Annotated in this window: 53 protein-coding genes, 2 tRNA genes and 2 pseudogenes; 20 read left to right on the forward strand and 37 right to left on the reverse strand. The window is 60.8% G+C overall.

Annotated features, from left to right (window positions below; genetic code table 11):
• The first annotated feature begins 213 nt into the window (after positions 1–213).
• The 3 genes from L6D82_RS22445 to L6D82_RS22455 are packed head-to-tail and all read left to right on the forward strand — an operon-like array spanning position 214 to position 3779.
• Positions 214–873 carry a paraquat-inducible protein A gene (locus tag L6D82_RS22445; protein WP_007951772.1) on the forward strand — a complete coding sequence of 220 codons (660 nt, stop codon included), beginning with the start codon at positions 214–216 and terminating at the stop codon, positions 871–873.
• A complete protein-coding gene (locus tag L6D82_RS22450) occupies positions 860–1483 on the forward strand; it encodes a paraquat-inducible protein A (protein ID WP_236191686.1) in 624 nt (207 codons plus the stop codon). Before L6D82_RS22445 ends, L6D82_RS22450 begins: the two co-directional genes overlap by 14 nt.
• Positions 1476–3779 carry a PqiB family protein gene (locus L6D82_RS22455; protein WP_102716936.1) on the forward strand — a complete coding sequence of 768 codons (2304 nt, stop codon included), beginning with the start codon at positions 1476–1478 and terminating at the stop codon, positions 3777–3779. Before L6D82_RS22450 ends, L6D82_RS22455 begins: the two co-directional genes overlap by 8 nt.
• Before the next feature lie 69 nt (positions 3780–3848).
• On the opposite strand, the gene mksF is transcribed toward L6D82_RS22455, so the two are convergent.
• From mksF to mksB, 3 genes are read right to left on the reverse strand one after another with little or no spacing between them, the layout of a single operon-like run.
• A complete protein-coding gene (gene mksF, locus L6D82_RS22460) occupies positions 3849–6689 on the reverse strand; it encodes an Mks condensin complex protein MksF (RefSeq protein WP_236191688.1) in 2841 nt (946 codons plus the stop codon).
• Positions 6686–7387, reverse strand: coding sequence for an Mks condensin complex protein MksE (mksE, locus tag L6D82_RS22465; RefSeq protein WP_007951764.1), 702 nt, complete (start codon positions 7385–7387; stop codon positions 6686–6688). The genes mksF and mksE overlap by 4 nt, the downstream gene beginning before the upstream one ends.
• Positions 7377–8657, reverse strand: coding sequence for an Mks condensin complex protein MksB (mksB, locus tag L6D82_RS22470; RefSeq protein WP_236191690.1), 1281 nt, complete (start codon positions 8655–8657; stop codon positions 7377–7379). The genes mksE and mksB overlap by 11 nt, the downstream gene beginning before the upstream one ends.
• A 231-nt stretch (positions 8658–8888) precedes the next feature.
• Between mksB and L6D82_RS22475 the strand changes: the two genes are divergently transcribed.
• Together L6D82_RS22475 and rimI are read left to right on the forward strand one after the other, a co-directional pair.
• A complete protein-coding gene (locus L6D82_RS22475; RefSeq protein ID WP_102687512.1) occupies positions 8889–9635 on the forward strand; it encodes an energy transducer TonB in 747 nt (248 codons plus the stop codon).
• Entirely contained in the window at positions 9628–10080 is a 453-nt protein-coding gene (gene rimI, locus L6D82_RS22480) for a ribosomal protein S18-alanine N-acetyltransferase (RefSeq protein ID WP_102687513.1), read from the forward strand. The genes L6D82_RS22475 and rimI overlap by 8 nt, the downstream gene beginning before the upstream one ends.
• 15 nt (positions 10081–10095) lie before the next feature.
• Here the strand turns inward: rimI and L6D82_RS22485 are convergent, their stop codons facing one another.
• Complete coding sequence (locus tag L6D82_RS22485; RefSeq protein WP_236191691.1) at positions 10096–10494, reverse strand: serine kinase/phosphatase; 399 nt, start codon at positions 10492–10494, stop codon at positions 10096–10098.
• 142 nt (positions 10495–10636) lie between these two features.
• Between L6D82_RS22485 and can the strand changes: the two genes are divergently transcribed.
• Positions 10637–11281, forward strand: coding sequence for a carbonate dehydratase (gene can, locus L6D82_RS22490; protein WP_236191692.1), 645 nt, complete (start codon positions 10637–10639; stop codon positions 11279–11281).
• 8 nt (positions 11282–11289) lie between these two features.
• On the opposite strand, the gene L6D82_RS22495 is transcribed toward can, so the two are convergent.
• The 5 genes from L6D82_RS22495 to L6D82_RS22515 all read right to left on the reverse strand — a co-directional run bounded on the left by L6D82_RS22495 (position 11290) and on the right by L6D82_RS22515 (position 18289).
• Positions 11290–11817, reverse strand: a complete 528-nt coding sequence (locus L6D82_RS22495) for an SET domain-containing protein-lysine N-methyltransferase (protein WP_102687515.1) — start codon at positions 11815–11817, stop codon at positions 11290–11292.
• 180 nt (positions 11818–11997) lie between these two features.
• Positions 11998–13170, reverse strand: coding sequence for a hypothetical protein (locus L6D82_RS22500; protein WP_102719547.1), 1173 nt, complete (start codon positions 13168–13170; stop codon positions 11998–12000).
• Between the two features lie 61 nt (positions 13171–13231).
• On the reverse strand, positions 13232–14959 hold the full coding sequence (locus L6D82_RS22505; RefSeq protein WP_102687517.1) for a J domain-containing protein: 1728 nt from the start codon (positions 14957–14959) through the stop codon (positions 13232–13234).
• 11 nt (positions 14960–14970) lie between these two features.
• Positions 14971–16668 (reverse strand): molecular chaperone HscC, encoded by a 1698-nt coding sequence (locus L6D82_RS22510; RefSeq protein ID WP_085745409.1) that lies wholly within the window; start codon positions 16666–16668, stop codon positions 14971–14973.
• 202 nt (positions 16669–16870) lie between these two features.
• Positions 16871–18289, reverse strand: a complete 1419-nt coding sequence (locus L6D82_RS22515) for a short-chain fatty acid transporter (RefSeq protein ID WP_085745408.1) — start codon at positions 18287–18289, stop codon at positions 16871–16873.
• A 199-nt stretch (positions 18290–18488) separates the two neighbouring features.
• On the opposite strand from L6D82_RS22515, the gene L6D82_RS22520 reads away from it, so the two are divergent.
• From L6D82_RS22520 to L6D82_RS22545, 6 genes and pseudogenes are all read left to right on the forward strand, one after another.
• Positions 18489–19802 (forward strand): MFS transporter, encoded by a 1314-nt coding sequence (locus L6D82_RS22520; RefSeq protein WP_085745407.1) that lies wholly within the window; start codon positions 18489–18491, stop codon positions 19800–19802.
• A 207-nt stretch (positions 19803–20009) separates the two neighbouring features.
• Positions 20010–20648, forward strand: a pseudogene (locus L6D82_RS28725) (PAS domain-containing protein); the annotation flags it as partial.
• Between the two features lie 156 nt (positions 20649–20804).
• A pseudogene (locus tag L6D82_RS28730) lies at positions 20805–21236 on the forward strand (methyl-accepting chemotaxis protein); the annotation flags it as partial.
• 87 nt (positions 21237–21323) lie between these two features.
• Positions 21324–21923 carry a flavin reductase family protein gene (locus L6D82_RS22535; protein WP_236191693.1) on the forward strand — a complete coding sequence of 200 codons (600 nt, stop codon included), beginning with the start codon at positions 21324–21326 and terminating at the stop codon, positions 21921–21923.
• A gap of 92 nt (positions 21924–22015) precedes the next feature.
• Positions 22016–22576, forward strand: a complete 561-nt coding sequence (locus tag L6D82_RS22540; RefSeq protein ID WP_129973077.1) for a DUF2975 domain-containing protein — start codon at positions 22016–22018, stop codon at positions 22574–22576.
• A gap of 7 nt (positions 22577–22583) precedes the next feature.
• A complete protein-coding gene (locus L6D82_RS22545; protein WP_102687521.1) occupies positions 22584–22805 on the forward strand; it encodes a helix-turn-helix domain-containing protein in 222 nt (73 codons plus the stop codon).
• Between the two features lie 87 nt (positions 22806–22892).
• Here L6D82_RS22545 and ggt read toward each other — a convergent pair whose 3' ends face one another.
• Positions 22893–24725 carry a gamma-glutamyltransferase gene (gene ggt / locus L6D82_RS22550; protein WP_102687522.1) on the reverse strand — a complete coding sequence of 611 codons (1833 nt, stop codon included), beginning with the start codon at positions 24723–24725 and terminating at the stop codon, positions 22893–22895.
• 155 nt (positions 24726–24880) lie between these two features.
• On the opposite strand from ggt, the gene L6D82_RS22555 reads away from it, so the two are divergent.
• Positions 24881–25987 (forward strand): DUF2817 domain-containing protein, encoded by a 1107-nt coding sequence (locus L6D82_RS22555; protein WP_085745400.1) that lies wholly within the window; start codon positions 24881–24883, stop codon positions 25985–25987.
• A gap of 77 nt (positions 25988–26064) precedes the next feature.
• Here the strand turns inward: L6D82_RS22555 and L6D82_RS22560 are convergent, their stop codons facing one another.
• The 7 genes from L6D82_RS22560 to L6D82_RS22590 form a co-directional block, all read right to left on the reverse strand.
• Positions 26065–26316, reverse strand: coding sequence for a bacteriocin immunity protein (locus tag L6D82_RS22560; protein ID WP_085745399.1), 252 nt, complete (start codon positions 26314–26316; stop codon positions 26065–26067).
• 6 nt (positions 26317–26322) lie between these two features.
• Positions 26323–27573, reverse strand: a complete 1251-nt coding sequence (locus tag L6D82_RS22565) for an S-type pyocin domain-containing protein (RefSeq protein ID WP_085745398.1) — start codon at positions 27571–27573, stop codon at positions 26323–26325.
• 262 nt (positions 27574–27835) lie between these two features.
• Positions 27836–28060: a bacteriocin immunity protein gene (locus tag L6D82_RS22570; protein ID WP_236191694.1), complete on the reverse strand. Its 225-nt coding sequence runs from the start codon at positions 28058–28060 to the stop codon at positions 27836–27838.
• Complete coding sequence (locus tag L6D82_RS22575; protein WP_085745396.1) at positions 28060–28335, reverse strand: bacteriocin immunity protein; 276 nt, start codon at positions 28333–28335, stop codon at positions 28060–28062. Before L6D82_RS22575 ends, L6D82_RS22570 begins: the two co-directional genes overlap by 1 nt.
• A 7-nt stretch (positions 28336–28342) precedes the next feature.
• Complete coding sequence (locus tag L6D82_RS22580) at positions 28343–29590, reverse strand: S-type pyocin domain-containing protein (protein WP_085745395.1); 1248 nt, start codon at positions 29588–29590, stop codon at positions 28343–28345.
• A 224-nt stretch (positions 29591–29814) separates the two neighbouring features.
• A tRNA-Met gene (locus L6D82_RS22585) sits at positions 29815–29891 on the reverse strand.
• Positions 29892–30006: 115 nt separating this feature from the next.
• On the reverse strand, positions 30007–32064 hold the full coding sequence (locus L6D82_RS22590) for a methyl-accepting chemotaxis protein (protein ID WP_085745394.1): 2058 nt from the start codon (positions 32062–32064) through the stop codon (positions 30007–30009).
• Positions 32065–32397: 333 nt separating this feature from the next.
• On the opposite strand from L6D82_RS22590, the gene L6D82_RS22595 reads away from it, so the two are divergent.
• On the forward strand, positions 32398–33615 hold the full coding sequence (locus L6D82_RS22595) for an MFS transporter (RefSeq protein WP_085745393.1): 1218 nt from the start codon (positions 32398–32400) through the stop codon (positions 33613–33615).
• A gap of 63 nt (positions 33616–33678) precedes the next feature.
• Here the strand turns inward: L6D82_RS22595 and ychF are convergent, their stop codons facing one another.
• From ychF to L6D82_RS22635, 8 genes are all read right to left on the reverse strand, one after another.
• Positions 33679–34779, reverse strand: coding sequence for a redox-regulated ATPase YchF (gene ychF / locus L6D82_RS22600; RefSeq protein ID WP_085607001.1), 1101 nt, complete (start codon positions 34777–34779; stop codon positions 33679–33681).
• 22 nt (positions 34780–34801) lie between these two features.
• Entirely contained in the window at positions 34802–35386 is a 585-nt protein-coding gene (gene pth, locus L6D82_RS22605) for an aminoacyl-tRNA hydrolase (RefSeq protein WP_007951726.1), read from the reverse strand.
• A gap of 171 nt (positions 35387–35557) precedes the next feature.
• Positions 35558–36160, reverse strand: a complete 603-nt coding sequence (locus tag L6D82_RS22610; RefSeq protein WP_007951725.1) for a 50S ribosomal protein L25/general stress protein Ctc — start codon at positions 36158–36160, stop codon at positions 35558–35560.
• 141 nt (positions 36161–36301) lie between these two features.
• Positions 36302–37243 carry a ribose-phosphate pyrophosphokinase gene (locus L6D82_RS22615; protein ID WP_003171603.1) on the reverse strand — a complete coding sequence of 314 codons (942 nt, stop codon included), beginning with the start codon at positions 37241–37243 and terminating at the stop codon, positions 36302–36304.
• A 47-nt stretch (positions 37244–37290) separates the two neighbouring features.
• Positions 37291–37365, reverse strand: a tRNA-Gln gene (locus tag L6D82_RS22620).
• A gap of 37 nt (positions 37366–37402) precedes the next feature.
• Positions 37403–38254, reverse strand: a complete 852-nt coding sequence (ispE, locus tag L6D82_RS22625; RefSeq protein WP_236191697.1) for a 4-(cytidine 5'-diphospho)-2-C-methyl-D-erythritol kinase — start codon at positions 38252–38254, stop codon at positions 37403–37405.
• A gap of 3 nt (positions 38255–38257) precedes the next feature.
• A complete protein-coding gene (gene lolB / locus L6D82_RS22630) occupies positions 38258–38875 on the reverse strand; it encodes a lipoprotein insertase outer membrane protein LolB (protein WP_007951721.1) in 618 nt (205 codons plus the stop codon).
• A 3-nt stretch (positions 38876–38878) separates the two neighbouring features.
• Positions 38879–40603, reverse strand: coding sequence for a tetratricopeptide repeat protein (locus L6D82_RS22635; protein WP_085745392.1), 1725 nt, complete (start codon positions 40601–40603; stop codon positions 38879–38881).
• 182 nt (positions 40604–40785) lie between these two features.
• Here L6D82_RS22635 and hemA point away from each other — a divergent pair, with 182 nt between their 5' ends.
• From hemA to L6D82_RS22665, 6 genes are all read left to right on the forward strand, one after another.
• Complete coding sequence (gene hemA / locus L6D82_RS22640) at positions 40786–42072, forward strand: glutamyl-tRNA reductase (protein WP_007951716.1); 1287 nt, start codon at positions 40786–40788, stop codon at positions 42070–42072.
• Positions 42069–43151 carry a peptide chain release factor 1 gene (prfA, locus tag L6D82_RS22645; protein WP_007951714.1) on the forward strand — a complete coding sequence of 361 codons (1083 nt, stop codon included), beginning with the start codon at positions 42069–42071 and terminating at the stop codon, positions 43149–43151. The genes hemA and prfA overlap by 4 nt, the downstream gene beginning before the upstream one ends.
• The gene (gene prmC, locus L6D82_RS22650; RefSeq protein WP_085745391.1) at positions 43152–43982 is read left to right on the forward strand and encodes a peptide chain release factor N(5)-glutamine methyltransferase; all 831 of its coding nucleotides are present in this window, start codon (positions 43152–43154) and stop codon (positions 43980–43982) included.
• Positions 43976–44731, forward strand: coding sequence for a molybdopterin-synthase adenylyltransferase MoeB (locus L6D82_RS22655; RefSeq protein ID WP_102716921.1), 756 nt, complete (start codon positions 43976–43978; stop codon positions 44729–44731). Before prmC ends, L6D82_RS22655 begins: the two co-directional genes overlap by 7 nt.
• The gene (gene murI / locus L6D82_RS22660; RefSeq protein WP_102716920.1) at positions 44724–45515 is read left to right on the forward strand and encodes a glutamate racemase; all 792 of its coding nucleotides are present in this window, start codon (positions 44724–44726) and stop codon (positions 45513–45515) included. Before L6D82_RS22655 ends, murI begins: the two co-directional genes overlap by 8 nt.
• 113 nt (positions 45516–45628) lie before the next feature.
• Complete coding sequence (locus L6D82_RS22665) at positions 45629–46147, forward strand: acyloxyacyl hydrolase (RefSeq protein ID WP_039766327.1); 519 nt, start codon at positions 45629–45631, stop codon at positions 46145–46147.
• 54 nt (positions 46148–46201) lie between these two features.
• Here the strand turns inward: L6D82_RS22665 and L6D82_RS22670 are convergent, their stop codons facing one another.
• The 12 genes from L6D82_RS22670 to L6D82_RS22725 all read right to left on the reverse strand — a co-directional run bounded on the left by L6D82_RS22670 (position 46202) and on the right by L6D82_RS22725 (position 56232).
• A complete protein-coding gene (locus L6D82_RS22670; RefSeq protein WP_011335918.1) occupies positions 46202–46507 on the reverse strand; it encodes a YkgJ family cysteine cluster protein in 306 nt (101 codons plus the stop codon).
• A gap of 52 nt (positions 46508–46559) precedes the next feature.
• A complete protein-coding gene (locus tag L6D82_RS22675) occupies positions 46560–47051 on the reverse strand; it encodes a DUF2878 domain-containing protein (protein WP_102716919.1) in 492 nt (163 codons plus the stop codon).
• Positions 47044–48315, reverse strand: a complete 1272-nt coding sequence (locus L6D82_RS22680; protein ID WP_085745387.1) for an SAM-dependent methyltransferase — start codon at positions 48313–48315, stop codon at positions 47044–47046. The genes L6D82_RS22675 and L6D82_RS22680 overlap by 8 nt, the downstream gene beginning before the upstream one ends.
• Positions 48302–49117 carry a DUF1365 domain-containing protein gene (locus L6D82_RS22685; protein ID WP_102716918.1) on the reverse strand — a complete coding sequence of 272 codons (816 nt, stop codon included), beginning with the start codon at positions 49115–49117 and terminating at the stop codon, positions 48302–48304. The genes L6D82_RS22680 and L6D82_RS22685 overlap by 14 nt, the downstream gene beginning before the upstream one ends.
• Positions 49114–50361 carry an NAD(P)/FAD-dependent oxidoreductase gene (locus tag L6D82_RS22690; protein WP_102716917.1) on the reverse strand — a complete coding sequence of 416 codons (1248 nt, stop codon included), beginning with the start codon at positions 50359–50361 and terminating at the stop codon, positions 49114–49116. The genes L6D82_RS22685 and L6D82_RS22690 overlap by 4 nt, the downstream gene beginning before the upstream one ends.
• Positions 50358–51140, reverse strand: coding sequence for an SDR family NAD(P)-dependent oxidoreductase (locus tag L6D82_RS22695; protein ID WP_102687535.1), 783 nt, complete (start codon positions 51138–51140; stop codon positions 50358–50360). Before L6D82_RS22695 ends, L6D82_RS22690 begins: the two co-directional genes overlap by 4 nt.
• A complete protein-coding gene (locus L6D82_RS22700) occupies positions 51137–51559 on the reverse strand; it encodes a nuclear transport factor 2 family protein (RefSeq protein WP_102687536.1) in 423 nt (140 codons plus the stop codon). Before L6D82_RS22700 ends, L6D82_RS22695 begins: the two co-directional genes overlap by 4 nt.
• Positions 51552–52997, reverse strand: a complete 1446-nt coding sequence (gene phrB / locus L6D82_RS22705) for a deoxyribodipyrimidine photo-lyase (protein ID WP_102716916.1) — start codon at positions 52995–52997, stop codon at positions 51552–51554. The genes L6D82_RS22700 and phrB overlap by 8 nt, the downstream gene beginning before the upstream one ends.
• Positions 52998–53017: 20 nt before the next feature.
• Entirely contained in the window at positions 53018–53959 is a 942-nt protein-coding gene (locus L6D82_RS22710) for a MerR family transcriptional regulator (protein WP_102716915.1), read from the reverse strand.
• Positions 53959–54921: a YbgA family protein gene (locus L6D82_RS22715; protein ID WP_085745380.1), complete on the reverse strand. Its 963-nt coding sequence runs from the start codon at positions 54919–54921 to the stop codon at positions 53959–53961. The genes L6D82_RS22710 and L6D82_RS22715 overlap by 1 nt, the downstream gene beginning before the upstream one ends.
• Before the next feature lie 112 nt (positions 54922–55033).
• Positions 55034–55249: a TIGR02450 family Trp-rich protein gene (locus L6D82_RS22720; RefSeq protein WP_085745379.1), complete on the reverse strand. Its 216-nt coding sequence runs from the start codon at positions 55247–55249 to the stop codon at positions 55034–55036.
• A complete protein-coding gene (locus L6D82_RS22725; RefSeq protein WP_085745378.1) occupies positions 55246–56232 on the reverse strand; it encodes an NAD(P)/FAD-dependent oxidoreductase in 987 nt (328 codons plus the stop codon). Before L6D82_RS22725 ends, L6D82_RS22720 begins: the two co-directional genes overlap by 4 nt.
• Positions 56233–56369 lie beyond the last annotated feature (137 nt).

The raw sequence follows: 56369 nt of genomic DNA on the forward strand, positions 1-56369 counted from the left end.
GAAACGATGCATCGCCGATGGTAGTGTGGGGTTTCCCCATGTGAGAGTAGGTCATCGTCAAGATTAAATTCCGAAACCCCAATTGCGAAAGCAGTTGGGGTTTTGTTTTGCCCGCAGGAAAGTTTTTTGCTCGCGTCAGCGAACAAATTTGCACAGTTATTTTCGAATCAGAACACTAGAATAGATCCCAACTTTCTCGGAGCCAGAGCCCTTATGTCGGATTCGGTTGACGCCCCCGGGCTGTCAGATTTACCGCTGGATGACTTGGTGGCCTGCCATGAGTGCGATCTGCTGATGCGCAAGCCCAAGCTTGCTCACGGCGAAAAAGCCCTCTGCCCACGCTGCGGTTACGAACTGTACGCTCACCGTCATAACGTGGTGCAGCGCAGCCTCGCCCTGGTCATTGCCGCGCTGTTGCTCTACGTGCCGGCGAACTTTTTACCCATCATGCAGCTCAATGTTCTCGGGCAATCGTCGCAGGACACCGTCTGGAGCGGTGTTATCGGTCTGTTCAACACCGATATGCGCGGTGTTTCGGTTGTCGTATTCCTTTGCAGCATGGCGATTCCACTGTTGAAACTGCTGTGTCAGCTGATCGTGTTGCTGACGATCCGTTTCAACATCGGTCGTAGCTACGGCCTGCTGCTCTACCGCATTTATCACCACCTCAAAGACTGGGGCATGCTTGAGGTCTACCTCATGGGCGTCCTGGTGGCGATCGTCAAACTGGCGGACATGGCCGCCATCACCGTCGGTCTCGGTCTGGCATGTTTCATCGGCTTGTTACTGGTTCAGGTCTGGCTCGAAGTGGTGATGTCGCCGCACCAGATCTGGCAGGCGTTATCAGGAGAAGATGCCCATGCGGGCGATTGATGCAGGCATTCTGATCTGTACCGAATGCCACGAACTGAACAGGCACGATACCGACAGCGATGTGCAGACCTGCACCCGATGCGGTGCGCTGGTTCACGCCCGGCGGCCCAATAGTCTCGCGCGAACCTGGGCGCTGCTGATCACGGCCGCGATTATCTACATCCCTGCCAATGTTCTGCCGATCATGACCGTCAGCTCTCTGGGCCAGGGTGACCCGAGTACGATCATGTCCGGCGTCATCCAGCTGGTGCAGCACGGCATGATTCCGATCGCTGCCGTGGTGTTCATCGCCAGCATCCTGGTGCCGACCTTCAAACTGGTGGGCATCGCGCTGCTGCTGTTTTCCGTACAGCGCCGCCAGCCGTTGTCCGCCCGTCAACGGATCTGGATGTACCGCTTCATCGAGTTCATCGGCCGCTGGTCGATGCTCGATATTTTCGTGATCGCCATTCTGGTGGCGGTCGTCAACTTCGGCCGGCTTGCCAGTGTCGAAGCCAATCTTGGCGCCATCGCCTTCGCCAGTGTGGTGATTCTGACGATGCTCGCCGCTGTCACTTTCGATCCCCGACTGATTTGGGATAACACGGAGTCGGACGCCGACCATGACTGATTTGCCTGTAGCGAAAACCCGACCGGCTTCGAACTGGTCTGCCATCTGGGTGCTGCCCCTGATCGCCCTGATTATCGGCGGCTGGCTCGGCTGGCGTGCCTACACCGAAACCGGTATCGAGATTCAGGTGCGGTTTGAAAGCGGTGAAGGCATTCAGGCCAACAAGACCGAAGTGGTCTACAAAGGCATGCCGGTCGGCAAGGTGAAAACCCTCAAGCTCGATGATGAAGGCAACTCCAAAGGTGTCATCGCGACCATCGAGATGAACAAGGATGTCGATCAGTACCTGAAGACCAGCACCCGTTTCTGGCTGGTCAAACCGAGCGTGACCCTGGCCGGTATCACCGGCCTGGAAACCCTGGTATCGGGTAACTACGTCGCCATCAGTCCCGGCGAAGGCGAGCCGACCCGCAAGTTCAAGGCACTGGCCGAAGAGCCGCCGCTATCGGATTCGAAGCCCGGTCTGCACTTGACGATCAAGGCCGACCGTTTGGGTTCGTTGAATCGCGGCAGCCCGGTGTTCTACAAGCAGATCAAAGTCGGTCAGATCAAAAGTTACGTGCTGTCGGAAGACCAGAGTACGGTCGAGCTCAAGGTGTTCATCGAACCGACTTACGCCAAACTGGTGCGCAAACACACCCGTTTCTGGAACGCCAGCGGCATCAGCATCGACGCCAACCTGTCCGGCGTGAAAGTGCGCAGCGAATCCCTGGCCAGCATCGTCGCCGGCGGTATTGCCTTCGCCACGCCGGAGAACCGCAAGGACAGCCCGCCCACCGATCCAAGCCTGCCGTTCCGTCTCTACGAAGACTTCGATGCGGCCGCCGCCGGTATCCGCGTGAAGGTCAAACTCAGCGATTTCGAGGGCCTGCAAGCCGGGCGCACCCCGGTGATGTACAAGGGCATTCAGGTCGGTAACCTGAAAGCGCTGAAGATCGATCCGGACCTGTCCAGCGCCACCGCCGAACTGACCCTCGATCCGCTGGCCGAAGACTATCTGGTCACCGGCACGCAGTTCTGGGTAGTCAAACCATCGATCTCCCTGGCCGGCATCACCGGTCTGGAAGCGTTGGTAAAAGGTAACTACATTGCCGTTCGCCCGGGCGACAAGGGCGGTGCGCCACAGCGTGAATTCGAAGCCCGACCCAAAGCACCGCCGCTCGATCTGCGTGCACCCGGCCTGCACCTGGTGCTGTTCACCGATACCTTAGGCTCGATCGACGTCGGCAGCCCGATCCTCTACAAGCAGGTCAAGGTCGGTTCGGTGCAGAGCTATCAGTTCTCCAAGACCCGCAAACAACTGGTGATTGGCGTCCACATCGAGAAGGAATACGAAAACCTGGTCAACGCATCGACCCGGTTCTGGAACGTCAGCGGTGTCACGCTGACCGGCGGGTTGACCGGCGGGATTCAGGTCAAGAGTGAATCGCTGCAGACCCTGATGGCCGGCGGCATTGCCTTCGAAACGCCACAAGCCAAAGCACCGTTACAAAAACGCATCCCGCGCTTCCGTCTGTTCGCCAGCCATGATGAAGCGAATCAGAAAGGTGCCGTCGTCACCATCAAGGTCGATCGCGCGGACGGTTTGCGCAGTGGCACCCCGGTTCGCTTCAAAGGCCTGGACGTCGGCAAGATCGAAAGTGTCGACCTGACCGATGATCTGCAATCGGTAATCCTCACCGCGCGCATCACTGAAGTGCCGGAGAAGATTGCTCGAGTCGGCAGTCAGTTCTGGGTGGTCAAACCGGAGTTGGGTCTGATCAAGACCTCGAACCTGGAGACCTTGGTCACCGGCCAGTACATCGAAGTGCAACCTGCGGCCAAGAACCTCGGCCCGCAGAAGAACTTCGTGGCCCTGGCCAATCCGCCGGAAGTCACCAAGCAGGAGGCAGGCTTGAGCCTTGTGTTGAGCGCTGCCCGTCGCGGCTCGCTGAAACCGGGTGTTCCGGTGACCTACCGAGAGATCACCGTAGGCAAAGTCACCGGTTACGAACTGGGCCAGACAGCGGATCGCGTACTGGTGCACATCCTGATCGAACCGAAATACGCGCCACTGGTGCGCAGCGGAAGTCGCTTCTGGAACACTAGCGGCGTCGGTTTCGACATTGGCCTGTTCAAGGGTGTAACGGTGCGCACTGAGTCGCTCGAGACCGTTATTCAGGGAGGTATCGCCTTCGCCACACCGGACGGCGAGAAGATGGGCAATCCGGCCCGCGCCGAACAAACCTTCCCGCTGTTCGACAAGTTCGAAGACGAGTGGCTGAACTGGGCACCGAAAATCCCCCTCGGTAAATAATCGAGAGCCCATGAAAAAGGGCCGCGATCCAATGGATCGCGGCCCTTTTTTGTGCCCGTCAGTTATGCATCAAACCGCATCCAGTTCCGGCTCGTCCGCTTCGACATTGACGGTGGCTTTCACCACATCGTGGCGGCGGATGTACTTCCAGTCCGCCTCGTCGATATAGATTCCGGCCGGGCCGCTGCCGCCTTCCAGGTCGATGGCGACACTGGCGCAGACCTGCGGCTTCACACTCGCCAGAATCGGCACGAAGCCCAGTTGCAGGCTGGTTTCCAGCAGCGCAGCCTGGTTCTTCTCGTCGATGTCCGCCGCCTCGTCGAGGTAGTACGGCAGGCGCACGCGACCGGCCAGGTCGCGGTCCATCAAGTGCAGCAACAAATACATGTTGGTCAGCGCCTTGATGGTCATCGTGGTGCCGTTGGACGCCGCGCCATCGATGTCGGTGTGGATCACCGGCTGGCTGTTGACCTTTGTGATCTCGAACGCCAGTTCGAACAAGTCCTTGAGGCCGAGCTGGTTGTGGTTTGCCGCCACCAGCCGCGCCAGGTATTCCTTGGCCTCTTCGTTCTTGTTGTCCTGCTCGGCGCTTTGGCTCAGGTCGAACACCGACAGGGTTTCGCCTTCTTCGTACTGACCGGCGCTGTGGATGATCTGGTCGATGTGCTTGAGCGCTTCCTTGTTCGGCGCGAGCACGATGCGGAAGCTCTGCAGGTTGGACACCTGACGCTTGTTGATCTCGCGGTTGAACAGCGCCAGTTGGTGCTCGAGGCTGTCGTAGTCGCTGCGGATATTGCGCAGCGTCCGCGCGATATCGGTCACGGCTGCGCGACGCGCCTTGCCGAGGGTCAGGGCTTCGTCGGTACGGTGCGCGTAAGCGTTGATCAGCAACGACAGACGGCGCTCCATGTCGTCTTCGCTGTCGAACTTGGCCACGCCTTTGAGGCGCACTTGCGCGTACAGCGCTTCGATCTGGCCATCGGCACGCAGCAAGCCTTGCCAGCTGTCCTGATAGTCATTGAGCAGCGGCAGCAGGTTGTCCATGGAATCGTCGACCGGATCCATGAACGGCGTGCCGAATGGCAGATCCGCCGGTAGCAACTGACGGCGACGCAGGGCATCGTCGAGGGTGCGTTGCTTGGCTTCCATGTCGGCAATCTGCCGGCCGACCAGTTGCAGCTTGGCCGACAGTTGCTGGACGCGCTCGGTGAACGCATCGCTGGAACGCTTGAGTTCGTCCTGCGCGGCTTCCATCTGCGCCAGTTGCTCCAGCTTGTCACCTTCTTCGGCGCTCAGAGTCTGGGTGCGGCGGAAGTCTTCCAAAGCTTTCTGCGCATCCAGCACCTGCTGGTACAGCGCTTCGGTCTGGGTCTTGCTCGCGGCGCGGTCGGCGGCCACGGCTTGCTGGGTCTTGAGTTGCTTGAGTTCTTTTTCCAGACGTTCTTTCTGATCGCGCAGCGCGGCACGGTCGGCCAGCGCTTGCAGGGCCGGTGGCTCGATGTGCGAGATGTCGATCGACAGGCCCGGCACTTCGAAACGCTCGCCCTTGAAGCCGTCGAGGATCAGCTCGACCGATTTTACCCACTCGCCGTTCTCGTCGAGGGTGATGCCGTGTTCGCCCAGCGGCAGGCTGAACAGCGCGCTGTTGAACAGACGCATCAGGCGCTCGACATCCTGTTGCGAGAACTCTTCGCGCAGGCGGGCGTAGCTGTTGTTGTCGGCGTGATCGAGTTGCTGCTTCACCGACTTCAGGCGTTTTTCCAGATCGCGAAGACGTTCTTCGAGATCCTCGGCGCTGAACTGACGGGACTGCGCCAGCGCACCGGCCAGTTCGTCGTGAGCGTCCTTGGCCGCCAGCAGTTGCTGCTCCAGGACTTTGACGTCATCGACCAATGCGAAGCGGTTCTTCAGAACGGACAACTCGCCGAGCCAGCGCTGGATGCCGGAGATTTCCCGCTCCAGACGCATCAGTTCCTGAGTGCCGCCGCGCTGATCGTTTTGCAGGTCGTCCTGCTCGCGACGGTAGTGCTCGGCCTGAATGGTCAGCTCTTCCTTGCGCGCCGTGGCGTAGTCCGACCAGGTGCCGAGCAACGAGTCGAGCAGCGGCGACAGGCGATGCAGTTTGCCGCGCAGCACGTCGCGCTGTTTCACACCGTTGGCCAAGGCTTCGACCAGCGGGCCGGCAGCTACCAGCGAGTTGTAGTCCTGTTCCATGCGACGCACGTCGCGGAAGGCTTCTTCGCACGCCGCGATGTAATCGACGCTGCCGGACCGCAGGCTGTGTTCGAACGCATCGAGGAACAGCTGCTTGAGCTTGGCTGCGGTGATTTCGCGCATGTGCAGCAGGTTGATGAACAGCGCGCGGAAGGTCTTCAGGCTCTGCTCGCTGGTGGAGCGTAGCGGAATCAGCGTCAAATCGAGCGGGATCGACGTATGACCGCCCACCAGCAATCGGCGCAGCTCATCCGGCTTGAGTTCGTAGGCTTTCAGGCCTTCTTTCTCAAGGTTGCTGAACAGCTCTTTCTGCCGCAGGCAGGTGTCGTTCTTCTGGTAATGCGCCAGATCGAGCTTGCCGGCGTAGGCAAAGAACTGGTGACCGAAACCGCCACCCGGGCCGCGACCGACCACCCCGATCACGTGCGGGCCGTGGGGCAGGTTCACTTCGACGAGGATGTAGCTGGTGTCGGAGGCAAAGTAGAAACGCCGGGACTGTTCCAGGCTGTACTTGCCGAAACTCATGTCCGACATGCGCGCCAAAATCGGAAACTGCAAGGCGTTGATCGAGGCGGATTTGCCGAGGTTGTTCGCGCCGTAGACCGACAGCGGTTCTTCCAGCGGGAACAGGCCGAGGCTGTAACCGGCGGTGTTCAAAAGGGCAAAGCGGCGGATGCCGTAGCGTTCCTGGCTCATGCGTCGGACTCCTGTTCTTCGGCAATGGCTCTGGCCAGTGCGTCTTCTTCGCTCTCTTCTTCAAATTCGGATAGATCGAGCGGGTCGTCGGTGGCGAGAAATTTCGCCTCGGCGGCTTCGTCAATCAGTACCGGTGCCGGCAGCGGCAGAACGCTGTGCACGCTGGCCGCCAGATCGCGGTCTTGCTGGACCGACAGGCAGACGTCGAGGAAGCGATGCATCGGCGGCAGGAAACGGTACACGCCGTTTTCCTCGCTGGCGAAGCCGAGCTGGGTCATGCGGCGCATGATTTTTTCTTCCAGCTCTTCAACGGTCTGCACTTCGGCCTGGATAAACAGGTCGCGGTACTTTTCCAGCAGCGACGGCAGTTCTTCGCGGCCGAGGCTGCCGCCGTCGAGCACGGCGATCGGATCGCGACCCTGATCGGCCAGATGCTCGACGAGGATGAAGGTGAACAGCGCCAGACGCTGAGCAGTCTTGTTCACCGCCGCTGCTGCCATGTCCGGCACGAAGTAATAGAAACCACGGGTGTCGCAGACCAGTTCGAAACCCAGTGCCTTGAACAGCGTGCGGTACTGGTCCTGGAAGTTCGACAGTTGTGCGTACAGCTCCGGGTCGCGGCGGCTGACGTGGTAGCCCTTGAACAGCTCGCGGAAGATCGGCGCCAGCTGAGACAGTTCGGAAAGATCAAGATGCATTGGGAATGCTCGCAGAATCCTCGGCGGCGGTGTCGCCGGCCGAGAGCAGGGCGAAGGAGCGCAGGCTGACCTGGTGCTCGTGAGTGTGGTATTCGCGGCGTTCCAGACGCTCGCGCTTGAAGCGTTTCTCCCGCGACAGGCGCGAGAACCAGTAAAGCAATTCGTCGGTGGCGCCGTCCGGTTCCTGCTCCAGCAACCAGGTCATCAGGTCCGGCATCGGCAGGGATTCTTCGCAGCGGTCGACCATCTCGCGCACGGTGCGCGGTGCGCGCGGGGCATCGCCAGTCTTCTGCGATTTGTGCGCCTTGGGGAAACGCGCCGGTTTCGGCTCGAAACGGGCCAGGGCGTAGACGTAGGCTTCAACCTGACTGGCGCTACCGAGGAAGGTGCTTTGCGGCCGGGTGAACAGCGGCATCGCGGCTTGCGGCACGGCGTCGATGCCTTTGCGGCGGATCGCGGCCAGCGCAAGTGCGGCACCACGGGTCACGGCGTTGTGCCGGCGCGCTTCTTCACGCAGCGGCAGCAGCAATTCCCGAGCGTAACGCAGGGTCAACTGGGCGCTGGTCTGCATTTCGAGGATGCGCGCGTGGGTGCGCAGCAGCATGTCGTCATCGACCAGATGGCCGAGGCGCTGCTGTTCGCTGAGCATCTTCAGCAGCACGGTTTCGACCTTGCGCACGCCTTGCTCGAAGGCGCCGTCGGCGTTCACCAGATCGATCATCGGCTCGACGTATTCGTCCCAGGTCGCCAGCACTTCGGCGTAACGCTGACGCAGCGGAATCTGCCGGTCGCTGGTCTTGGCCCGTTCGGCCACGGCCACCAGCGCCTGTTCGTCGTTGTCGAGTTTCTTCAGAACGTCGCGCACGCGCATGTCGAGCAGGCGCAACTGACGCGCCAGGTCATTGCCGTCACGGACGTCGAACGCATCCTGGATATAACCGGCCAGACGCTCAAGGTGACGCAGATAGGCTTCGATTTCCAGGCACAGGCCCAGACGGTGTTCCCGACGCAGATAGGCGAGGAAGTCGTGAATCTGCGCGTTCAGCTCGAAACGGTTCGGGCTTTTCGCCACGGGAACCAGAATGTCGAGGCGGATCCACACGTCGAGCAGGCTGGTGATGTCCTGCGGCGTGCTGTCCAGTTGCTGGGCGGCCAGTTGCGTGCGCAGTTCGTTGAGGCTCAGGGTGCCCTGGTCGAAGTGCTCGCACAGTGGCTCCAGAAGTGCCCAGTGTTCAGCGAGGGCGCGCAAGACGCGCTTGGGTTCGATCATCGGAATGGCCGGCTGGTTGGCGATTAAAAGCCGCGATTGTACTGCATCACGAAGGATGCGATTCACTCTCGGGACGGGCTGTCGCTTTTCTTTGCGTCAAGGTATCGGTCAAGACTATCGATCAACAGCGCGCGATCTTGAGCGAAGGGCGGTAGAATCAGCGCACTTCAGTTATCCACAAGTGGCCGACCCTTGCTAATCGAGTCCCGCCGCCGCGCCTATTTGAACGCCATGCAGGTGGTCAACTGGCTGCCGCGCACCGAATTGCCCTTTGCCGCGCCGTCGCGGCCCGAGCTGCTGGACATGCCCGAGCCCGAGATTGCCGCGCCGGTAATGCCGGCAACCCCGGCCGAAGCGCCGGTGCAGCCGGCTGCACGTCCGGTCGAACGGCCGAAGATCGAGGTTCCGCGTCCTTCGCTGGCCAGCACCCGCACGGGCGCCAAACCGGTCGAAGAAGTCGACGAAACACCTGTGGTGGCCAGGCCGGCGCCGGTGCCGCCACCGCGCTTTGCCCTGCAATTGCTGCGCGCCGGCCGTTGCCTGTTGCTGGTGGAGTTACCCACAGGCGAAGCCTTCCAGTCCCGCGATCCGGCTTATCTGCTGCTCAAGGACATGCTGCGTGCCGCCGGTCTGCCGGACGCGCCACAGATTGTCGGTGAGCCGGTACGCTGGCCATGGCTGAACCGCGGCACGATGGATCAGGGCCCGGAGGCGGCCCGGGATTTCGTCCAGGGTTTCCTGTCGGTGCAGATGGAGGCGTCGCCGTGCGCCTGTCTGTGGCTGATCGGCCTGCCGGCGGTGCGTTTTGCCGGCGAAGCGGAGGCCGAGGCGTTCAACCGTGAATTGCAAATCGAGGGGCTTGGCCTGGCGTGGGCCGTGCCCGGGCTGGAATTGTTGATGGAAGAGCCACAGCGCAAGGCCGCCGTGTGGCAAGCCATGCGTCGGCTGATGGCGCGCTGGAAAGAATCGAATGAGTGACGCTGTATCGTTTCGCCCGATGACCGAGGCGGACCTGGACGCTGTGCTGAAGATTGAATATGCCGCGTACAGTCATCCGTGGACCCGCGGGATTTTTCTCGACGGCCTGGGCAAGTACCAGATCTGGCTGATGTTCGAAGGTGAGCAGCAGGTGGGCCACGGGGTGGTGCAGATCATTCTCGATGAAGCGCATCTGCTCAACATCACGGTCAAACCGGAAAACCAGGGTCGCGGGCTCGGGCTGACCCTGCTCGAATACCTGATGTCCCGCGCCTACGCCGCCGATGCCCGGGAATGTTTCCTGGAAGTGCGCGACAGCAACACGTCGGCCTTTCGCCTTTACGAGCGCTATGGCTTCAACGAGATCGGCCGGCGCCGGGATTACTACCCGGCGGTCGGCGGGCGTGAAGATGCCGTAGTCATGGCCTGCACGCTCGTCGACTGATCGCGGCAGGTGTCCTCAGCGCTTGCGATCCAGCGGATCGCGACGCGCCAGTTCCGCTTCATCCAGCCCGTTGCCGCCGCCGATATCGTCCTCGTCGACCACGCTCAGATCCCAATCGGCCTGATTGCCTTCGCCGACCTCATGAGCATCCCGGGCGCCATCTTCATGAATCAGGGTCTCCGGGCTCAGGTCATCGTCGGTGGGTTCGTGATCGGCGGTCGATGCCCCGGTGAAACCGGCTTCGCGCACGCGGTCACGGGGCATCAGCTGTTCGCGCTCGGGCAGTTCATCGCCGATCTTCGCACTGGGCTGTTCGTCGTCGAAGTCCAGCTCGTGCACCGAACCCATGCGGTCTTCGTTATCATCGATGGGCTCCGGTTGCACCGCATCGAAGGGACGTCGTGAATCAGTCATGGCAATTCCTCATACTGTGGGCCTTACTGGGATGGACTCACCGGGTGCACGAGAAATTCAAAGCAAATCACCCACGATCCCCGCGTGACCCCGACGGGCGGTCGACTGTCATACCAGCGCATCTTTCTTGAGGCCTTACAGCATGCATGACTTACAAGACCTGATTGATAACAACGAGCGTTGGGCTGACGCGATCACCAAGGAAGACCCGGATTTCTTCGCCAAGCTGGCCCGTCAGCAGACGCCTGAATATCTGTGGATCGGCTGCTCCGACGCACGGGTGCCGGCCAACGAAATCGTCGGCATGCTGCCGGGCGATCTGTTCGTTCACCGCAACGTTGCCAACGTGGTGCTGCACACTGACCTCAACTGCCTGTCGGTGATCCAGTACGCAGTGGACGTGCTCAAGGTCAAACATATTCTGGTGACCGGGCACTACGGCTGCGGCGGTGTGCGTGCTTCGATGCAGGATCGTCAGTTCGGCCTGATCGACGGCTGGCTGCGTTCGATCCGCGACCTGTACTACGAAAAACGCGAAGAACTGGCCAGGCTGCCGACCGAAGAAGAGCAGGTCGACCGTCTGTGCGAGCTCAACGTGATCCAGCAAGTGGCCAACGTCGCCCATACCAGCATCATCCAGAACGCCTGGCATCGCGGGCAGAGCCTGTCGATCCACGGCTGCATCTACGGCATCAAGGATGGTCGCTGGAAGAGCCTGAACACCACGATCAGCGGTTTCGAGCAATTGCCGCCGCAATACCGTTTGCGTCCGGTCGACGCGCCTTGATCGGTCGTTCAGCGTAAACCTTGCCGACGCCGCCAGCTCAGCAAATAGCGCTGGCCTTCAAGATTGGGTGATTCGTCGTAACCGGTGATCCACCCACGGCAGCGCGAGGAGCCGCAACCGCAGGCGAACTGCCGCAACAGTTTGTCTTCGGTGGCGGTGTAGTCCATGGTCAATCGTTCACCTTCGGCAATGTCGCGCAGAGCCCAGAACCATAATTCTACTGCGTCAAAGAAGGTGTTTGGATCGCATGAGTGTTCGAAAAGTCCGCAAAAGCGTGGATCGTAGATATGAATCCCTGGCATCAGTTGCCGGGTCTGCCGGCAGCGATAGGGCAGCAACTGGCCTGAAACCCGGCACATTCGGGTGATGCGCAGGAACTCCCGGCACGCTACGACAGCGGTGGCTACGCCCTCGGGATCGTGAACAATCTCGAAATCCTGTTTTGACGGAAATCCCATGCGCACGGGGAGTCCGGCAAAAGGATAAATGCCCTCGGTATCGCGTGCCGGTTTACCCGGTAATGCGTGAGTGTTCATAACGTTCCCTGTTGGCCAGGTGTCGCGACTTTCCCGAGCTGACGTCCTGTCAGTCCTGCAACACGATCATTGGATCCAAGATCCCGTAAATCACATTAGCGGTCTACTGTCAGATCTGACAGGCGAAATAGACGCTTTCCCGGGTCAGCCAAGGCTGACACGGGAACATCGCATGTCCTTTCAGAGATGGGCGGCGGGCGCGGCCATGTCCGGCAATGGGCTTTTGAGCTGTTGCAACTGGGATTTGACTGGTGCGGTCGAGCAGGTCTTGTCCGCCTGTGCCACGGTCTGGTTGCGGATCGTGGTGTAGAACAGCTCGCAGGTCTTGGCTTTCTGCGTCACTTGCCAGGTCTGGGTGCAGCTGTTGAGCAGTGTCTTCGGATCGGTGCCCGGTTTGCTGCCCATCCCGGCCTGCCAGCAGGCGGCGCTCAGGTCTTGCCCCATTACCTTCAGACCGGCTGCATCGGCCTTGGCCTGGGCATCGTCGCCGGTGTAGTTGCTCGGGTCGGCGGCGTACCAGATGTAGCTCGGGTGGTTCGAACCCAGCACCGGCACGTTCACTCCCGTGCTCGGGCTGATGGTTGCCAGACCCAGTACATTCACGGTCGCGCCGTATTGCTGCTTGATCCAGTTACGCACCGGCGCACCGAAGGCAACCATCGGCAGCACGGCGCCGCTGGCGTTCTGGCTGACCTGCTTGACCATGGTGGTCTGGTAATCCTTGAAGTAGTCGTACACGCCTTCCAGATCCTTGCCGGCGCTGGCGGGCGCGGCGATCGGGGCGATGTCGATGATGGTCTGGTAGGCCGGCGTCTGGTCGGCGGGGATGCCATTGTCGGTCAGCAGCGCGGCCCAGCGGTCGGTGGTGTTCGAGCGCAGGTAATCCTGGGCCTGGGTCAGTGAGTAATCCGGCGGGAAGTGCAACAGCTCGACACTTTTGCGGTTTTCCAAGGCCATGCCCAGCGGCAGGAACAGGTACCAGCTGTATGCCCATTTGCCGTCGGCATTGAGTTTGCTGGCGCCTTTGTAGGCCAGATCGCCGGCGTCCAGCAGCGCGGTCAGCGGCTTGTCGTAGCCCTTCGGTACGCCGCTGATTTCGGCGTAGAGCTGATCGTTGTCGTTTTTCACCAGCACTTTGGCGTTGGTGTAGCCGTCGCGCTGCACGCTCTGGCTCAGGTAATGGGCGACGGTCTGCTCCAGCGTCCAGTTGCGAAAGCAGATCACGCTGCAATTGTTGGGGTAGGCGAAGAGGCGGGTGACGCGTTCGGTGCTGCCCAGTTTCAGGTCGACATCGGCGTGGGCGGCGGCGCTCAACGTGAGCGCCGCGAGGGTGAGGCCTGCGAGTTTCAACATGCTCAGATCCTTTTCAGCGAGGGTAAAACCTTGGTGGAGGGCAATCCGGCCCGCGTCCAGCCTAGCCGGGGAACAGGTGTTTCAGCGAATAACCAAGCTGACTGGCGAGAATCACGCCGGTCATGACCACCAGAAACAGCAGTTGCAACGGGCTGAAATGCGCCCAGTGCAGCGCGGTCAGCCACGGGTGCTTGTCGCTGAACTCCGGGTCGAGCGTACCGATGCGCCGCTTGTGCCAGAGCCCGATCAGGATCACTCCGATATAGGTGAAGGCTCCCAGCCCACCGAGCATGACCGAGAACAGCAGGATCATGACGGCTTGCGGTACGCCATGGCGCAGCACGAGCCAGCGGGTATCAGGGTTCCATCGGCGCGGAATGATCCTTTCGGTCAACCACAGATCCTGAACGATCAAATGGGCGCTGATCAGAAACCAATAACTCAAGCCGATCCGGAAAAACCAGACAGGAACACAGGCGAAGGCCAGGGGAATGACGATGCTCATCGCCGTGGTCTTGTGCTCGGCGGGCAGATAGAACAGCCACAGCGCCAGCGCAATCGCGGCCCATGAGCGCAACCAGGTTTCGGCGGCGATGTAGCGCGGCAGAAACCGTCGCCAGTAGAAAACATCGGCGTAGGGCAGGCGGGCGAGCAGGTCGGGAAAGCGCCACTTGAGGGTTTCCGACAACTGCTGGCAGGCCTGCCAGTCAGCCGGGATGAACCGGTCGGTCATGTCTTTCTGCTGTCGCGGCTTCATCGGGCTGATCAGCATCCGCGCGGCCAGAGCGTCGGGCGACCCGTTGCGCTGATCTTCGGCCCGGGCGCACAGGGTGTCGTAGAGGCTTTCCTGGTTGCAGCGCTCGATCAGCGCCTGCCAGAGCCAGTCCGGTTGCGGATGAATACCCTTGGTGTCGTCCCAGCCAAATAATTGGGAGATACGGTCGAACAGCGGAACGCTCCACTCTGTGTCCTGCAGCAGTTGCAGGATGATCTGCTGCCAATGTTCCCGACGGTCGAACACCTGGAGCCAGGGTTGGACCGTGTAAGTCTTGAGCTGCGCGAGACATTCACGCTCGTTTTGCGAGGCGAGCAGCGTTTCCAGCGATTGCCGGTAATCCGTCAGCAACTCGTTGGCGATAATGCTGCGCTGCCCGTCGCCGATGACGATCTCCTGCCACGGCCCCAGCCAACCCAGGTGCTGTACCGCCCAGCGGGCAATCGGAAGGCGCAGGGCGGGATGATCGAAGCACAACGTCAGCAACAGCGCCTGGAACGCTTGCGCACAATCCTGCTGGCGCGCTTGCTCCCAGCGCTGGTCCAGATTGGTGTCCGAGAGGCCGTTCAGCAATTGCGATGCGGCTTCAATGGCCGGGTCGGCAGTCGGCTGCTCGGGTTCCAGGTTAAGAGGCTCCGGACTCAGGGGCTGTACCCGCAAGGTCTGCGACTCGAGCGGTGCTTCGGGCGCGGCCGGGGTCACCGGTTCGAATAGCGCCGCAGGGTAATCCCACGCATCGGTCCCGGTCTTCTGCAGCGGCTGAACCATGGATTGCTCTTGCACCGCCAGAGCGGCGATCCCAGGAGCCAGCATGACGTCGCCGTGCTCCTCGCTCTCCTCGTTTTCAAGGCGCCACTGGGCAATCGACAGAGCACGCTCATAAGCCTCGCGCAGGCGCTGGAAGCCTGCGGCATCTTCATCGGGCCGAAAGACTTTCAGCAGGCGCGCATAGCTGCGCTTGATATCGCGCAGCCCGGCGTCTTCGGGCAGTTGCAGGACGGACCAGCATTCCATGTCGTGCTTCCTTACTGCCAGGGGTTACGGTCGAGGGCGCTCAACTGCTTGCTCAGTTCGGTACGGGTTTCACGGATCTGCCGCTCGTCCTGGGAATCCAGCGCCTGCTGGAATTGCTTGGCCCAGTAACCGATCTGATCGCGCAGGTCGCCCAGGCTTTCCTGATACAGACGTTCCAGCCGTGCACTGAGCAGGGTGTTCACCTGTTGCTCGCGCGGATGGATCTTCAATTGCGCCAAGGCTTGCAGACGCTGCTGGATTTCCTCCGGCGTCAGCACGCCGGGGTTGTTTTCGATGACCAGCGAATGTTGCTGACCGGTCAGGGGAATGCTGACCTGGGCTTCGAGCAAACCGTTGTTGTCGTAGGTGAAACGCACATCCAGTTCGACTTCGCCGGCCTTGCGCTTGGGCACCTTGATGTCCAGTTGGCCGAGCGCCACGTTGTCTTTGACCAGGCGGCTTTCGCCCTGAAAGATTTTCACGACCACCTGTTCCTGATTGTCGTGAAGGGTCTGCACGGTTTTGACCCGGCTGACCGGGACGATGCTGTTGCGCTCGATGATCGGCAGGTAATGACCGCTTTCATACTGACGACCGACCTGCGTGGAAGTCTCGATCCCCAGGGTGTAGGAGCAGACATCAGTGAGCACCACTTCTTCCAGCGCGGCCGAACGGGCCTTGAGCGCTGCCTGAATCGCCGCGCCCTGAGCGACCACTTGATCCGGATCGAGGCTGATCGACGGGAAGCGGCCGAACAGCCCGGCAGCCAGTTTGCGCACCAGCGGCATGCGGGTGGTGCCGCCGACCAGCAGGATTTCATCGAGGTCGCTGACGCGGATGCGTGCGTCACGCAGGGCCCGTTCAATCGGCGCGCGCAGACGTTCGAGCAGCGGCATGTACAGCGTCGCCATTTGCGCCTGAGTGATGGTCTGGGTCCATTGCTTTTCGCCAACCTGCAATCTGAATTCGGTGCTGGCGTCCTGACCCAGTGCACGGCGCACACGTTCTGCCTCGCGGCGCAGCGGCTGGAGGATGGTCGAGCGCTCGGGGAAGTCCGACACGTTGCGATGCTGATCGATAAAGTGCTCAAGCAGCACGTTGTCGAAATCCTCGCCGCCGAGGAAGTTGTCACCGGCGCTGGCGCGCACCTCCATGACCCCATCGAAGAGTTCGAGAATCGACACGTCGAACGTACCGCCGCCCAAGTCGAACACCAGGAACGACGTTTCCTTGTCCCGTTGATGCAAGCCGTAGGCGAGTGCAGCCGCGGTGGGTTCGTTGATCAGCTTTTCGACTTTGAGACCCGCCAGTTCACCGGCAATGCGCGTGGCCTTGCGCTGGGCGTCGCTGAAATAGGCCGGAACGCTGATCACGGCTTCCGTGACGGTCTGGCCGTAAGTGCGCTCGACGTCTTCTTTCAGGCTCTTGAGCACTAGCGCCGACAGCTCTTCCGGACGGAATTTTTTATCCCCGAGGTAGACCTCCGTCGCACTGCCCATATGGCGCTTGAACAGCGAAGCGGTCAGGCGCGGATGAGTGTGCAGGCGTTCGCGAGCAGCTTGCCCGACCAGAATCCGGCCCTGATCGTCCAGGCCCACCACGCTGGGTGTCAGGAACTGCCCCAGGGCGTTAGGCACCAACTCAGTGGCATCGCCGCGCCATACGGCAACAAGGCTGTTGGTGGTTCCCAGGTCAATCCCGACGATCATTGCAACGAACTCCCTTTGCGCTCAGACAAAAAATGAAACAGATATTGGGCGCGCAAGAATATTACCGAGGCAGTGGCGCGGTAAAGAAAGATGATGGCTCTGAGCCATTATTTACGACAGGCAACCGCAGGAGGGATGGTCCGGGTCGCTTTTTGTCGAAGGGAAAGACAGGGCGCCGGAGCCGGCGCCCTGTGGTCATCGTTTAAGGCATGACCGGCGGCAAGTACGAAAGCGTCGTGCCCAGCGCCCACAGCAGCACCAATACCAACGGCGTGTGCACCAGTAATTGCACGAACGAGAAACCGATCAGATCCCGCGCCTTCAGCCCCAGCACGCCCAGCAACGGCAGCATGTAGAACGGGTTGATCAGGTTCGGCAAGGCTTCGGCGGCGTTGTAGATCTGCACCGCCCAACCGAGGTGATAGTTCAGATCGTTGGCCACCTGCATCACGTACGGCGCCTCGATGATCCACTTGCCGCCGCCGGACGGAATGAAGAAACCGAGAATCGCCGAGTACACGCCCATCAGCAGTGCATAGGTGTCGTGGGAAGCGATGCTGACGAAGAACGTCGAGATGTGATGGGCCAGGGTCTGGGCGTCACTGCCCTTGACCGTGGTCATCAGCGCGGCAATCGAACCGTACAGCGGGAACTGGATCAGCACCCCGGTGGTGGTCGGCACGGCACGCGACACCGCATCGAGGAAACTGCGCGGGCGCCAGTGCAGCAACGCGCCGAGCATGATGAACAGGAAGTTGTAGGTGTTGAGCCCGGAAATCGCGGTGATCGCCGGTTTGGTCGAGAACTCGTGGAACAGCCATCCGGCCGCCAGCAGCACCAGCAGGATGATCAGCAACGGGCTGTGTTCCAGCCATTCGCCTGGGCGGGTACGCGGTTGCAGCGGTGGCAGGTTGAAGGCCGGGTCGATGCCGCAGGCCTTGGCGTCACGCGCCGAGTTCGGGCCGGGCGCGGTGGCGTAGGCGATGATGATCGAAATCACGATCAGCGCCAGCAGCATGACTCCCGACTGCCAGAGGAAAATCGTCTGGGTGAACGGAATCACCCCGGTGATCGACAGAATCGACGGCGGCAGACTGGCCGGGTTGGCCTGCAACTGCGCGGCGGACGACGACAGGCCCAGCGCCCAAACGGCGCCGAGGCCAAGATAGGCGGCGGCACCGGCGGCGCGGTAGTCCATTTTCAGATCGGTGCGGCGGGCGAGAGCGCGCACCAGCAGACCGCCGAACACCAGCGACAGGCCCCAGTTCAACAAGGACGCGACCATCGAAATCAGCGCGACCCAGGCCACGGCCGAGCGACCGTTCTTCGGGATCCGCGCCAGGCGATCGATCAGTTTTACGGCGGGCGGCGAACTGGCCACGACATAACCACCGATCACCACGAAGGCCATCTGCATGGTGAACGGGATCAGGCTCCAGAACCCGTCACCGAAGGCCATGGCCGCGTCGGTGGGTTTGGCGCCCATGGCCAGGGTCGCCAGCGCGACGATGATCACCGCCAGCGCGGCGAATACCCAGGAGTCGGGAAACCAGCGTTCGGCGAAACTTGAACAGCGCAAGGCAAAGCGCGCAGAGCGGCTATCTTCGATATCAACGGCCACGGGAGTACCTCGGATTTTTATGTTTATTGTGGTCTTCGGGGCTTGGCCGGCCCGTCTGGACAGGTGCCAACAGTAAATCAACCGGCGGATTTTTGTGACCGTGTTTTGCTGAATCAGACTATGGTCTAACGGGTTGTCCGGCGGCCCGTTTGCGTAGACCATGGGCGCCTTGGTTTTTTGCCTGCCAGAGTTCTTTGCCATGACTGCCCATTCCACTGCCCGACCGGCGCCGTTCAGCCGTTCCGACTACAAGACCCTCGGCCTCGCGGCCCTGGGCGGGGCGCTGGAGATCTACGATTTCATCATTTTCGTGTTCTTCGCCCTGACCCTCAGCCAGCTGTTCTTCCCGCCGGAAATGCCCGAGTGGCTGCGCCTGCTGCAAAGCTTCGGGATCTTCGTTACCGGCTATCTAGCGCGCCCGCTGGGCGGGATCCTGATGGCGCATTTCGCCGACCGGCTGGGGCGCAAGAAGGTTTTCAGCCTGAGCATCCTGATGATGGCGCTGCCGTGCCTGCTGATCGGGATCATGCCGACTTATGCACAGATCGGTTATTTCGCACCGTTGCTGCTGCTGGCGCTGCGCATCCTGCAAGGCGCGGCGGTGGGCGGTGAAGTGCCGAGCGCCTGGGTATTCGTGGCCGAGCATGCTCCGGCCGGGCATCGCGGTTATGCCCTGGGCTTTCTGCAGGCCGGGCTGACCTTCGGTTATCTGATCGGCGCATTGACCGCGACTTTTCTGGCGCAAGTGTTCACCCCGGCCGAAGTGCTGGATTACGCGTGGCGTTATCCGTTCCTGCTTGGTGGTGTGTTCGGCGTGATCGGTGTCTGGCTGCGCCGCTGGCTGAGCGAAACCCCGGTGTTCATGGCCATGGAAGCGCAGCGCGAGGCGCGGGTCGAACTGCCGTTGCGCACCGTGCTGCGCGATCATCGGCTGGCCATGTTGCCGGCGATGCTCCTGACCTGCGTGCTGACCTCGGCAGTGGTGGTGTTCGTGGTCATCACCCCGACCATGATGCAAAAAACCTTCGGCATGACCGCCGGCCACACCTTCGCGCTGAGCGCGCTGGGCATTGTTTTCCTGAACATCGGCTGCGTGATCGCCGGCCGGCTGGTCGATCGCATCGGCGCCTGGCGCACGGTCATGCTTTACAGTCTGCTGCTGCCGCTGGGCATCGGTCTGCTTTATAGCTGCCTGATCAGCGGCGGGGATTGGGTCGGTCTGGCCTACGCCATCGCCGGCTTGTGCTGTGGCGTGGTCGGTGCGGTGCCGTCGGTGATGGTCAGCCTGTTCCCGGCGCGGATCCGCGTTTCCGGGATCTCCTTCACCTACAACATTGCCTACGCCGCCTGGGCCAGTGTCACACCGTTGCTGCTGATCGGTCTGATGCCGTGGAGTCCGTGGATCTGCGTGATGTTCTGCACGGTGATGGGCGCGGTGGGCGTCGTCAGCGCGGCGTATTTCGGCTCGCGCATGCCGCGCGCAGAACAGTGCCCGGTGGCCGGCACCGCCTGAATTGTCGAGGCGTAACTATTTTTGTAGGACACGCCTCAAGCGCTCTTCAGAAAAGATTTCCAAGGCCGATGGTTAGGCTGCATACCCGCTCTCCATCCAGTCCATCGGTGCTTTCCCATGTTCAACAAACGCCTGAAGCAAGAGCTGGCGGCTCTTCGTGAAGAACTCTCCAGCCTTCTGCAAGTGAAGGAGAGCCTGGAAAGCGAGATGCTGGTGCTCACCCTTGAGCCCGACGGACGGATTCAGTCGGTCAACCAGAACTTCCTCAACGAAATGCTCTACAAGAGTCACGATCTGATCGGCCGCGCCATCGAAGACATCGTGCCGGCCCATGTGAAGTCGGACGAGTTTCATCACCGCTTCAAGGCCGCCCTGACCCGTGGCGAGCATTTCGCCGGCGCTGTGCGCCTTTCACGCGGTAACGGCGAAGAGGCGTGGTTGCGCTCCATCGTCCAACCGGTTCGCTCATCGGATGGCCGGATCAAGCACTTCTCGATTTTCTCCAGCGACCTGACCCGCACTATCGAGGCCTCCCGCGAACACGAAAACCTGATCGGCGCGCTGGTGCGTTCGACCGCCGTGATCGAGTTCGACCTCAGCGGAAACGTGCTGAGCGCCAACGAACGGTTCCTCCAAGGCATGGGTTACAGCCTGGCGCAGATCAAGGGCAAACATCACCGCCAGTTCTGCGAGCCGGAGGAGTACAACAGCGCCGAATACCAGAACTTCTGGCGTCGCCTGAACAACGGCGAATTCGTTGCCGGCCGTTTCAAGCGGGTCGACAGCCATGGCCGGACGGTCTGGCTGGAGGCGTCCTACAACCCGGTGCTCGACGCCAACGAAAAGCTCTACAAAGTGGTGAAGTTCGCCACGGTGATCACCGATCAGGTCAATCAGGAACAGGCCGTCGCCGACGCCGCCAACATCGCCTACAGCACGTCCCTGCAGACCGACAGCACCGCCCAGCGCGGCACTCGTGTGGTGACTGAAGCGGTCAACGTGATGCGCGATCTGTCGAAGCACATGCAGACCGCCGGCGAAGGCATCGAGGCGTTGAACGAGCAATCCCAGGTAATCGGCACCATCGTCAAGACCATCAGCGGCATTGCCGAACAGACCAACCTGTTGGCGCTTAACGCGGCCATCGAAGCTGCTCGCGCCGGTGAGCAAGGCCGAGGCTTTGCGGTGGTGGCCGACGAAGTGCGGCAACTGGCTTCGCGCACCAGCCAGGCGACCGAAGAAATCGTCGGTGTGGTGCGCCAGAACCAGGACATGGCGCGCAACGCCGTGGCCCTGATGACCGACGGCAAGCAACAGGCCGAACAAGGGCTGGCGCTGGCGGCGGAGGCCGGTACGGTGATCGTCGAGATTCAGGACGGCGCGCAGAAAGTGGTGGATGCAGTCGGCCAGTTCGCCAACCAGTTATCCAACTGATGCCTGCCAGGCGATGGGATGGTACACGGCCATCCCTTCGTTGTTTTTATCCCGCTACAATCGGCTCTTTTTCCCGGAGCAGATCCCATGAGCGAGTCCTTCCGTCGCCCGGTTTCCCTGAACAAAGCCTACCGTCTGCTCAATCACGGGCCGACCGTGCTGGTCAGCGCCGCTCATGACGGGCAGCGCAACATCATGGCGGCTGCGTGGGCCATGCCGCTGGATTTCGAACCGCCGAAAGTCGCGGTAGTGCTCGACAAATCCACCTGGACCCGACAATTGCTCGAGGCTTCGGGCACCTTTGTTCTCAACGTTCCTTGTGTGAATCAGGCCGACATCGTGCAGACCGTCGGCTCGACATCGGGCCTGGAAATCAATCGCGATCAAGGTCAGGACAAGTTTCAGGCGTACGGCTTGCAGAGCTTTGCTGGCGAGCAGGTCGAGGCACCAATGCTGGACGGTTGCGTGGCCTGGCTCGAATGCCGGTTGCTGCCGGAGCCGCACAATCACGAGCAATACGATCTGTTCCTCGCCGAGGTGATCGCGGCGCAGGCTGATTCGCGGGTGTTCAGCGATGGACGCTGGCATTTTGAAGGGCACGATGAGCTGCGCACGCTGCATCACGTGGCCGGTGGCAACTTTCTGAAGATCGGTGATCCGGTGGTCGGTAAAAATCTTGATGCCTGACGGTTATTAATGTTTTGCAGCAATTAATTATTGTTTTGCGATAATTTTATTCGTTAGGGTGGCGCTCACATTCATTCTTCTGAGGCTTTCCCATGACCACCCACGGGCTCGTGCAATTCAGTCGGCGCATGGCGACGGTGACGTTGATCCTGATCGTCGTGATGCTGCTGCTCAATGCTGTCATTTGGGTTTACCCACCGTTGGCGGAAAAGGAAGGCTGGGGGCTGGGGTTTGCGCTGACCGAGCGCCAGCTGTCACACATGGCCGACACCGCCACGCTGTTTCCATGGTGGCAGAAGCTGGGCGGGATCGTGCTGTCGAGCATTCCCCTGCTGGCGCTGGCGTCGGGCCTGAACCATTTGCGCCGGCTGTTTCAGAGTTATGCGCGGGGTGAGTATTTCGCCCGGGAAACAGCGGAGCATCTGGGCAAGGTCGGGCGAGCCGTGGCGATCTGGGTGCTGCTGGATTTCCTCTGTGAGCCGATGCTCAGCCTGTGGGTCACCCAGAACGCGCCGGTCGGTGAGCGGTTGTTTACCCTGAGCATCACGGCGGCCTCATTCGTCGCGTTGTTTCTGGCCGCGTGCATTTCGATCATCGCGCGGATTCTGGCGCAGGCCAGCGAAGTGGATCGGGAAAACCGTACGTTTATTTGAGGTCCTCATGCCTATCGTGATTCAACTGGATGTGATGCTCGCGCTGCGCAAGGTCAAATCCAAAGACCTTGCAGCCGCCATCGGCATCACCGAGGCCAACCTGTCGCTGTTCAAACAGGGCAAGGTCAAAGGGCTGCGACTGGCGACCCTGGATGCCATCTGCGAGTACCTCAACTGTCAGCCCGGGGATCTGCTGGTTCGGGTGGCGGGGGAGGAGGGTGACGCCTGAGGGTTTCAGTTGGCGCTGGAAATGAATTCATGGACATACAAAAAAGGCTTACCTCTCGGTAAGCCTTTTTCAGTTGGCAGTGCTGATTCAATCCCCCAACGCTACCCCTTCACGCCGAGGATCTGCCCCGCCTGCCAGCGTTGCCTTCCCTTGAGCATCCTTGACCCGCACGATGGCCTGGGTGCCGCTGGTCATGTCGATTTCGTTGACGGTGTGGCCCTTGTCCTTGAGTGCCTGGATCAGCGTCGGGCTGAACTGGCCCTGTTCCAGTTCAGTGGGGCCGTTGCGGCTGCCGAAGTTGGGCAGGCTGATGGCGCTTTGCGGGTCGAGGTTCCAGTCGAGCAGGCCGACGGTGGTTTTGGCCACGTACTCGATGATCTGCGAGCCGCCGGGAGAGCCGACGGTGGCGACGAACTCGCCGCTTTTGCGGTCGAAGATCAGGGTCGGCGCCATCGACGAGCGCGGGCGTTTGCCGGGCTCCACGCGGTTGGCGACTTTCTGTCCGTTCTCTTCGGGGATGAACGAGAAGTCGGTCATCTGGTTGTTGAGCAGGAAACCCTGAACCATCAGGTGCGAGCCGAACGCTGCTTCGATGGTGGTGGTCATCGACACGGCGCCACCGAAGTCATCGACCGCCACCACTTGCGAGGTGGAAATGCGCAGCGGCGAGCGATCCGGCGCGTAGGCGACCTGTACGCCCGGCGGTGTGCCGGGTTTGGCGGTGCCCATGCTGCGTTCGCCGATCAGGCTGGCGCGGCTGGCCAGGTAACCCGGGTCGACCAAACCTTTGACCGGCACCGGCACGAAGTCGGTATCGGCTACGTATTGCGCGCGGTCGGCGTAGGCCAGGCGCTCGGCTTCGGCGATCAGGTGCACGGCTTGCGGCGCAGGTTCGATGCCGGCGGGTTTATCGGTTTTCACTGGCTTGAGCGGCGTCAGAGCCAGACGCGGATCGCGGGTTTCCAGCGCCTGCAAGGTGCCGAGAGTCTGCGCCACCGCAATCCCGCCCGATGATGGCGGCGGCATCCCGCAAACCTGCCAGCGCTTGTAGTCGGTGCACAGTGGCGCGCGCTCCTTGGCCTGATAGTGCTGAAGGTCGTTCAGCGACAGGCTGCCGGGGTTGGCGTGGCCCTGAACCTTGGCCACGATTTCTTCGGCGATCGGGCCTTTGTACAGCGCGTCCGCACCTTCGTTGGCGATGCGTTTGAGCACGGCGGCCAGCGCCGGGTTTTGCAGTCGCGTGCCGACGGCTTTGACGCTGCCATCGCTGTTCAGAAAGTACCTGGCCATGTCCGGCGAACGGCGAATCACCGGGTCGGATTCCAGCAGTGAATGCAGGCGCGGAGAGATCGCAAAACCCTGCTCGGCCAGTTTGATCGCCGGCTCGAACAATGTTGCCCACGGCAAGCGGCCGTGCTTTTTGTGCGCCAGCTCCAATGCACGCATCACCCCCGGTGTGCCGACAGAGCGTCCACCGATCTGCGCCTGCGGGAACGGCATCGGTTTACCGTCGGCCTGCAGAAACAGTTTCTCGGTCGCACCCGCCGGTGCCGTTTCACGACCGTCGTAGGTGCGCACCTGTTTGCCATCCCACAGCACGATCATCGCGCCGCCGCCGATCCCGGAGGATTGCGGTTCGACCAGGGTCAACACGGCTTGCATCGCGATGGCGGCATCGATGGCGGAACCACCCTGACGCAACATTTCGCGACCGGCCTCGGCGGCCAGCGGATTGGCAGCGGCGGCCATGTGTTTTTCGGCGTGGCTGGCTTGTAGGCCGGTGCGGTAACCGGAGGCGGCTTCCGGTGCCAGCGGCAAGGTCGAGGAAGGCGGGGCGTTGCAGGCCGTGAGGGCGATGGCGCTGACGATCAGCGTCAGGGCGGGCAGGCGAAACCGGTTCAGGGGCAGGGCTGGAAACACGCGGGGCTCTCCGTCCGTGGGATAAAGGTCTGACGGACTGTATCGGCCGACCGTGTACGACGCAAACCGCAGGCACCTTTGTCCTTCATGCCTTGGCGGAATTTCTGTAGGGTCATGGGCAAACGTGAAGCCAGAACAATCAACAAGAGGCCGCCATGCACAACGAGTTTCCGACCCAGCCCAGCTATCGCGAACAGCGCGAGCGCTTTTTAGCCGCCGCGAAGGTGGCGGGTGCAACGCTCTCTTCGTACGCGCATCCGCTCAATGGGCCGTTTGGCGAGTCTTTGAGTACCGATGTTGCGGTGCTGGGGGATCCAGCGGCCAAACGGCGCCTGGTGGCGCTCAGCGGCACCCACGGGGTTGAGGGATATTACGGCTCGGAGTGCCAGATCGACTGGCTGAAGCATTTCACGCCGGACTCACTGCCGAAGGACGTCGCGGTGGTGATGGTTCACCTGATCAACCCGTGGGGCACGGCGTGGCTGCGGCGGGTCAATGAAGACAACATCGACCTCAACCGCAATCACCTGGATTTCAACCGACTGCTTCCGGACAACCGCGTTTACGCGGCGCTCCATGAAATTTACGCCTGCACCGATTTGAATGGCGCCGAGCGGCAAAAGGCTGATGCCTTGCTGGATGCGCAAATTGCCGAGCACGGCTGGCCGGCTGTCATGTCGATTGTCGAGGGCGGTCAGCACAGTCATCCCGACGGATTGTTCTTTGGCGGACTCGCGCCGAGCTGGTCGAATCGCACGCTGCATTCCATCATCGAGAATCATCTGGCCGGTGCTGAAACCGTGATGTGTTTCGACCTGCACACCGGCGCCGGGGAGTACGGGCATCCGATGCTGCTGACGATTACCCAAGCGCCGTATCCAGCACTGGCCCAAGCGCAATCGATTTACGGCCCGTGGCTCTACACGCTGCACACCGGCGCCGAAACCCTGAGCGAAACCGGTGTCGCGGCAACCGCTACCGGTTACACCTCGCAGGCGTTGCTCAACGCGTTGCCGAATGTGCAACTGATGCCGTTCGTGATCGAGTGCGGGACTTATCCGGGGCCGGACGTGCATCGTTATCTGCGCGACGATCACTGGCTGCATCTGCATGGCGATCCGCTGGATGCGACGGGGCGGGCGATCAAGTTGAATCTGCTGGAGCAGTTTTATCCGGCGGATCCGGACTGGCGGGCGATGGTCGGTTTACGGACGCGGCAGATTTGGGCGAAAGGGCTCTTGGCCTTGGGGGAAGAGGTATAAACAAACGGCTTGCCTTTCGGTAAGCCGTTTTGACTGCCTGGTGATGCGCATCGGTTTTGACTATGGATGCCGGAGGGTTACTGCTTGAATCCTGGCAGCCCGTTGGCGGCGCGCCATTCTCTTACGGTCTTCGTAATGCCCATGGCAGAGTTGTCCTCTCCTGGTTCGGGATAAAAAATCAAGTCGGTGCCGTCCGGGTGACCGGTAAGCTTTCTGAATTGTGCCAGCAGCTCGCCAAGCTCCGTGTCCGATCCACTTTTATTGGTGGCACGTATTTTTTCGATGAAACGGATAAATTCGGTTTCAGTGTATTCAGATATTTTTTCCATGTGCGTTCACTGTTTTTTGTGTTGAAAGATGTGGTTTTTAGGGGTGTTGATTCGGAGGTTGTCTATGTCGTAGACAGCGCCGCCATCAGTGATCCGCTCGACGTGATGTATTTCAAATACCCCTCTTGTGCCTACAGACTCCCTGTCTCGAACCGCTGGTGCGTTGCCCGACATTAAACGATCTTGGGCATCCGAATTGAACTGATCGAAAAGTTCTGGATCATCCCGCACGGCTTGCCAGAATGCTTTTCTGAACGCGTCGAAGTTTGAAAACTCCCTCCCTCTGAGTCTGTCCGCAATCCGCGTCGGAATCGGCACTCCAATCCCTGTTCCAGCTCCTGCCAGCCATACACCGGAAACATCCTCCCCAATCCCCGTCACCGTCCCCGGCATCAATCTCGCCGGTTTCGAAAACACCACATACAACGACTTCAGCCCGGTCTCAGCCGGAAACACCAGAATACAATCCTCGGCGGTGATGTCTTCGCCGGGCAGGATTTCAATCTGGCTGTCGGTGTTCGCGGCGATCGGGTGGACGAGAATCGTGCTGAGTGGTTCGCCGTGTTCCGGATACACCAGCGGCGGCATCGATCCCAGCGGCCCGCGTTGCGGCGTCCACAAAATCGTGATGCCGTTGAGCTTCGCCTCCATGGAGGTCTTGTCGTTGTTCCACTCGACTTTTACGGTACGCACCGAGTCGTCGCCCGAGGCTCCGGTGTGGATGCCGTAGACCTGCATGACCCCTTCGGCATCGCGTCGGAACTGGAACCGCACGCGAGTGGTTGCGCGAGACAAGGTGCGTAGCTGATCGTCGGTGTAGAGCGTGCCGTCGCCCATTCGGTTCGGCAGCATCCCGAGGATGAACACACTGGCCGGGCCTCCCGCACCGCGGATTGCCCAATTAAGGCGCTGCTGCAGGATTCCACCACCGGCCATGCGCCCCAACGCCAGATCGGCGCCGATGGCCTTCGCTACGGCGTGACTGGCAGCGGGAATGCGCAGGGCGCCTGCCACCATGACTTTGCCGAAGTGAGAGGCGGGCTCAGGTGTTGTGCCGGCATCCGTTCGACACCAGTTATCCGGTGTGCAGGGTTTGGCAAATACCAGATCGTCGCGAGGCTTTGGCGATGGCCATTCGTCTGTCGGGACGTAGACAGGCTCTGGCTCCGGGCGCGGATTCCAGGCAGCCCACGAGGCGCCGCCGTTCGGAAGTTTTCGGCGCCAGATATCGTCGAAAGGGTCTTTGTCCGGGGCCATGACAACTCCCTGTCTGTCTTTGGATCAAGACAGGGGAGCTTGTCGGTCAGTCGGGATGGCGATCAAATCGACTTGCCGGGATGCAGAGGCCTGATCGAACGAATAATCCTCTTCGTACGCCTTTCGCGCTCTGTTCCTACGGAATCATGCCGGCCCACTGAAGTGGGGCACTTTTCTTGAGGCATAAAAAACGGCCTAACTTTTGGTAAGCCGTTTTAATACTTAGTGGTGTGAAGTCTTTTCAGTGATTGACCATGAATCTTCACTTCTTGAAGCCAGGCAGTCCGTTTGCTTCATGCCATTTCGCGATTGTACGGGCTATGCCAGAGGACGACGTGTCAGCACCTGGCTCAGGGTAGTAGATAAGGTCCATCTTGCTCGGATGCCCAACGATCTCGTTGAAGTGCAGCAATAGAATATCTGCCCGTTCATCTGTAGGTGCCTTGTCTTCCTTTCTGATCTCGTCAATGACACGGCGTTGAGTCATTACTGACCTTTGAACCCAGGCAGACCCTGTGAAGCTCGCCATTCTTTCACAATCTGCGTGACCCCCCGAGGAGAGCTATCCGCGCCTGTCTCCGGGTAATAGATCAGATCGGATCCGGCCGGGTGTTCGCTGATTTTCTCGAAGTGCAACAGTAACAAATCAGCCCGACCATCGTCTTCGGCTTCTTCATCTTCTTTAACGAGTTCTTCCAACAACGCAACGAACTCGGTCTCTGTGTACTCCGAAATGCTGCTTTTCAGTAGATTGTCTTTCATGACTGGCCTATTCGTTCCGGTGGATATCGATGTGGTTTCGAGGTGTATTTACTCGTAGATTATCAACGTCGTAGACGTCGCCACCCTCGGATACTTTTTCGAGATGATGAAGCTCGTAAGATCTTCTGCCGCCGACACTATCGGCTTTGCGCACCCTTGGTGCTTTACCTTTACGCATACGGCCAACACTTTGCTTTATGAACTGATCCGCCACGGCAGACTCCGAAACGGCTTTCCAAAAAGCCCTTCGGAACGAATCGAAGCTTTGGAATTCGAGTCCCCTGAGTGAGTCTGCCACGTCTGTTGGAATTGGAACTCCCACCCCCGAGTTTGCTCCGACGAGCCATATGCCCGACGAATTCTCCCCAACCCCCGTCACCGTCCCCGGCATCAATCTCGCCGGTTTCGAAAACACCACATACAGCGACTTCAGCCCGGTCTCAGCCGGAAACACCAGAATGCAATCCTCGGCGGTGATGTCTTCGCCGGGCAGGATTTCAATCTGGCTGTCGGTGTTCGCGGCGATCGGGTGGACGAGGATCGTACTCAGTGCTTCGCCGTGCTCCGGGTGAACCAGCGGCGGCATCGATCCCAGCGGCCCGCGTTGCGGCGTCCACAAAATCGTGATGCCGTTGAGCTTCGCCTCCATGGCGCTCTTGTCGCTGTTCCACTCGACTTTTACGGTACGCACCGAGTCGTCGCCCGAGACGCCGGTGTGGATGCCGTAGACCTGCATGACCCCTCCGGCATCACGCCGGAACTGGAAGCGCACGCGAGTGGTGGCGCGGGGTAGGGTGCGCAGTTGTTCGTCGGTATAAAGGGTGCCGTCGCCCATTCTGGCCGGCAGCATCCCTAGGATGAAAACACTGGCCGGGCCTGTCGCACCACGGATTGCCCAGTTGAGACGTTGCTGCAGAATTCCACCGCCCGCCATGCGCCCCAAGGCCAGATCGGCGCCGATTGCTTTCGCTACGACCTTACTGGCTGCGGGAAAGCGTATGGCGCCCGCCACCATGATCTTGCCGAAACTGGAGGCGGGCTCAGGTGTTGTGCCGGCATCCGTTCGACACCAGTTGTCCGGTGTGCAGGACTTGGCAAATACCAGATCGTCGCGGGGCTTTGGGGTTGGCCATTCATCTGTTGGAACGTAGACGGGCTCTGGCTCTCGGGGCGGATTCCATGCTGCCCATGAGGCGCCGCCGTTTGGAAGCTTTCGGCGCCAGACATCATCGAAAAGGTCTTGGTCCAGGTCCATGACAACTCCCTGTCTGTCGTTGGATCGAGACAGGGGAGCTTGTGGGTCAGTGGGGATGGCGATCAAATCGACTGGTAGGGATGCAGGGGCCTGATCGAACGAAAAATCCTCTTCGTACGCTTTTCGCACCCGGTTCCTACGGAGCCAGCCGACTCACTGAGGAAGGGCACTTTTCTCTAGGCATAAAAAAACGGCCTACCTTTCGGTAAGCCGTTTTTAGTACTTGGTGGCTACACAGGGACTTGAACCCCGGACCCCAGCATTATGAATGCTATGCTCTAACCAACTGAGCTATGTAGCCAAGTGGCGCGCATTATTCCCCTGAAATGGAAAAGCGTCAAGCGTAAATTCAAAATATTTCTTCTTATTTTCAACCGCTTATCCTCCCGCGCCGAAAATCGGGGCGGGAGGGGCTTTCAACGCAGCTGAAATCTTCCGGTGTTGGCACTCAAGGCATGGCTGCCCTGGCTCAAGGTGTCCGCCGCAAGGTTCACTGCCCGCGCGCCCTCGAGCAGGCGAACCGCCGCTTGATCCACCTGCTGGATATTGCCGCTGACCTCATCGGCGGTGCTCGCCTGTTCTTCCACTGCCGTGGCGATCTGGGCGAGGGTGTCGGTGACGCTCTGCACGGCGCTGGCGATTTCCCCCAGGCGTTCGCCAAGTCCCGTGACCGCAGCGGCATCCGATTGCGCCTGGCCGCACGCAGCCTCCATCAGGCTCACGGCTTCGTTGACCGTATTGCGCAAGCTGTCGACCGTACCGGCGATCTGCGCTGTGGACGATTGCGTACGTTGCGACAGGCTGCGCACCTCGTCGGCTACCACGGCAAAACCACGACCTTGTTCGCCGGCGCGAGCTGCTTCAATAGCCGCGTTGAGCGCCAGCAGGTTGGTCTGCTCGGCGACGCCGCGAATGGTATCGACCACCAGTTGAATCTGCTGCCCTTGCTCGCTGACCCGGCCGAGCGCTGCGGCAGTTTCGTTCAGGCGCTGATTGAGCTGCTGGATGCTCGCCGTGGTCCGTTGACTGTCACGGCTACTGTCGGCGGCAATGCGCCGGGTGTGCTGAGCGCTGCCGGAAGCCTGTTCACAACTCTGCGCCACGCCTTGAGACGTCGCCGCCAGTTGCGTGGCGGCTGCGGCGATCTGGCTGATCTGCAATTGCTGCGCTTCGACTTCGCTGAGAGCGCCGCTGGAGTGATCGTTGAGGCTGCGCACGGCGTTGCTCAGTTGCGACGTCTCGTGATCGACACCCAGCAGGCTGGTGCGCAGTTGCACTACGGCCACGTTGAGTGCGGTGCTGATCGAGGCGAGTTCATCGCGACCCACGACCGGCACCTGCAGGCTCAGATTGCCGTCGCGCAGAGCCTCGGCCAGCAGCGTGATGCCGCTGGCACTGCGGCGGATAGAGGCTTGCAGGCAGACGAACAGGTACAGCGCCGCAAGTAACAGGAAACCGAACACAGCCGCGACAATGATGAACTGACGAATTGCCGATCCGTGGTAGTCATCCAGCCGCTGATCCAGCGACATCAGCGATTGCTGGCGCAGCGTGGCGAGGTTGCCGAGCAGGGCATCGAGAGTGCGCTCGAATTCTTCAGGCTTGAGATTGATGCTGCCGCCGAACACGCCGTCATCCAGCACTTTCAAACCGGCGTCCAGCTGTTTAAGGCTGTCGTGATATTGCCCGGCCCAGCCTTGCAGGGCTGGCGGCAGACGCGCTTCGAGCAGGCTCGCGGTTTTCACCAGCTGCTCGCGGGCATCGCCGATGCGGCTGCGCAGGTCGCGCAGTTGCAGACGGCTTTGCAGGGTGAACTGGCCGGAAACCACGGACGCCTGGCCGACGGCTGCCAGCCGACCGACCCGCTCGATCAGGTCTGGTGCGTGCTGGGTGGAAATCTGCGTCAGCAGATAGGTCTCCAGCCACGGCGCGAGGATCAGGCGATTGTCCATCGCGATCTGTTCGCGCAAGGCTTGCAGGGCGCTGAGGGCGTTGGTGAAACGGTCGTAACCGTCCGGCCACCAACCGACACCGGAAAGGCTTTTCGAGTCCAGGCCATTCAGCGCGGCTTGCAGGGCCTGATAGCGGGTCTGGGTTTCACCTTCCGCGCCTTCGGCTTGCAAGGCATTGCCCAAGTCCAGCGTCGCCTGGGCAGCAGCAGGTTGTACGCCATCGAACGCAGCCATCGCGGCAAGGGTCGCTGGCGTCGGCTGGCGGTTGGTTTCCGTGGCGCGCCAGCGGGCGGCGCGGTCGCGTTGGGCGGCGAGCAGGTTGTCGAGAGCATCGAGGGCGAGCAACTGCCGCACACCGGCACGTTCGCCGGCGATCAGGTTGAGTTTGTCGCGATAGTCCTGGCCGATCATCAACAGGCTGCCGGCCAATGGCAGGATAAACAGCAGAAACAACAACTGGAATTTACGCGCGAAGCCAAACCGCCCCAGCAACCTGATCCCCGGTGATAAGAAAGCCTGCATGCCCCATGACTCCTCTGGACACCACGCACCATCGGCGTGCATCGCGGTCGTTGCGACCGGGATTGGTGCCCTGCTAAAAGGCCTCGAAAGTTCACCCTTGCCCGCTCTGTAGGCAGGCTCTGTAGCGAAACTTCCCATTCTCGATGCCCTTTGTAAGGGCGCCGCGTTCAAGCGGATAAGCAAGGCAAGATTCAGACCATGGCGTTGCGCTATCACTTGTAGCGCGACGACTGAATAGTTCGTTAGCTGGCTAAGGGGATGGCGCTGGCGCACCGAAAAATGGCACATTGACGCACCTGCCCGCGTGCATCCATCTGCAGTCCGGAAACTCCCATGGCTATCAGCAACGTTCAGACCGCCGCTGCCTCGGCGTCCGCTCCTCCACAAAGCAGCCCTTTGGTGATGCGCATCATCGGCGCGGTGGCGCTGGCGCATTTGATCAACGACCTGATCCAGTCAGTGCTGCCGTCGATCTATCCGATGCTCAAGGCCAACTATGGCCTGAGTTTCACCCAGGTCGGCCTGATTACCCTGACATTCCAATTGACCGCTTCGCTGCTGCAGCCGTGGGTCGGTTATCACACCGACCGGCATCCGAAACCGTGGCTGTTGCCGGCAGGTTCCGTGTGCACGCTGATCGGGATTGTGATGATGTCGATGGTTGGCAGTTTCCCGTTGATTCTGCTGGCGGCGGCGTTGATCGGTATCGGCTCTTCGACTTTCCACCCTGAAGCTTCTCGTATCGCGCGGCTGGCGTCGGGCGGGCGTTTCGGTCTGGCGCAATCGACGTTCCAGGTCGGTGGTAATGCGGGTTCGGCATTCGGCCCGTTGCTGGCAGCGGCGATCATCATTCCTTTCGGCCAGGGTAACGTGGCCTGGTTCGGGCTGTTCGCGGTGTTTGCGTTGTTCGTGCTCTATCGCATCAGCCGCTGGTACGCCCATCACCTGAACCTGTTCAAGCTCAAGGCTGGCCAGGCCGCCACTCATGGACTGTCGAAGGGCAGAGTGATCAGCGCGTTGGTGGTGCTCGGGTTGCTGGTGTTCTCCAAGTATTTCTACATGGCCAGCCTGACCAGTTACTTCACCTTCTACCTGATCGAGAAGTTCGACCTGTCGGTGGCCAGTTCCCAGCTGCATCTGTTCCTGTTCCTCGGCGCAGTGGCGGCGGGCACGTTCTTCGGCGGGCCGATTGGCGACAAGATCGGGCGTAAGGCGGTGATCTGGTTCTCGATCCTCGGCGTGGCACCGTTCACGCTGCTGATGCCGCATGTCGATCTGTTTTGGACCACTGTCCTGAGCGTGGTGATCGGCTTCATCCTCGCTTCGGCGTTCTCGGCGATCGTGGTGTACGCGCAGGAGCTGGTGCCGGGCAATGTCGGGATGATTGCCGGGGTGTTCTTCGGTCTGATGTTCGGCTTCGGCGGGATTGGCGCGGCGTTGCTCGGTCATCTCGCGGACATTCACGGCATCGAGTACGTGTACTTCCTGTGCTCGTTCCTGCCGCTGTTCGGGGTGCTGGCGATCTTCCTGCCGAGAACCAAAAAGGCCTGACGGGCCGAATGTCAGGCACAAAAAAGCCGCGTATCAAACGCGGCTTTTTCATGGGTGCAGCTTTTACACGTTGAAGCGGAAGTGCATCACGTCGCCATCTTTGACGATGTAATCCTTGCCTTCCAGGCGCCATTTACCGGCTTCCTTGGTGCCCGCTTCGCCCTTGTACTGGATGAAGTCGTTGTAGGCGATCACTTCGGCGCGGATGAAGCCTTTCTCGAAGTCGGTGTGGATCACGCCAGCGGCTTGCGGTGCAGTGGCACCGACGCGGACGGTCCAGGCGCGGACTTCTTCGACACCGGCGGTGAAGTAGGTCTGCAGGTGCAGCATTTCGTAGCCGGCGCGGATCACGCGGTTCAGGCCAGGCTCTTCCAGGCCCAGGGCCTCGAGGAACATGTCTTTCTCTTCACCGTCGTCCAGCTCGGCGATTTCCGCTTCGATCTTGTTGCAGACCGGAACGACCATGGCGCCTTCTTCTTCGGCGATGGCCTTGACCACGTCCAGGTGCGGGTTGTTCTCGAAACCGTCTTCAGCGACGTTGGCGATGTACATGACCGGCTTGGTGGTCAGCAGGTGGAAGCCCTTGATGATCGCTTTTTCGTCGGCGCTCATGTTCTTCATCAGGCTGCGTGCAGGCTTGCCTTCAGTGAAGTGCGGGATCAGTTGCTCGAGCAGGGCCTTCTGGGCCACTGCGTCCTTGTCACCACCCTTGGCGTTGCGCGCGACTTTCTGCAGTTGCTTCTCGCAGCTGTCGAGGTCGGCGAAGATCAGTTCCAGGTCGATGATTTCGATGTCGCGCTTCGGGTCGACGCTATTGGAAACGTGGATCACGTTTTCGTCTTCGAAGCAGCGCACGACGTGAGCGATCGCGTCGGTTTCGCGGATGTTGGCCAGGAACTTGTTGCCCAGGCCCTCACCTTTCGACGCGCCGGCAACCAGGCCTGCGATGTCGACGAATTCCATGGTGGTCGGCAGGATGCGCTTTGGATTGACGATGGCCGCCAGAGCGTCCAGACGCGGATCCGGCATCGGCACGATGCCGCTGTTCGGCTCGATGGTGCAGAAGGGGAAGTTCTCGGCCGCGATCCCGGATTTGGTCAGGGCGTTGAACAGGGTGGACTTGCCGACGTTAGGCAGGCCGACGATGCCGCAATTGAATCCCATGGTGTTTCCCCTCGGATTAGAGTCAGGCCTTCTGGCTGTGCAGGTTTTTCATCGCGCGGTTCCATTCACCGGCGAGGATATCCGGCAGCACGCCGAGGGCAAAGTCGATGCTGGCATCGAGTTTTTCCTGTTCGGCGCGTGGCGCACGACCCAGGACGAAATTTGAAACCATACTGGCGACGCCCGGGTGGCCGATGCCAAGCCGCAGGCGGTGGAACGTATTCTGATTGCCCAATTGCGCAATGATGTCGCGCAACCCGTTGTGACCGCCATGGCCGCCGCCGACTTTGAGTTTGGCGACGCCCGGAGGCAGATCGAGTTCGTCGTGCGCCACCAGGATTTCTTCAGGCTTGATGCGGAAGAAACCGGCGAGTGCCGCCACGGCCTGGCCGCTGCGGTTCATGTAGGTGGTGGGAATCAGCAGACGAACATCCTGACCCTGATGCGAGAAGCGCCCGGTCAGGCCGAAATACTTGCGATCGGCCACGAGATTCACGTTCTGTGCGTGGGCGATGCGCTCAACAAAAAGGGCCCCTGCGTTATGCCGGGTCTGCTCGTATTCAGCGCCTGGATTTCCCAGGCCAACGATCAGTTTGATGGCAGTCACGATAGGGGCCCTTCCTTTGAGTGGTGGATAACATCGCCGCGATCAGGGAAGGCGGCGAAAGTGGACGAAAAATGCTCATTTACCATGGATGTAAACTCCGCGTTCCCGCCCGCTTTCTCGCTACGTTCCAGTCCGCGATGTTACCTGCTCACTCAGGCATGACAGAGTGAATTACTCTGCTGCGCCTTCTTCGGTAGCTTCTGGAGCAACACGTGGAGCGTGGACGTTGGCAACAGCCTTGTCATCGCCGTGTGCCAGAGCAACGAACTCAACGCCTTTAGGAGCTTTGAGGTCGGACAGGTGAACGATGGTGCCGATTTCAGCGTTAGCCAGGTCGACTTCGATGAACTCAGGCAGGTCTTTTGGCAGGCAGGAAACTTCGATCTCGGCAACAACGTGCGAGATTTCGCCGCCTTTCTTCACTGGAGCAGCTTCGTTGATGAAGTGCACAGGAACGATAGCGGTCAGTTTCTGGCCAGCTACAACGCGTACGAAGTCAGCGTGCATCACGTGGCCTTTGGCCGGGTGACGCTGCAGAGCCTTGATGATCACGTTTTGCTTGGTGCCACCAACGTTCAGTTCGATAACGTGGCTGTAGGCAGCTTCGTTTTCGAGCAGTTTGGCAACTTCTTTGGCCAGCATGCTGATGGATTCAGGGGCTTTGTCGCCACCGTAAACAACAGCTGGAACCAGGGCGGCGAGACGACGCAGGCGGCGGCTCGCACCTTTCCCCAGGTCGGAACGCGCTTCAGCATTCAGAGTAAAATCGTTCATTTTGTATCTCCAAAATAGCCATGACCGAGTGGCGTTTGCGACCAGCGCCGAACACGGTATGGGCAAAAAAGCCCCGCCCCGGCAGGAATGCCGGGGCGGGGCGCTTTTCGTCAACGAGACATTTCGAGAAGGGCAGGGCCCTTAACGGAACATCGCGCTGATCGATTCTTCATTGCTGATGCGGCGAACCGCTTCGGCAACAACCGGTGCGATATCCAGTTGACGGATACGTGCACAGGCTTGTGCTGCAGCGGACAGCGGGATGGTGTTAGTGACCACCAGCTCGTCCAGCACGGAATTTTCGATATTCTCGATGGCCCGACCCGACAGCACAGGGTGTGTGCAGTAGGCGAAGACCTTGGCTGCGCCATGCTCTTTCAGGGCCTTGGCCGCGTGGCACAGAGTGCCGGCGGTATCGACCATGTCATCGACCAGGATGCAGGTACGCCCTTCGACATCACCGATGATATGCATCACTTCAGAGTGATTGGCTTTCTCACGGCGTTTGTCGATGATCCCGAGATCCACGCCCAGGGATTTGGCAACGGCACGTGCACGCACGACGCCACCAATGTCCGGGGACACGATCATCAGGTTCTCGAAGCGCTGATCTTCGATGTCATCCACCAGAACCGGGGAGCCGTAGATGTTATCTACCGGAATATCGAAGAAACCCTGAATCTGGTCAGCATGCAGATCAACCGTGAGAACACGGTCGATGCCGACTACGGTGAGCATGTCAGCAACGACTTTCGCGCTGATAGCCACACGTGCGGAACGCGGACGGCGATCCTGACGGGCATAACCAAAATAAGGAATAACAGCAGTGATACGAGTAGCCGAGGAGCGGCGGAAGGCATCAGCCATCACTACCAGTTCCATCAGGTTATCGTTGGTCGGAGCGCAAGTCGGCTGAATAATGAAGACGTCTTTACCACGAACGTTTTCATTGATCTCGGCTGTAATTTCGCCGTCGGAAAATTTACCGACAGAGATGTCACCGAGAGGGATATGCAGCTGACGTACGACACGCCGAGCCAGATCGGGGTTAGCGTTCCCCGTAAAGACCATCATCTTGGACACGCGCAGTACCTGAAGGCTGAGGGTATACCTGGATGAGTATAGGAAAATGGCAGGGGCGGCTGGATTCGAACCAACGCATGGCAGGATCAAAACCTGCTGCCTTACCGCTTGGCGACGCCCCTGTATCTGTTGCTTGCAAGTGCCGGGCACTTGGTTCCTTTAGAGCAGACTTTGCAGCTTGCGATGCAACATCGAAACGTTGCTTCCTTTCGCTACAAACCCTGTAAGGGTCTCTGTCAGAAGGGCCGAGACTTTATCAGCTTCAGCTTTGCTTGGGAAGCCCCCAAACACACAACTTCCAGTTCCGGTGAGTTTTGCTTCGGTAAAATTACCTAGCAAATTCAATGCGTTACGTACTTCTGGATAACGCCTCGAGACCACCGGCAAGCAGTCATTTCGACTGTTTCCCTCGGGAACGGGGCGCACTTTAATGGGCGGCGTGTTACGTGTCAACAATGGATCTGAAAAAATTTCTGCCGTACTAACAGAGACTTGCGGAACGAGCACGACGTACCACGGTTCGGCGGGCTCGACCGGGGTCAGTTTCTCGCCGACACCTTCGGCGAAAGCTGCGTGGCCACGCACGAACACCGGCACGTCCGCGCCCAGTGTGAGACCCAGTGCAGCCAGGCGATCTTCATCCCAACCCAGTTGCCACAAGTGATTGAGGCCGAGCAGGGTGGTGGCCGCGTTCGAACTGCCACCCCCGATGCCGCCGCCCATCGGCAGGATCTTGTCGATCCAGATGTCGATGCCGAGCGAGCAGCCGGATTGTTCCTGCAGTTTCTTCGCCGCGCGCACGATCAGGTTGCTGTCGTGGGGCACGCCGTCGAATTCGGTGTGCAGGCGAATCACGCCGTCGTCACGCACGGCGTAGGTAATTTCGTCGCCGTAGTCGAGGAACTGAAAAAGCGTCTGCAACTCGTGATAACCGTCTTCACGGCGACCAAGAATATGCAGCATCAGGTTGAGTTTGGCCGGCGAGGGCAGCGTCAGGCGTGGAGCGGTCATGCGTTATTGCCCCAATTTGCGCGGTTGCCAGGTCTTGATCACCAGCGTCACGTCCAGATCAGTGCCGTGCAGCTTGATCCGCTCGGGCAGCCAGTAACCGTTCTGTTCGGCGTAGCTGAGGTATTCGACCTGCCAGCCATCCTGATCCAGATTGGCCAGACGGCTGTTGCCGTCCAGAGTCAGACGGCTTTTGCTGTCCGGTGCCGGGAGGCCGCGAACCCACCAGGCCAGATGCGAGACCGGCAGTTTCCAGCCCAGTTGTTCTTCGACCAGTGCTTCCGGAGTCGGCGCTTCATAACGGCCCTGATTCGCCACTTCCAGCGACACCGCGCCCGGGCGGCCGGTCAGTCGAGCGGCGCCACGACCCAGCGGGCCGGACAGACGAATGTCGTAGTAGTCCTGACGTTGCAGCCAGAACAGCGTGCCGCTGCCCGAGTCTTTCGGGGCGCGGATGCCGATCTTGCCGTCGATCTGCCAGCCGTCGAGGCCGGTCAGGTGTTGTTTGTTCGCGGCCCACTGTGCCGGATTGCCGTGGCCTTCGACCGACTCACGGGCGCCGAAGCCCGCACAACCGGCGAGCAGGGCGATGAAGCTGAAAACTATGACGTGGCGCAAAAACATGAGTTAAAGAGTCTCGGATCCGGTCAGGCGCTTGATGGTGCTGCGCAGGATGGTGCTGTCAGGCTGGTCCTTGAGGAACTTGCCCCAGATTTGTTTCGCTTCGCGCTGCTTGCCCTTGGCCCACAGCACTTCGCCCAGGTGCGCGGCGACTTCGTGATCGGGGAAGCGCTCGAGGGCCTGACGCAGGTATTTCTCGGCGTCTTCCAGATTGCCCATGCGGAAGTTCACCCAGCCGAGGCTGTCGAGAACCGCCGGGTCTTCCGGGTTGATCTGGTGCGCCTGCTCGATCAGCGCCTTGGCTTCAGCGTAGCGGGTGGTGCGGTCGGACAGGGTGTAGCCGAGGGCGTTGAGGGCCATGGCGTTGTCCGGATCGCGCTTGATGATCAGGCGCAGGTCTTTTTCCATCTGCGCCAGGTCATTGCGTTTTTCCGCCTGCATCGCACGGGTGTAAAGCAGATTCAGATCGTCCGGGTATTGCTGCAACGCTTGTTGCAGGACTTTCCAGGCCTTGTCGCCCTGATTGTTGGCGGACAGGGTTTCGGCTTCGATCAGGTATAACTGGATCGCGTAATCCGGCTGCTCGTCACGCTCGGCGGCCAGTTTGCTCTGGGCTTCGGCGGTCTTGCCGTTGTTCATCAGAATATCGGCCTGACGCAGCTGCGCCGGCAGATAGTCGTTGCCCGGGCCGACCTGGGCGTACTCGATGAGCGCGCCTTGCGGGTCGTTGCGTTCTTCGGCAATGCGGCCCAGGTTCAGGTGCGCCGAATCGACATGGCTTTCCCGGGCGATCAGGTCTTCCAGATAGCCCTTGGCCTCGTCCCAGGCCTTGGCTTCCAGGCAGACCAGCGCCAGGGAATAACGCAGTTCGTCGTCTTCCGGGTATTGCTGAACCAGGGTGGAGAACTCGACCTTGGCGTCGTCCATCCGGTCCTGTTCCACCAGCATCCGCGCGTAGGTCAGGCGCAGGCGCTTGTCGTCCGGATACTTCTTGATGCTCTTTTGCAGCAGCGGCAGCGCTTCGTCGCCGCGATTCAGCCCTTGCAGCAGGCGCGCGCGCAGCAGGATCGGGGCGATCTCGCCGTCTTCCGGCGGGTTGTCTTCGAGCAGGGCAAGCGCACCTTTGGTGTCGCCATCCTGCTGCATCAGCAGGGCCTTGCCGAAAATCAGCTGATTGTTGTTCGGGTGACGCTGCAACAGGCGGTCGAAGCTTTTCATCAGGCCGTTGCGGGTTTCCTGATCGGTGTCGGCGGCCGACAGCGCGAGGAAGTCGAAATGGGTGTCGCCTTTGCCCTGCAGGACTTTCTCCATATAGACCATCGAGTCGTCATAACGCCCGGCGCGAGCCAGTTGCACGGCGGCGGCGCGTTGCGCTTCGAGGTCGTCCGGGGCGTTTTTCGCCCAGATCAGCGCGGTATCGAGAGCCGGCTGATCGGCACCCAGATACTCGGCGATGCGGAACGCACGCTCGGAAACGCCCGGGTCCTGGGTGTTGATGGCCTGGGTCACGTAGTTGTCCAGGGCAATGTCGAAACGATTGCGCTGGCCAGCGAGCTCGGCGCTCAGCAGGCTGAACACCGTTTCCTGGCTGAACGAGCTGTAAACCTTGGGCTTTTCAGGGGCCGGCGTGGTGTCTTCGACCGGTGAGGCACCGTCCTGCGAAACGGGGGCCAAGGCCTGGCAGCCGCTGAGGAAGACAAAAGCGAGGAGCAACGCGGAAGATCTATTCATATAGGAAGAGGACGACTAACCTGCGGTCGGATCATCATGACACAAGCCTTCGGCCAAACATAACCGAGTCTCGATTGTGGCCATTATAGGGGCCGACAATTGGGACAATAGTCAGCGGTAGTTGTTCTGAATCTGACGAAGTAGGACAATTGCCGGCTTCACGTCACCATCAGCGACCTTGAATGGCCTTCCTTGCACTCGGTATCAACCACAAGACTGCTTCAGTAGACGTCCGCGAGCGCGTGGCCTTTACCCCTGAGCAGCTGGTGGAGGCCTTGCAGCAGCTCTGCCGACTCACCGACAGCCGCGAAGCTGCGATCCTCTCCACCTGCAATCGCAGTGAGCTGTATATAGAACAGGATCAGCTTTCGGCCGATATCGTGCTGCGCTGGCTGGCCGACTATCATCATTTAAGCCTCGATGAGCTGCGCGCGAGTGCTTATGTGCATGAGGATGATGCGGCAGTTCGTCACATGATGCGCGTCGCCTCCGGGCTCGACTCGCTGGTGCTGGGCGAACCGCAGATTCTCGGCCAGATGAAATCGGCCTACGCCGTTGCCCGCGAGGCCGGCACCATCGGGCCGCTGCTCGGGCGACTGTTTCAGGCGACCTTCAACGCCGCCAAGCAAGTGCGTACCGACACCGCGATCGGTGAGAACCCGGTGTCCGTGGCGTTTGCCGCCGTTAGCCTGGCCAAACAGATTTTCAGCGACTTGCAACGCAGCCAGGCCCTGCTGATCGGCGCCGGCGAGACCATCACCCTGGTCGCCCGTCACCTGCATGAACTGGGGGTCAAGCGCATCGTGGTCGCCAACCGGACGCTCGAGCGCGCCAGCCTGCTGGCCGAACAGTTCGGTGCCCACGCGGTGTTGCTCTCGGACATCCCGGCCGAACTGGTGCGCAGCGACATCGTCATCAGTTCTACCGCCAGTCAGTTGCCGATCCTCGGCAAGGGCGCGGTGGAAAGCGCGCTGAAGTTGCGCAAGCACAAGCCGATCTTCATGGTCGACATCGCCGTTCCCCGTGACATCGAGCCAGAAGTCGGCGAACTCGACGACGTTTACCTCTATAGCGTCGACGATCTGCACGAAGTGGTCGCCGAAAACCTCAAGAGCCGTCAGGGTGCAGCGCAGGCGGCTGAAGAGATGGTTTCGGTCGGCGCCGACGATTTCATGGTGCGCCTGCGCGAGCTGGCGGCGGTCGACGTGCTCAAGGCCTATCGTCAACAGAGCGAACGCCTGCGCGACGAAGAACTGCAAAAGGCCCTGCGCCTGCTGGCCAATGGCGGCAACGCCGAAGACGTGCTCGGGCAACTGGCCCGTGGCCTGACCAACAAACTCCTGCACGCCCCGAGCGTGCAGTTGAAAAAGCTTTCTGCCGAAGGCCGCCTCGATGCGCTGGCCATGGCTCAGGAACTCTTTGCCCTCGAGGGCTCACCGGATAGCTTTTCGGATAAAAAACCGCAATGAAAGCGTCACTGCTCAATAAGCTGGACATTCTCCAGGACCGTTTCGAGGAACTGACCGCGCTGCTCGGCGACGGCGAAGTCATTTCCGACCAGACCAAATTCCGCGCCTATTCCAAGGAATACGCCGAACTTGAGCCGGTGGTACAAGGCTATAAAAAGCTGCTCGGCGTACAAAGCGATCTTGAAGGCGCGCAGGCGCTGCTCAAGGACAGCGACCCGGACATGCGTGAAATGGCCGTGGAAGAAGTCCGCGAAGCCAAGGAGTTGCTGATCACGCTGGAATCTGACCTGCAACGCATGTTGCTGCCCAAGGATCCCAACGACGGGCGCAACGTGTTTCTCGAAATCCGCGCCGGCACCGGTGGCGACGAGGCGGCGATCTTCTCCGGCGACCTGTTCCGCATGTACTCGCGTTACGCCGAACGGCGTGGCTGGCGCGTGGAGATACTCTCGGAAAACGAAGGCGAACACGGCGGCTATAAAGAAGTCATCGCCCGCATCGAAGGCGACAATGTTTACGGCAAGCTGAAATTCGAATCCGGCGCGCACCGCGTACAGCGTGTACCCGCCACCGAATCCCAGGGCCGAATCCACACCTCGGCCTGCACCGTGGCGGTATTGCCTGAGCCGGACGAGCGCGAAGCCATCGAGATCAACCCGGCGGATTTGCGCGTCGACACTTACCGCTCCTCCGGGGCCGGTGGTCAGCACGTCAACACCACCGACTCGGCGATCCGCATCACCCACATCCCGACCGGCACCGTTGTCGAGTGCCAGGAAGAACGTTCCCAGCACAAGAACCGTGCCCGGGCGATGGCCTGGCTGGCGGCCAAACTCAACGACCAGCAGACGGCGGCGGCGGCCAACGCCATCGCCAGCGAACGTAAATTGCTGGTGGGTTCCGGTGACCGCTCCGAGCGCATCCGTACCTACAACTTTGCCCAGGGCCGGGTCACCGACCACCGCGTCAACCTGACCCTGTATTCCCTCGACGAAATCCTCGCCGGTGGCGTCGAAGCGGTGATCGAGCCGTTGTTGGCCGAATACCAGGCCGACCAGCTCGCAGCGATAGGTGAGTAAATGACCATCATCGCCAGCCTGTTGCGCGCCGCCGAACTGCCGGACTCGCCCACCGCGCGTCTGGACGCCGAATTGCTTCTGGCCGCCGCGCTGGGCAAGTCGCGCAGTTTTCTCCACACCTGGCCCGAGCGCATCGTGCCCAGCGAAGCCGCACTGGTTTTTGCCGAGTACCTGCAACGTCGTCGCAGCGGCGAGCCGGTCGCCTACATTCTGGGTCAGCAGGGTTTCTGGAAGCTGGATCTGGAAGTCGCGCCGCACACGCTGATCCCGCGCCCGGACACCGAACTGCTGGTGGAAGCCGCACTGGAATTGCTGCCGGCGACCCCGGCCAAAGTTCTCGATCTGGGCACCGGCAGCGGGGCGATTGCCCTGGCTCTGGCCAGCGAGCGCCCGGCGTGGAAAGTCACCGCCGTGGATCGCGTGCTGGAAGCGGTGGCCCTGGCCGAACGCAATCGCCAGCGCCTGCACTTGAACAACGCCACGGTGCTGAGCAGCCACTGGTTCAGCGCCCTCGAAGGCAAGCGTTTCGAGTTGATCATCAGTAACCCGCCGTACATTCGCGCGGCCGATCCGCATCTGGTGGAAGGCGATGTGCGCTTCGAGCCGGAAAGCGCCTTGGTGGCCGGCATCGACGGGCTCGACGATCTGCGCCTGATCATCGCCCAGGCGCCGGCCCATCTGGAGGCCGGTGGCTGGCTGATGCTCGAACACGGCTATGATCAAGCCGAAGCCGTGCGCGATCTGCTGCTGACGCAAGGTTTCGACGAAGTCCACAGCCGCACCGATCTGGGCGGCCATCAACGGATCAGCCTGGGGCGCCTGCCGTGCTGAATGATCAGGAATTGTTGCGCTACAGTCGGCAGATCCTGCTGCAACACATCGACATCGATGGCCAGTTGAAGCTCAAGGACAGCCGGGTATTGATCGTCGGCCTCGGCGGTCTCGGCGCGCCGGTGGCGCTGTACCTGGCGGCGGCGGGTGTTGGTGAATTGCACCTGGCGGATTTCGACACGGTCGACCTGACCAACCTGCAACGCCAGATCATCCACGACACCGACAGCGTCGGCATGAGCAAGGTCGACTCGGCGCTCAAGCGCCTGAGCGCGATCAACCCTGAAATCAAACTGATTCCTCATCGTCAGGCGCTGGACGAAGATTCTCTCGCCGCAGCCGTGGCGTCGGTGGATCTGGTGCTCGACTGCTCGGACAATTTCTCCACCCGCGAAGCGGTCAACGCCGCTTGCGTGGCCGCGCGCAAGCCATTGGTCAGCGGCGCGGCGATTCGCCTCGAAGGACAACTTTCGGTGTTCGACCCGCGCAGCGCCGAAAGCCCGTGCTACCACTGCCTGTACGGTCACGGCAGCGAAGCCGAACTGACTTGCAGCGAAGCGGGTGTGGTCGGGCCGCTGGTCGGTCTGGTCGGCAGCCTGCAAGCGCTGGAAGCCTTGAAGTTGCTGGCGGGATTCGGCGAGCTGCTGGTGGGGCGTCTGCTGTTGATCGATGCACTGGGCTCGCGATTCCGTGAGCTGCGGGTCAAGCGCGATCCGGGTTGCAGCGTCTGTGGTTCGCAGCATGCGTGAAGCGCCGATCGCCGTATTCGATTCCGGCGTCGGCGGATTGTCGGTGCTGGCGGAAATCCAGCGTCTGCTGCCGACTGAATCGCTGCTCTACCTCGGCGATTGCGGCCATATTCCTTATGGCGAGAAAACTCCGGAATTCATCCGCCAGCGTTGCAGCGTGATGGCCGGTTTTTTCCGCGAGCAGGGCGCCAAGGCGCTGGTGATCGCGTGCAACACCGCGACCGTGGCCGGCGTCGCTGATTTGCGCCGGGACTTTCCCGAGTGGCCGATTGTCGGCATGGAGCCGGCGGTCAAACCGGCCGCCGCCGCCACCCGCAGCGGCGTGGTGGGCGTGCTAGCCACTACCGGCACTTTGCAGAGTGCGAAGTTTGCAGCGCTGCTCGATCGTTTTGCCACGGATGTGCGGGTCATCACGCAGCCGTGCCCCGGACTTGTCGAGCGGATTGAAAGCGGCGATCTTCACAGCCCCGAGTTGCGTGCATTGCTCAAGCACTACGTCGATCCGCTACTGGCGAACGGTTGCGACACGATCATTCTGGGCTGCACCCACTATCCGTTTCTCAAGCCGATGCTCAAGTCGATGATCCCCGAGAGCATCAGCCTGATCGACACCGGCGCGGCAGTAGCCCGCCAATTGCAGCGGCTGCTCGCCGAGCGGGATCTGCTCGCCGAAGGACCGAACCGACCGGTCAGATTCTGGACCAGCGCTGATCCCGCGTCTTTACGCAAGACCCTGGCCCTGCTGGGGCAAGTCGCCGGCGAAGTCGAGAAATTCAACTTGTAAAAAAAATGTGAAATATCTAAAAAGTCAGCTGAACTTCTGACCAAGCGCAGATTTCTATAGCGCAGAGTGACCTAGAAAAACCAAACGATCGTTCCGGAAAAGGAAGTTTCAACGTGAAGCGACTATTCTGCTTGGCCGCGATTGCGGCTGCACTGATGGGGCAAAGTTTTACCGCACAGGCTGCTGGCGTCGAGTTTGCAGTGGGTGCCACCAGCGATTCGACGATGACTTATCGCCTGGGCATGAATTTCGACTGGGACAAGAGCTGGCTGCAAAGTGACGTCGGTCGTCTGACCGGTTACTGGAGCGGCGCCTATACCTATTGGGAAGGTGACAAGACCTCCAGCAACAACAGCCTGTCGTTCTCGCCGGTGTTTGTTTACGAGTTTGCCGGTCAGTCGGTCAAACCGTATGTCGAGGCGGGGATCGGCGTGGCGCTGTTCTCCAACACCGAGTACGAAGACAACAAGCTCGGCGGCTCCTTCCAGTTCGAAGACCGTATCGGTTTCGGCCTGCGCTTCAATGGCGGGCATGAGGTGGGAATCCGTGCGACGCACTATTCCAACGCCGGTCTGAGCAGCGACAACGATGGGGTCGAAAGCTACGCATTGCATTACACGATGCCGCTATAAGCCCCCAGAAAGTAAGCCCCATAAAAAAGGAGCGCCTGGCGCTCCTTTTTTTATTCAGCGATACGCCGTGGCAATCCCCTGACGTTCGTCGATGCATTCCGGCGCGCCCATCTCGAACTCGCGGCAGATCAGCGGACGCTTCTCGTAAATCGTGCACATCATCGTGTCGCGATCCAGCGCCGCGCACCAGCCGTCGTCCAGACGCAGCATCACCTCACCACCCCAATCGTCGGTATCGATAAAACGCTCGGGTACGCCGGTGTCGGTGATCAGCATCACTTCGAGCTGGCAACAACAGGCTGCGCAGGTCGAGCAGGTGACCACGGGTTCGGCGATTTGCCGGTGGGGAATGGTTTTCATGGCGCCAGTGTACGGCAGTGGCCGATGACCGTGTGAAAGGCCTGACAGGCGTTTAGCGCGCCAGTCGCCGGGACAACTGGTGCAGCAGCGGAAACAGCAACGCCCACAGCAGCGCGATGCCGATCAGAGTCGGTAACTCACCGAAAGGAAACTGCACACCGGCCAGTCGTCCGCCGGCGCCATAGGACAGCGGGCCACCTGCCGCCCCCAGCAGGCTGGCCAGCCACCACGGCCTCGCGCTCCATTGCAGGCAATGACGCAATGTCGTGGCAAACAACGCCCACAGCAACATCAGCCACAGCGGAATCAGCGGTGACAGGTCCTTGAACTCGAAAACCCCGAAACCGCGCAACACGCTGTCCACCGCCGTGCCGATGATCACCACGCTGAGGATCAATCGGCCTTCCTGCGCCCAACTGCTGATCCAGCACAGATGAATCACCAGCACCGCCAGCGCCAGCAGCAACCACAGACTGTTACCACCGAGCACGCAGGCCAGCCAGCCGATCTGGAATAGCACCGCGTTGGCCAACCGTTCAAGCATCGAACCGGCCCAGCAAAGGCGCGGTCATCGCCGCCGGTTTGGCCAGCACCAGCTGTGCAGTGCCGATGGTGCGCTCTAGGAATCCACCCTCGCAATAACACAGGTAGAACTCCCACAGCCTGAGGAAGTAATCGTCATAGCCCAATTCGGTCAGACGGCCGTGAGCATGGCGAAAGTTCTCATGCCACAGACGCAGGGTGCGGGCGTAATGCAGGCCGAAGTCTTCCATGTGCAGCAGGTTCATGTCGGTGTCGCGGCCGACGATTTCGAGCATTTTCTGTACGCAGGGCAGGGCACCGCCGGGGAAAATGTAGCGCTGGATGAAGTCCACGCCACGGCGGGCCTGTTCGTAACGCTGTTCGCGGATGGTGATCGCTTGCAGCAGCATCAGGCCGTTGCTCTTGAGCAGCTGCGCGCATTGCTTGAAATAGGTCGGCAGGAAGCGGTGGCCGACCGCCTCGATCATTTCGATCGACACCAGTTTGTCGTACTGGCCGGTGAGATCACGGTAATCCTTGAGCAGCAGCGTCACCTGATCCTGCAAGCCGAGGCGTTCGATACGGGCTGCGGTGAAGGCGAACTGCTCCTTCGACAGCGTCGTGGTGGTGACTTTGCAGCCGTAGTGCTGCGCCGCGTAAAGCGCCATGCTGCCCCAGCCGGTGCCGATTTCCAGCAGATGGTCGCCGGGCTTGAGCGCGAGCTTCTGACAGATCCGCTCGAGTTTGTTCAGTTGCGCCTGCTCCAGGCTGTCGTCGGGGCTGAGAAACTGCGCGGCGGAATACATCATGGTCGGGTCGAGGAACTGCTCGAACAGGTCATTGCCGAGGTCGTAATGCGCGGCGATGTTTTTCTGCGAGCCCTTGCGCGTATTGCGGTTGAGCCAGTGCAGCCCGCGCACCAGCGGGCGACCGAGCCGGGCCAGGCCACCTTCCATCCCGTCGAGCACTTCAAGGTTGCTGACGAAGACCCGCACCACGGCCGTCAGGTCCGGCGAGCGCCAGTAGCCATGGATGAAAGCTTCACCCGCACCGATCGAACCATTGCCGGCGACCAGGCCCCAGACGGCCGGATCCAGCACCTGAATTTCTCCTACCAGCGCGCTGCCCGGCGTGCCGAAGACGTGGCGCTCGCCGTCCTCGATGACGATCAGTTGACCCTGCTTGAGCTGCTCCAGCTGGCGCAGTACTCCCCGGCGCAGCAGCGAACCGCTCAGGCCGTGAGGGCTGAACAGGCTCGCTTTGGCCGAGACGCTAGTGGATTTCATGGTGGCGTTCCTCGGTCGGTACAGTGGCGGTTCGAAAACGGTCGTCGGCGCGTTGGTGGTCATACACCGGGGTGCGCTTGAGCAACAGGCGCAACGCCTGCCAATAGATCGCCAGCGCGGTCTTGGCGGTCATCCAGGGAAAGCGCCACAGGTGCAGGTGCAAGTGGTGTCGATCAAGGGGTTCACGTCGCAGGTCGAGGGTGGCGTCGAACAGTTTTTGCTCGCCTTGCCAGTCGGCCATGTGCACACCCAGGACCTGCGCGGCAGGGCTGAAGCTCATGCGGTATTCCAGATCCGGCGGCAGGAACGGCGACACATGAAAGGCCTTGGCCACGGCAAAGTGCTGGTGAAAGTCCTGCAGATTGCTGGGCGCTCTGGCCGGCAACACGTAGTGAAAACGCTCGCGCCACGGGGTATTGCTGACTTCGCAGAGAATCGCCGCCAGTTGGCCGTCGGCCTCGTGGCAATAGAAAAAACTCACCGGGTTGAACGACAGGCCCCAGCTGCGTGGCTGGGTCAGCAGGCAGATCGAACCTTGCGGCGCATGGCCCAGGGCTTCGCCGACAAGCTGGCGCACCGCATCGCTCAGGCGCACGCCCCGGCCGGTGAAGGTTTTCAGGTAATCGGTTTCGCGAAATGAAAACGGTGCAAAGCGGCTGGCGCCTGCCAGTCGGGACAGGCCCAGCACCGCTTCCTGTTCAGCCAGATCCAGATACAGCATGCCGATCCGGTAACGGAATTGATGACGGCGCGGTGCGAATCGCCGATGGGCAATCCAGCCACTGTAGAGCGCGCTGTTCACAGACTTTCTCCAAAGGCTGCGGCCACGCGCAGGGCGCTGACCACGCCGTCCTCATGAAAACCGTTGGCCCAATAGGCGCCGCAGTAATGCGTGTGTTGCGCGCCGTCGATTTCAGCCCAGCGCTGCTGTGCCGTCACCGCCGCGAGGCTGAATTGCGGGTGGGCATAAGTGAAGCGCGCGAGCACTTTGGACGGCGTGATGCCAGCGCTCTGGTTTAGGCTGACGCAGAACGTGGTGTCGCTCTGGATGCCTTGCAGAATGTTCATGTCGTAGGTCACGGCCGCCCGGGTATGACCGGCTCCGCCGAGGCGATAGTTCCAGCTGGCCCAGGCCCGTTTGCGTGTGGGCAGCAGGCGGGTGTCGGTGTGCAGCACCACTTCGTTATCGGCATAGGGTAGGGCGCCGAGGATTTCCCGTTCTTTATCGTCAGGATTTCCCAGCAGTCGCAGGGCCTGGTCGCTGTGGCAGGCCAGCACCACTTTGTCGAAACGTTCGATGCCGGCCGGGCTGTGGATAACCACGCCGTGCGCATCGCGATCGATCCGGCCCACCGGGCAATTCAGGCGGATACGCTCCTTGAACGATGCGGTCAACGGCGCAATGTAAGCGCTGGAACCACCCTCGATGACCTGCCATTGCGGACGGTTGCTGACCGACAGCAACCCGTGGTTCTCAAAAAAACGCACGAAGAACTGCAACGGAAAATTGAGCATTTCGGCCATCGGCATCGACCAGATCGCTGCGCCCATCGGCACGATGTAGTGCAGGATGAAACGCTCGCCGTAACCGCCGGCCTTGAGGTAATCGTCGAGTGTGGTGTCCGCGGTGATCCGCTGTTCGGCAAGGTCGCGCCGGGCTTCTTTATTGAATCTCAGAATGTCGCGCAACATGCCCCAGAATCCGGGGGACAGCAGATTGCTGCGTTGGGCGAACAGGCTGTTGAGGTTGTTGCCGTTGTATTCCAGGCCTGTGTCCGGATCGTTGACCGAAAAACTCATCTCGGTGGGCTTGAAGGCCACGCCCAACTGGCCGAGCAAACGAATGAAGTTCGGATACGTCCAGTCGTTGAACACGATGAAGCCGGTGTCCACCGCATACTCGCGCCCGTCCACGGTGACCGGCACCGTGTGCGTATGACCGCCGACCCGGGCGTCGGCTTCGAACACGGTGATGTCATGTCGGCGAGCAAGCAGGTATGCGCAGGTCAATCCTGCGATGCCACTGCCGATAATGGCGATTTTCATGTTGCATCCTTGAGCGGCGGGTTGCTGCGCACCATGCGCTTGCCGATCGCCAGTTGTACCCGCGCGGGCATTTTCGACAGTGGCCACAGGGCCGCGATGAACAGCGCCGGGAAAGCGATCTCAAGCGGCCGGTCCTTCAGCTTGGCGAAGATATGCCGCGCGGCTTTATCCACAGGCCAACTGAGCGGCATCGGGAAGTCATTTTTGGCGGTCAGGGGCGTGTCGACGAAGCCTGGACTGATTACCGTGACTTCAATGCCTTCGGCCGCCAGGTCAATGCGCAGGGATTCGAACAGATAGCGCAGCCCGGCCTTCGACGCGCCATAGGCTTCGGCGCGGGGCAACGGCACATAGGTCACCGAGCTGGCCATCCCCACCAGATGCGGTGCCGTACCGTTGCGCAGCAACGGCAGGGCGGCTTCGATGCAATAGCTGCTGGCGAGCAGGTTGGTGCGTACTACGTGTTCGATGATCGACGCGTCGAATTGACGGGCGTCGACGTATTCGCAGGTGCCGGCGTTGAGGATCACCGAGTCCAGCGAGCCCCAGTCCGCTGCGATCTGTTCGCCGATTTCACGCACGGTCTGACTGTTGGTCAGATCGCCGGGCACCACCAGTACCTGTCCCGGATAACGTTGCGACAGCACTTTGAGCGGTGCGACCTGACGGGAACTCACCGCCAGATGTGCACCGGTCTTGAGGATTTCTTCTGCCAATGCTGCACCGATGCCACTGCTGGCACCGGTCAGCCAATATCGCCGTGGAGCTGTACGACTCATCCCAATCTCCTTTTCAGCCAGGCGATCACCCGGCCCAATACGGGTAAATGTTCATAAAGCAGCGCTCCGGCATCGAAGTAATCCCGGTGGCGGTAAACCTTGTCGCTCCAGAGCAGGTGCGAGCAGCCCGCGACGCGTATCAGTTGCCCACCGCTCAGACGCGGGTGGCGGTAGCTCATGACCCAACGCAGATAGCCTTCGCCGTCGCTGATCTGGTCGAAGCCGTGGAAATCGAAGCGCAGTTCGTTGACGTTGGCGTACAACTCACTGAAGTAAGCGCGCAGGTTCGTCAGCCCCTGCACTTCGTGTAGCGGGTCGGTGAAATGAATGTCCTCGCTGTACAGTTCGTCCAGGGTGCGCAAATTGTCTTTGTTCAACTGTGCGAACCGCTGGGCGAAACTGCGCAGAAATTCACTCATCGCTCACTCCTTGAGATGCGCGTGACGGCAGGTTCTTGAACGCTGTCAGCGCCCGTTCCCGTGATGCGCTCAGATTGACGATCGGCGCCGGATAGTCCGCCACGCCGAACAGTCCGCCGGCACTGGCCGGGTTGTGGACTTCTTTCTTGTTCAGGCCGGCCAGTTCCGGAAGCCAGTGCTTGATGAACAAGCCTTCGCTGTCGAATTTTTCCGACTGACTGACCGGGTTGAAGATCCGGAAGTACGGCGCCGAATCGGTGCCGGTCGAGGCGCTCCACTGCCAGCCGCCGTTGTTGGCGGCCAGGTCGCCGTCGATCAGGTGGCGCATGAAGAAACGCTCGCCTTCGCGCCAGTCGATCAGCAGGTTCTTGGTCAGAAACATCGCCACCACCATTCGCAGGCGGTTGTGCATCCAGCCGGTTTCCAGCAATTGGCGCATGGCCGCGTCGATGATCGGCAAACCGGTGCGGGCTTCCTGCCAGGCGGCCAGATCCGCAGGCGCATCGCGCCAGGCCAGGGCCTCGGTTTCCGGGCGGAATGCGCGATGGCGTGAAACCCGTGGGTAACCGACGAGGATGTGTTTGTAGAACTCGCGCCACAGCAACTCGTTGATCCAGGTGACAGCCCCGACCTTGCCGCTTTCGAATTCGCCCTGATTGCTTTGCAGGGCGGCGTGCAGGCATTGGCGCGGCGATATCACGCCGGCGGCCAGATAGGCCGAGAGCTGACTGGTGCCGGGTTTGGCGGGGAAGTCGCGTTCGCTCTTGTAGTAGTCGATCTGCGCATCGGCGAACGTGTCGAGTCGGCGCCGGGCCTCGGTCTCACCGGCGGGCCACAGGGCGCGCAGGGATTCGACCGGTGTCGGGAACCCTTCGATGGCTTCTGGAACGGGGTCGCTGGCGATGTTCAGCGCTTGCTGTTTGCCCGGGGCCTGTTTCAGCGACGGCATCGAGCGGTGCAGGCGCTCGTAGCAGACCTTGCGGAACTGGCTGAACACCTGAAAGTAAGTGCCGGTTTTGGTCAGTACGCTGCCGGGTTTGAACAGCAATTGGTCGAGGTAGCTGTGGAAGGTGATGCCTTCGGCTTGCAACGCCTCGGCAACGGCCTCGTCGCGACGGCTTTCGTTGATGCCGTATTCCTCGTTGACGTGCACGGCCTCGATCTTCAGCTGTTGGCACAGTTCCAGCAGCACGGCGGGTGCCTGATCCCAGTGAGGCGCGGTGCGGATCAGGAGCGGGATGTTCAGGGCACCAAGGCTTTTGCTCAAATCGCGCAAATTGCGCAGCCAGAAATCGATCTTGCACGGCGCGTCGTCATGTTCCTGCCATTGCAGCGGGCTCAACAGGTACACAGCCACGGTCGGGCCACGCTCGGCGGCGGCCGCGAGGGCGGTGTTGTCGTGTTGGCGCAGGTCGCTGCGCAGCCAGATCAATTGCATGTCGGTCTCTGTCTGAATCATTAAATCAACCCACGCTGAATGAGTACCCGATGCGCCGAAAGAGGATCTTCGGCCAGGAGCAGATCAGCGAAGTCGGAAGTCTTTGCGGACAACTCGGCGTGGTGAATGCACACCGTGGGTCCGGCAATCAGTTTCGGGCAGCTGACGCCATTCAACAGTTTCGGTAGCTGCGCAAGGTTCAGGGCTTTGCTGGAATACAGCAGTACGCCACGGGCTTGCAGGGTATCGGTTGCCAGTGCCAGCTCTCCGGCCGGCAGCGGCCAGTCGAACACCTGCACCGGGCAATCGGCGCTGCTGATCAGCCAGGCGCAGAGCCAAAGGTGCGGCTCCAGCGGTAAATCCGAGTGATTGATCAGCAGCAGCGGCGCGGTGCGCAACTGACGGTTGTTATGGTAGATGCGTGCGCCGAATTTGCTGCGTAACCAGGCAAAAAAGAACACGCGCTCCATCTGCGCGCCGAACTGGCCCTGCCAGCGCTGTTCGAGATCGCTCAGCAGCGGCAGCAGCAATTGCTCGCAAAGTGTGCGCGGCGGATACAACGCCATCGCCTGGTTGATGCTGTCGTCGAGGCTGCGCTCGTTCAGGTGAGTGACCGCCAGCAAAGCAGCCTGGCGCAGCGGATGCCATTCGTCTTCAACCGGTTCGTTTAACGCCTGTGCCGTGTCGAGCAGCGGTTTGACCTGGCTGACCGCCACGCCGCGGTTGAGCCAGGTGAGGATGTTCTGGATGCGCTGCACATGGTCGGCGCTGTACAGACGATGACCCTTGGGTGTGCGCTGCGGAACGATCAGCCCGTAGCGTCTTTCCCAGGCGCGCAGGGTCACGGCATTCACGCCGGTCTGGCGCGCGACTTCGCGGATCGGCAGCCAGCCTTCGTCGAGGGCTTTCTTGAAGTCGGCGCCGAGGTCTTCACGGGCGCTGGTGTCGGGTGAGTCGTTCATCAAATGGCGTTTCGCAGGCTGAGGTTTTCCGGATGCGGTTGCAGGTACACCTGCTGCGCGATGTAGGGATCCGGGTGGAGGCGAAAGTGATGCTTGAGCAGCGTCAGCGGCACCACCAGCGGCACGATGCCGTGCCGGTACTGGCCGATGATGTGTTGCACTTCCTGTTTGTCTTCGGGGGTGATGACCTGTTTCAGGTAGCCACTGATGTGCTGCAGGACATTGCTGTGGGTGCGGCGGGTGGCGCATTTTTTCAGCGCCGCCATCAGTTCGCTGAAATAGCGCGGGCCGAGCTCGTCCGGCGCTGTCTGGCCCATGTTGCCCAGCAGATTGCCCAGCGTCTTGTATTGCACCGGGTTGTGGGCCATCAGCAGGTATTTGTAGCGCGAGTGAAATTCGGTCAGTGCACGGCGGCTCAAGCCCTGCTCGAGCACCTGCTGCCATTCGCGGTAGGCGAGCACGCGGGTGATGAAGTTTTCCCGCAGCACCGGATCGTTCAGGCGCCCGGCTTCCTCCACCGGCAGATCCGGATGCTGCGCACAGAACGCCTCAGCGTAAATGCCACGCCCGCCACCATTCACCGGTGCACCGTTGGCGTGGTAGACCTTCACGCGCTCCAGACCGCAGGAGGGCGATTGCTGCATGAAGATGTAGCCGCAGATGTCACTGAGTTCCCCCGCCATTTTCTCGCCGTAAGCGGCCAGTGGCTGGGTGACGTTAATCGACGGATTGACGGTGCCGACCGCTTCAGGCTTGGCCGGGTCGCCCACAAGTCGAATCGGCTCGCGGGGAATTCCCAGACCGATCGCTACTTCAGGACAGACGGGAACGAATTCAAAATGCTCGGCCAGGGTGCGGCTGCACAGCCGCGATTCCTTGTGTCCGCCGTTGTAGCGGACCTCGGCGCCCATCAGGCAGGCGCTGATGGCGATTTTCGGTAGGGACGTCGATGAGTCGGACATGCAGCAACCTCGAATCTAAACCTGTACAGACAAACTGATCTGTACAACATGCCTTCAGCATAGATTCATGGGTGTACAAGTCAAATTGTTTGTATAAGTTTTTTTGAGGTTTTTAGCGCCAGCCCATTTTCCAGCGTGAGTCATCCTGCAGGACCTGCCAGTCGCATTGCTCGGTACGCCGGGTCAGCACCGCCTGCAATTCGATCGCCAGCACCGTACCTTCTTCGTCGCGGAACAGTTCGGTCACCAGAAAATGCTTTTCACGGTTTTGCGGGTGGGCTGCTGTCCATTTCGACAGCAGTAATTTGCGCGGATTGATACGGTTCACTGCAAGTGTTCGTGCAAGCGTCTTGCCGCCTCCTGACCACTGAGCCATGCCCCTTCGACCCGACCCGACAGGCACCAGTCACCACAGGCGTACAGACCCAGGTCGGCGTCGGCCAGAGTGCCCCATTCATGACTGCTGGCCGGCCGGGCATAGAGCCAGCGGTGGGCGAGGCTGAAGGTCGGGGCCGGCATGGCGCTGTGCAGCAATTCGGCGAAGGCGCCGTGCAATTGTTCGATCACCGCTTCCTTGGGCAAGTCGATGTGCTGCCGGCTCCAGGCACTGGTGGCGTGCAGGACCCAGGTGTCGCACGTGGTGTCGCGTCCCGGTTTGCTGCGGTTGCGGGCCAGCCAGTCGAGGGCGCTGTCCTGGACGAAGCAGCCTTCGATCGGCGTATCCAGCGGCGTGTCGAAGGCGAGGGCGACCGCCCAGGTCGGATCCATTTTTACCCCGGCGGCGGCACCGGCGAGTTTCGGCGCGGCGGCCAGCAGGGCGGTGGCCTGAGGCGCCGGCGTGGCGATCACGACGTGGCTGAACGGCCCGTGGGTGAAGCCTTCGGCGTCCTGCAGGTGCCAGTGTTCTTCACCGCGATAGACCTCGGTGATCCGGCAGGCGAACTGCACTTCCAGTCCATCGAGCAGGCCTCGGGTGATGGCGCTCATGCGCGGCGTGCCGACCCAGCGGGTCTGTTCGTCCGGCGACAGGTTCAATTGCCCGCCATGAAAGGTGTAGAGCTGCGGTGCCCATTCGGCGACCCAGCCTTTGCTTTGCCAGCGCTGGACTTCGGTCACGAAGCGTCGGTCACGGGCGGTGAAGTATTGCGCGCCCATGTCCAGCGAGCCGGCATCGCTGCGCTTGCTCGACATGCGCCCGCCGCTGCCTCGGCTTTTATCGAACAACTGAACGGTATGCCCGGCATCCGTCAGGGCCTGGGCGGCGGAGAGTCCGGCGATGCCGGTGCCAATGATTGCGATAGGTACAGTCATAGGGGCCTCGTTTACCTTTCTGTACAGACTACGCCGTGGATGAAACCTGTACAATTCTGTTTTTTGGTATAACTTCCAGCGTTCTGGTTCTGACAGCTTGGCCTATGGTTAAACAATAGAGCCTGCCCGATAGAAAA

Origin of the sequence: Pseudomonas paraglycinae, assembly GCF_021601625.1 — a bacterium.
Classification (GTDB): domain Bacteria; phylum Pseudomonadota; class Gammaproteobacteria; order Pseudomonadales; family Pseudomonadaceae; genus Aquipseudomonas; species Aquipseudomonas paraglycinae.

Coding starts and splice junctions, on each gene's coding strand:
- L6D82_RS22675 (WP_102716919.1), bottom strand. CDS start 47,051: ATGCTTGAACGGTTGGCCAACGCGGTGCTATTCCAGATCGGCTGGCTG.
- L6D82_RS22510 (WP_085745409.1), bottom strand. CDS start 16,668: ATGATCGTCGGGATTGACCTGGGAACCACCAACAGCCTTGTTGCCGTA.
- hemA (WP_007951716.1), top strand. CDS start 40,786: ATGGCCTTCCTTGCACTCGGTATCAACCACAAGACTGCTTCAGTAGAC.
- L6D82_RS22700 (WP_102687536.1), bottom strand. CDS start 51,559: ATGAGTGAATTTCTGCGCAGTTTCGCCCAGCGGTTCGCACAGTTGAAC.
- L6D82_RS22520 (WP_085745407.1), top strand. CDS start 18,489: ATGACTGCCCATTCCACTGCCCGACCGGCGCCGTTCAGCCGTTCCGAC.
- prmC (WP_085745391.1), top strand. CDS start 43,152: ATGACCATCATCGCCAGCCTGTTGCGCGCCGCCGAACTGCCGGACTCG.
- L6D82_RS22565 (WP_085745398.1), bottom strand. CDS start 27,573: ATGGCCCCGGACAAAGACCCTTTCGACGATATCTGGCGCCGAAAACTT.
- L6D82_RS22485 (WP_236191691.1), bottom strand. CDS start 10,494: ATGACTGATTCACGACGTCCCTTCGATGCGGTGCAACCGGAGCCCATC.
- L6D82_RS22680 (WP_085745387.1), bottom strand. CDS start 48,315: ATGAAATCCACTAGCGTCTCGGCCAAAGCGAGCCTGTTCAGCCCTCAC.
- L6D82_RS22535 (WP_236191693.1), top strand. CDS start 21,324: ATGAGCGAGTCCTTCCGTCGCCCGGTTTCCCTGAACAAAGCCTACCGT.
- L6D82_RS22450 (WP_236191686.1), top strand. CDS start 860: ATGCGGGCGATTGATGCAGGCATTCTGATCTGTACCGAATGCCACGAA.
- L6D82_RS22540 (WP_129973077.1), top strand. CDS start 22,016: ATGACCACCCACGGGCTCGTGCAATTCAGTCGGCGCATGGCGACGGTG.
- L6D82_RS22545 (WP_102687521.1), top strand. CDS start 22,584: ATGCCTATCGTGATTCAACTGGATGTGATGCTCGCGCTGCGCAAGGTC.
- L6D82_RS22495 (WP_102687515.1), bottom strand. CDS start 11,817: ATGAACACTCACGCATTACCGGGTAAACCGGCACGCGATACCGAGGGC.
- mksB (WP_236191690.1), bottom strand. CDS start 8,657: ATGATCGAACCCAAGCGCGTCTTGCGCGCCCTCGCTGAACACTGGGCA.
- lolB (WP_007951721.1), bottom strand. CDS start 38,875: ATGTTTTTGCGCCACGTCATAGTTTTCAGCTTCATCGCCCTGCTCGCC.
- mksF (WP_236191688.1), bottom strand. CDS start 6,689: ATGAGCCAGGAACGCTACGGCATCCGCCGCTTTGCCCTTTTGAACACC.
- L6D82_RS22670 (WP_011335918.1), bottom strand. CDS start 46,507: ATGAAAACCATTCCCCACCGGCAAATCGCCGAACCCGTGGTCACCTGC.
- L6D82_RS22635 (WP_085745392.1), bottom strand. CDS start 40,603: ATGAATAGATCTTCCGCGTTGCTCCTCGCTTTTGTCTTCCTCAGCGGC.
- L6D82_RS22595 (WP_085745393.1), top strand. CDS start 32,398: ATGGCTATCAGCAACGTTCAGACCGCCGCTGCCTCGGCGTCCGCTCCT.
- L6D82_RS22555 (WP_085745400.1), top strand. CDS start 24,881: ATGCACAACGAGTTTCCGACCCAGCCCAGCTATCGCGAACAGCGCGAG.
- prfA (WP_007951714.1), top strand. CDS start 42,069: ATGAAAGCGTCACTGCTCAATAAGCTGGACATTCTCCAGGACCGTTTC.
- L6D82_RS22715 (WP_085745380.1), bottom strand. CDS start 54,921: ATGTCCGACTCATCGACGTCCCTACCGAAAATCGCCATCAGCGCCTGC.
- rimI (WP_102687513.1), top strand. CDS start 9,628: ATGAGTGACGCTGTATCGTTTCGCCCGATGACCGAGGCGGACCTGGAC.
- ispE (WP_236191697.1), bottom strand. CDS start 38,254: ATGACCGCTCCACGCCTGACGCTGCCCTCGCCGGCCAAACTCAACCTG.
- L6D82_RS22690 (WP_102716917.1), bottom strand. CDS start 50,361: ATGAAAATCGCCATTATCGGCAGTGGCATCGCAGGATTGACCTGCGCA.
- L6D82_RS22570 (WP_236191694.1), bottom strand. CDS start 28,060: ATGACTCAACGCCGTGTCATTGACGAGATCAGAAAGGAAGACAAGGCA.
- L6D82_RS22455 (WP_102716936.1), top strand. CDS start 1,476: ATGACTGATTTGCCTGTAGCGAAAACCCGACCGGCTTCGAACTGGTCT.
- L6D82_RS22590 (WP_085745394.1), bottom strand. CDS start 32,064: ATGCAGGCTTTCTTATCACCGGGGATCAGGTTGCTGGGGCGGTTTGGC.
- mksE (WP_007951764.1), bottom strand. CDS start 7,387: ATGCATCTTGATCTTTCCGAACTGTCTCAGCTGGCGCCGATCTTCCGC.
- L6D82_RS22500 (WP_102719547.1), bottom strand. CDS start 13,170: ATGTTGAAACTCGCAGGCCTCACCCTCGCGGCGCTCACGTTGAGCGCC.
- ychF (WP_085607001.1), bottom strand. CDS start 34,779: ATGGGATTCAATTGCGGCATCGTCGGCCTGCCTAACGTCGGCAAGTCC.
- can (WP_236191692.1), top strand. CDS start 10,637: ATGCATGACTTACAAGACCTGATTGATAACAACGAGCGTTGGGCTGAC.
- L6D82_RS22560 (WP_085745399.1), bottom strand. CDS start 26,316: ATGGAAAAAATATCTGAATACACTGAAACCGAATTTATCCGTTTCATC.
- L6D82_RS22610 (WP_007951725.1), bottom strand. CDS start 36,160: ATGAACGATTTTACTCTGAATGCTGAAGCGCGTTCCGACCTGGGGAAA.
- phrB (WP_102716916.1), bottom strand. CDS start 52,997: ATGCAATTGATCTGGCTGCGCAGCGACCTGCGCCAACACGACAACACC.
- L6D82_RS22725 (WP_085745378.1), bottom strand. CDS start 56,232: ATGACTGTACCTATCGCAATCATTGGCACCGGCATCGCCGGACTCTCC.
- L6D82_RS22575 (WP_085745396.1), bottom strand. CDS start 28,335: ATGAAAGACAATCTACTGAAAAGCAGCATTTCGGAGTACACAGAGACC.
- murI (WP_102716920.1), top strand. CDS start 44,724: ATGCGTGAAGCGCCGATCGCCGTATTCGATTCCGGCGTCGGCGGATTG.
- L6D82_RS22505 (WP_102687517.1), bottom strand. CDS start 14,959: ATGGAATGCTGGTCCGTCCTGCAACTGCCCGAAGACGCCGGGCTGCGC.
- L6D82_RS22710 (WP_102716915.1), bottom strand. CDS start 53,959: ATGAACGACTCACCCGACACCAGCGCCCGTGAAGACCTCGGCGCCGAC.
- L6D82_RS22475 (WP_102687512.1), top strand. CDS start 8,889: ATGCAGGTGGTCAACTGGCTGCCGCGCACCGAATTGCCCTTTGCCGCG.
- L6D82_RS22695 (WP_102687535.1), bottom strand. CDS start 51,140: ATGAGTCGTACAGCTCCACGGCGATATTGGCTGACCGGTGCCAGCAGT.
- L6D82_RS22580 (WP_085745395.1), bottom strand. CDS start 29,590: ATGGACCTGGACCAAGACCTTTTCGATGATGTCTGGCGCCGAAAGCTT.
- L6D82_RS22445 (WP_007951772.1), top strand. CDS start 214: ATGTCGGATTCGGTTGACGCCCCCGGGCTGTCAGATTTACCGCTGGAT.